57 protein-coding genes and 1 pseudogene (2 of these 58 only partly in view) are annotated in these 56,474 nt (G+C 57.6%); 40 read left to right on the top strand and 18 right to left on the bottom strand.

Going from position 1 to position 56,474, the window contains the following annotated elements; all coding sequences use genetic code 11:
* The 6 genes in view from ACR0EN_RS08080 to ACR0EN_RS08055 are tightly spaced (at most 4 nt apart) and all read left to right on the top strand, a layout consistent with a single transcriptional unit that may run on beyond the window.
* Positions 1-1,208, top strand: the 3' portion of a protein-coding gene (locus tag ACR0EN_RS08080) for an FAD-dependent oxidoreductase (protein ID WP_170818258.1). Its footprint begins 34 nt before the window's first position; only the last 1,208 of its 1,242 coding nucleotides appear in the window; its start codon lies off the left edge, out of view; the stop codon is at positions 1,206-1,208.
* 1 nt (position 1,209) lies between these two features.
* The gene (locus ACR0EN_RS08075; protein WP_170818259.1) at positions 1,210-1,473 is read left to right on the top strand and encodes a sarcosine oxidase subunit delta; all 264 of its coding nucleotides are present in this window, start codon (positions 1,210-1,212) and stop codon (positions 1,471-1,473) included.
* Entirely contained in the window at positions 1,473-4,310 is a 2,838-nt protein-coding gene (locus ACR0EN_RS08070; RefSeq protein ID WP_170818260.1) for a 2Fe-2S iron-sulfur cluster-binding protein, read from the top strand. Before ACR0EN_RS08075 ends, ACR0EN_RS08070 begins: the two co-directional genes overlap by 1 nt.
* Complete coding sequence (locus ACR0EN_RS08065; protein WP_480586102.1) at positions 4,310-4,861, top strand: hypothetical protein; 552 nt, start codon at positions 4,310-4,312, stop codon at positions 4,859-4,861. Before ACR0EN_RS08070 ends, ACR0EN_RS08065 begins: the two co-directional genes overlap by 1 nt.
* On the top strand, positions 4,858-5,823 hold the full coding sequence (locus tag ACR0EN_RS08060) for a D-2-hydroxyacid dehydrogenase (protein ID WP_170509328.1): 966 nt from the start codon (positions 4,858-4,860) through the stop codon (positions 5,821-5,823). Before ACR0EN_RS08065 ends, ACR0EN_RS08060 begins: the two co-directional genes overlap by 4 nt.
* A 4-nt stretch (positions 5,824-5,827) precedes the next feature.
* On the top strand, positions 5,828-7,366 hold the full coding sequence (locus tag ACR0EN_RS08055; RefSeq protein ID WP_170818262.1) for a trimethylamine methyltransferase family protein: 1,539 nt from the start codon (positions 5,828-5,830) through the stop codon (positions 7,364-7,366).
* A 42-nt stretch (positions 7,367-7,408) separates the two neighbouring features.
* On the opposite strand, the gene ACR0EN_RS08050 is transcribed toward ACR0EN_RS08055, so the two are convergent.
* From ACR0EN_RS08050 to ACR0EN_RS08025, 6 genes are all read right to left on the bottom strand, one after another.
* Positions 7,409-8,149: an aspartate racemase/maleate isomerase family protein gene (locus ACR0EN_RS08050; RefSeq protein ID WP_170818263.1), complete on the bottom strand. Its 741-nt coding sequence runs from the start codon at positions 8,147-8,149 to the stop codon at positions 7,409-7,411.
* On the bottom strand, positions 8,146-9,213 hold the full coding sequence (locus ACR0EN_RS08045) for an aminotransferase class I/II-fold pyridoxal phosphate-dependent enzyme (protein ID WP_170818264.1): 1,068 nt from the start codon (positions 9,211-9,213) through the stop codon (positions 8,146-8,148). Before ACR0EN_RS08045 ends, ACR0EN_RS08050 begins: the two co-directional genes overlap by 4 nt.
* A complete protein-coding gene (locus tag ACR0EN_RS08040; protein WP_480586098.1) occupies positions 9,210-10,862 on the bottom strand; it encodes a hydantoinase B/oxoprolinase family protein in 1,653 nt (550 codons plus the stop codon). The genes ACR0EN_RS08045 and ACR0EN_RS08040 overlap by 4 nt, the downstream gene beginning before the upstream one ends.
* Positions 10,862-12,958 (bottom strand): hydantoinase/oxoprolinase family protein, encoded by a 2,097-nt coding sequence (locus ACR0EN_RS08035; RefSeq protein WP_170818266.1) that lies wholly within the window; start codon positions 12,956-12,958, stop codon positions 10,862-10,864. Before ACR0EN_RS08035 ends, ACR0EN_RS08040 begins: the two co-directional genes overlap by 1 nt.
* A 266-nt stretch (positions 12,959-13,224) precedes the next feature.
* The gene (locus ACR0EN_RS08030; protein ID WP_480586094.1) at positions 13,225-13,425 is read right to left on the bottom strand and encodes a hypothetical protein; all 201 of its coding nucleotides are present in this window, start codon (positions 13,423-13,425) and stop codon (positions 13,225-13,227) included.
* A 94-nt stretch (positions 13,426-13,519) separates the two neighbouring features.
* Positions 13,520-14,086 (bottom strand): ABC transporter substrate-binding protein, encoded by a 567-nt coding sequence (locus ACR0EN_RS08025; protein WP_480586091.1) that lies wholly within the window; start codon positions 14,084-14,086, stop codon positions 13,520-13,522.
* A 17-nt stretch (positions 14,087-14,103) separates the two neighbouring features.
* Here ACR0EN_RS08025 and ACR0EN_RS08020 point away from each other — a divergent pair, with 17 nt between their 5' ends.
* The 3 genes from ACR0EN_RS08020 to ACR0EN_RS08010 are packed head-to-tail and all read left to right on the top strand — an operon-like array spanning position 14,104 to position 17,475.
* A complete protein-coding gene (locus tag ACR0EN_RS08020) occupies positions 14,104-14,928 on the top strand; it encodes an ABC transporter permease (RefSeq protein WP_480586088.1) in 825 nt (274 codons plus the stop codon).
* Positions 14,925-15,845 carry an ABC transporter permease gene (locus ACR0EN_RS08015; RefSeq protein ID WP_480586085.1) on the top strand — a complete coding sequence of 307 codons (921 nt, stop codon included), beginning with the start codon at positions 14,925-14,927 and terminating at the stop codon, positions 15,843-15,845. Before ACR0EN_RS08020 ends, ACR0EN_RS08015 begins: the two co-directional genes overlap by 4 nt.
* Positions 15,835-17,475 (top strand): ABC transporter ATP-binding protein, encoded by a 1,641-nt coding sequence (locus tag ACR0EN_RS08010; protein ID WP_480586082.1) that lies wholly within the window; start codon positions 15,835-15,837, stop codon positions 17,473-17,475. Before ACR0EN_RS08015 ends, ACR0EN_RS08010 begins: the two co-directional genes overlap by 11 nt.
* A 46-nt stretch (positions 17,476-17,521) precedes the next feature.
* On the opposite strand, the gene ACR0EN_RS08005 is transcribed toward ACR0EN_RS08010, so the two are convergent.
* Positions 17,522-17,764 carry a hypothetical protein gene (locus ACR0EN_RS08005; protein WP_480586078.1) on the bottom strand — a complete coding sequence of 81 codons (243 nt, stop codon included), beginning with the start codon at positions 17,762-17,764 and terminating at the stop codon, positions 17,522-17,524.
* 507 nt (positions 17,765-18,271) lie between these two features.
* Between ACR0EN_RS08005 and ACR0EN_RS08000 the strand changes: the two genes are divergently transcribed.
* Positions 18,272-18,583, top strand: coding sequence for a helix-turn-helix domain-containing protein (locus ACR0EN_RS08000; protein WP_480586467.1), 312 nt, complete (start codon positions 18,272-18,274; stop codon positions 18,581-18,583).
* An 83-nt stretch (positions 18,584-18,666) separates the two neighbouring features.
* On the opposite strand, the gene ACR0EN_RS07995 is transcribed toward ACR0EN_RS08000, so the two are convergent.
* From ACR0EN_RS07995 to dctP, 7 genes are all read right to left on the bottom strand, one after another.
* A complete protein-coding gene (locus ACR0EN_RS07995) occupies positions 18,667-19,317 on the bottom strand; it encodes an adenylate kinase (RefSeq protein ID WP_480586463.1) in 651 nt (216 codons plus the stop codon).
* A gap of 145 nt (positions 19,318-19,462) precedes the next feature.
* A complete protein-coding gene (locus ACR0EN_RS07990) occupies positions 19,463-19,870 on the bottom strand; it encodes a universal stress protein (RefSeq protein ID WP_170423167.1) in 408 nt (135 codons plus the stop codon).
* Between the two features lie 127 nt (positions 19,871-19,997).
* Positions 19,998-21,512 carry a malonate--CoA ligase gene (locus ACR0EN_RS07985; RefSeq protein WP_170818271.1) on the bottom strand — a complete coding sequence of 505 codons (1,515 nt, stop codon included), beginning with the start codon at positions 21,510-21,512 and terminating at the stop codon, positions 19,998-20,000.
* 5 nt (positions 21,513-21,517) lie between these two features.
* Positions 21,518-22,774: a malonyl-CoA decarboxylase gene (locus ACR0EN_RS07980; protein ID WP_170818272.1), complete on the bottom strand. Its 1,257-nt coding sequence runs from the start codon at positions 22,772-22,774 to the stop codon at positions 21,518-21,520.
* The gene (locus ACR0EN_RS07975; RefSeq protein WP_170423173.1) at positions 22,771-24,087 is read right to left on the bottom strand and encodes a TRAP transporter large permease; all 1,317 of its coding nucleotides are present in this window, start codon (positions 24,085-24,087) and stop codon (positions 22,771-22,773) included. The genes ACR0EN_RS07980 and ACR0EN_RS07975 overlap by 4 nt, the downstream gene beginning before the upstream one ends.
* A gap of 5 nt (positions 24,088-24,092) precedes the next feature.
* Entirely contained in the window at positions 24,093-24,635 is a 543-nt protein-coding gene (locus tag ACR0EN_RS07970; protein WP_170423175.1) for a TRAP transporter small permease, read from the bottom strand.
* A 101-nt stretch (positions 24,636-24,736) separates the two neighbouring features.
* A complete protein-coding gene (gene dctP, locus ACR0EN_RS07965) occupies positions 24,737-25,723 on the bottom strand; it encodes a TRAP transporter substrate-binding protein DctP (RefSeq protein ID WP_170423177.1) in 987 nt (328 codons plus the stop codon).
* 138 nt (positions 25,724-25,861) lie between these two features.
* Here dctP and ACR0EN_RS07960 point away from each other — a divergent pair, with 138 nt between their 5' ends.
* From ACR0EN_RS07960 to ACR0EN_RS07895, 14 genes are all read left to right on the top strand, one after another.
* Positions 25,862-26,518 (top strand): GntR family transcriptional regulator, encoded by a 657-nt coding sequence (locus ACR0EN_RS07960; RefSeq protein WP_170423179.1) that lies wholly within the window; start codon positions 25,862-25,864, stop codon positions 26,516-26,518.
* Between the two features lie 180 nt (positions 26,519-26,698).
* Complete coding sequence (locus ACR0EN_RS07955) at positions 26,699-26,956, top strand: metal-sensing transcriptional repressor (RefSeq protein WP_170663619.1); 258 nt, start codon at positions 26,699-26,701, stop codon at positions 26,954-26,956.
* A gap of 4 nt (positions 26,957-26,960) precedes the next feature.
* Complete coding sequence (locus ACR0EN_RS07950) at positions 26,961-28,298, top strand: MFS transporter (RefSeq protein WP_170663620.1); 1,338 nt, start codon at positions 26,961-26,963, stop codon at positions 28,296-28,298.
* Positions 28,299-29,197: 899 nt separating this feature from the next.
* Complete coding sequence (locus ACR0EN_RS07945) at positions 29,198-30,628, top strand: ABC transporter substrate-binding protein (RefSeq protein WP_480586072.1); 1,431 nt, start codon at positions 29,198-29,200, stop codon at positions 30,626-30,628.
* 23 nt (positions 30,629-30,651) lie between these two features.
* Complete coding sequence (locus tag ACR0EN_RS07940) at positions 30,652-31,680, top strand: ABC transporter permease (RefSeq protein ID WP_170818277.1); 1,029 nt, start codon at positions 30,652-30,654, stop codon at positions 31,678-31,680.
* A gap of 82 nt (positions 31,681-31,762) precedes the next feature.
* Positions 31,763-32,248, top strand: coding sequence for an ABC transporter permease (locus ACR0EN_RS07935; RefSeq protein ID WP_480586069.1), 486 nt, complete (start codon positions 31,763-31,765; stop codon positions 32,246-32,248).
* Positions 32,249-32,254: 6 nt separating this feature from the next.
* Complete coding sequence (locus tag ACR0EN_RS07930; RefSeq protein WP_480586066.1) at positions 32,255-32,473, top strand: hypothetical protein; 219 nt, start codon at positions 32,255-32,257, stop codon at positions 32,471-32,473.
* On the top strand, positions 32,470-32,943 hold the full coding sequence (locus ACR0EN_RS07925) for an ABC transporter ATP-binding protein (RefSeq protein ID WP_480586063.1): 474 nt from the start codon (positions 32,470-32,472) through the stop codon (positions 32,941-32,943). The genes ACR0EN_RS07930 and ACR0EN_RS07925 overlap by 4 nt, the downstream gene beginning before the upstream one ends.
* Positions 32,944-33,303 (top strand): oligopeptide/dipeptide ABC transporter ATP-binding protein, encoded by a 360-nt coding sequence (locus tag ACR0EN_RS07920; protein WP_480586060.1) that lies wholly within the window; start codon positions 32,944-32,946, stop codon positions 33,301-33,303. It abuts the gene before it with no gap.
* Positions 33,291-33,494 (top strand): ATP-binding cassette domain-containing protein, encoded by a 204-nt coding sequence (locus tag ACR0EN_RS07915; protein WP_480586057.1) that lies wholly within the window; start codon positions 33,291-33,293, stop codon positions 33,492-33,494. The genes ACR0EN_RS07920 and ACR0EN_RS07915 overlap by 13 nt, the downstream gene beginning before the upstream one ends.
* A gap of 110 nt (positions 33,495-33,604) precedes the next feature.
* Positions 33,605-34,192, top strand: a complete 588-nt coding sequence (locus ACR0EN_RS07910) for an oligopeptide/dipeptide ABC transporter ATP-binding protein (RefSeq protein ID WP_480586054.1) — start codon at positions 33,605-33,607, stop codon at positions 34,190-34,192.
* A 164-nt stretch (positions 34,193-34,356) separates the two neighbouring features.
* Positions 34,357-34,725, top strand: a complete 369-nt coding sequence (locus ACR0EN_RS07905; RefSeq protein WP_170611916.1) for a hypothetical protein — start codon at positions 34,357-34,359, stop codon at positions 34,723-34,725.
* 59 nt (positions 34,726-34,784) lie between these two features.
* Complete coding sequence (locus ACR0EN_RS07900) at positions 34,785-35,513, top strand: HupE/UreJ family protein (protein WP_170818279.1); 729 nt, start codon at positions 34,785-34,787, stop codon at positions 35,511-35,513.
* Between the two features lie 16 nt (positions 35,514-35,529).
* Positions 35,530-36,150, top strand: a complete 621-nt coding sequence (locus ACR0EN_RS07895; protein WP_170818280.1) for a transmembrane anchor protein — start codon at positions 35,530-35,532, stop codon at positions 36,148-36,150.
* Positions 36,151-36,718: 568 nt separating this feature from the next.
* Here the strand turns inward: ACR0EN_RS07895 and ACR0EN_RS07890 are convergent.
* Together ACR0EN_RS07890 and ACR0EN_RS07885 are read right to left on the bottom strand one after the other, a co-directional pair.
* Positions 36,719-36,857: pseudogene (locus tag ACR0EN_RS07890) on the bottom strand (IS5/IS1182 family transposase); the annotation flags it as partial.
* Between the two features lie 884 nt (positions 36,858-37,741).
* Positions 37,742-38,503 carry an aldolase/citrate lyase family protein gene (locus ACR0EN_RS07885; RefSeq protein ID WP_170818281.1) on the bottom strand — a complete coding sequence of 254 codons (762 nt, stop codon included), beginning with the start codon at positions 38,501-38,503 and terminating at the stop codon, positions 37,742-37,744.
* 200 nt (positions 38,504-38,703) lie between these two features.
* Here ACR0EN_RS07885 and ACR0EN_RS07880 point away from each other — a divergent pair, with 200 nt between their 5' ends.
* Entirely contained in the window at positions 38,704-39,594 is an 891-nt protein-coding gene (locus ACR0EN_RS07880; RefSeq protein ID WP_170394101.1) for an SMP-30/gluconolactonase/LRE family protein, read from the top strand.
* On the opposite strand, the gene ACR0EN_RS07875 is transcribed toward ACR0EN_RS07880, so the two are convergent.
* The gene (locus ACR0EN_RS07875) at positions 39,591-40,589 is read right to left on the bottom strand and encodes an ester cyclase (protein ID WP_170818462.1); all 999 of its coding nucleotides are present in this window, start codon (positions 40,587-40,589) and stop codon (positions 39,591-39,593) included. The two genes, ACR0EN_RS07880 and ACR0EN_RS07875, sit on opposite strands and share 4 nt — an antisense overlap.
* 157 nt (positions 40,590-40,746) lie before the next feature.
* On the opposite strand from ACR0EN_RS07875, the gene ACR0EN_RS07870 reads away from it, so the two are divergent.
* The 15 genes from ACR0EN_RS07870 to ACR0EN_RS07800 all read left to right on the top strand — a co-directional run bounded on the left by ACR0EN_RS07870 (position 40,747) and on the right by ACR0EN_RS07800 (position 56,307).
* Positions 40,747-41,796 (top strand): ABC transporter ATP-binding protein, encoded by a 1,050-nt coding sequence (locus ACR0EN_RS07870; protein WP_170394099.1) that lies wholly within the window; start codon positions 40,747-40,749, stop codon positions 41,794-41,796.
* 84 nt (positions 41,797-41,880) lie between these two features.
* A complete protein-coding gene (locus ACR0EN_RS07865) occupies positions 41,881-43,107 on the top strand; it encodes an extracellular solute-binding protein (RefSeq protein ID WP_170394097.1) in 1,227 nt (408 codons plus the stop codon).
* A gap of 63 nt (positions 43,108-43,170) precedes the next feature.
* Positions 43,171-44,199, top strand: coding sequence for a carbohydrate ABC transporter permease (locus tag ACR0EN_RS07860; RefSeq protein ID WP_170394095.1), 1,029 nt, complete (start codon positions 43,171-43,173; stop codon positions 44,197-44,199).
* Position 44,200: 1 nt separating this feature from the next.
* Complete coding sequence (locus ACR0EN_RS07855; protein ID WP_170394093.1) at positions 44,201-45,082, top strand: carbohydrate ABC transporter permease; 882 nt, start codon at positions 44,201-44,203, stop codon at positions 45,080-45,082.
* Between the two features lie 178 nt (positions 45,083-45,260).
* Positions 45,261-46,250, top strand: coding sequence for a nuclear transport factor 2 family protein (locus ACR0EN_RS07850; protein WP_170818282.1), 990 nt, complete (start codon positions 45,261-45,263; stop codon positions 46,248-46,250).
* 132 nt (positions 46,251-46,382) lie between these two features.
* On the top strand, positions 46,383-46,919 hold the full coding sequence (locus ACR0EN_RS07845; protein WP_170407056.1) for an ester cyclase: 537 nt from the start codon (positions 46,383-46,385) through the stop codon (positions 46,917-46,919).
* Positions 46,920-46,923: 4 nt separating this feature from the next.
* Positions 46,924-48,255 (top strand): histidinol dehydrogenase, encoded by a 1,332-nt coding sequence (hisD, locus tag ACR0EN_RS07840; RefSeq protein ID WP_170818283.1) that lies wholly within the window; start codon positions 46,924-46,926, stop codon positions 48,253-48,255.
* Positions 48,252-49,304 (top strand): ester cyclase, encoded by a 1,053-nt coding sequence (locus tag ACR0EN_RS07835; protein ID WP_480586047.1) that lies wholly within the window; start codon positions 48,252-48,254, stop codon positions 49,302-49,304. Before hisD ends, ACR0EN_RS07835 begins: the two co-directional genes overlap by 4 nt.
* A 1-nt stretch (position 49,305) precedes the next feature.
* A complete protein-coding gene (locus tag ACR0EN_RS07830; protein WP_170422633.1) occupies positions 49,306-50,073 on the top strand; it encodes an SDR family oxidoreductase in 768 nt (255 codons plus the stop codon).
* Positions 50,073-51,092 carry a LacI family DNA-binding transcriptional regulator gene (locus ACR0EN_RS07825; RefSeq protein WP_170465610.1) on the top strand — a complete coding sequence of 340 codons (1,020 nt, stop codon included), beginning with the start codon at positions 50,073-50,075 and terminating at the stop codon, positions 51,090-51,092. Before ACR0EN_RS07830 ends, ACR0EN_RS07825 begins: the two co-directional genes overlap by 1 nt.
* Positions 51,089-52,078 (top strand): nuclear transport factor 2 family protein, encoded by a 990-nt coding sequence (locus tag ACR0EN_RS07820; protein WP_170818285.1) that lies wholly within the window; start codon positions 51,089-51,091, stop codon positions 52,076-52,078. Before ACR0EN_RS07825 ends, ACR0EN_RS07820 begins: the two co-directional genes overlap by 4 nt.
* Before the next feature lie 152 nt (positions 52,079-52,230).
* Positions 52,231-53,193 (top strand): cupin domain-containing protein, encoded by a 963-nt coding sequence (locus ACR0EN_RS07815; RefSeq protein ID WP_170611476.1) that lies wholly within the window; start codon positions 52,231-52,233, stop codon positions 53,191-53,193.
* A gap of 102 nt (positions 53,194-53,295) precedes the next feature.
* A complete protein-coding gene (locus ACR0EN_RS07810; protein ID WP_170818286.1) occupies positions 53,296-54,420 on the top strand; it encodes a cobalamin-independent methionine synthase II family protein in 1,125 nt (374 codons plus the stop codon).
* Entirely contained in the window at positions 54,417-55,121 is a 705-nt protein-coding gene (locus tag ACR0EN_RS07805) for an alpha/beta fold hydrolase (RefSeq protein WP_170818287.1), read from the top strand. The genes ACR0EN_RS07810 and ACR0EN_RS07805 overlap by 4 nt, the downstream gene beginning before the upstream one ends.
* A gap of 463 nt (positions 55,122-55,584) precedes the next feature.
* Positions 55,585-56,307, top strand: a complete 723-nt coding sequence (locus ACR0EN_RS07800) for a response regulator (RefSeq protein WP_170511746.1) — start codon at positions 55,585-55,587, stop codon at positions 56,305-56,307.
* Here ACR0EN_RS07800 and ACR0EN_RS07795 read toward each other — a convergent pair.
* Positions 56,286-56,474 carry the end of a sensor histidine kinase gene (locus tag ACR0EN_RS07795; protein ID WP_480586040.1) on the bottom strand. 1,224 nt of this gene lie beyond the right edge of the window, so the window shows 189 of its 1,413 coding nt (coding positions 1,225-1,413); the start codon falls outside the window, past its right edge — the gene reads right to left on this strand; the stop codon is at positions 56,286-56,288. The two genes, ACR0EN_RS07800 and ACR0EN_RS07795, sit on opposite strands and share 22 nt — an antisense overlap.

Genomic DNA, 56,474 nt, shown 5'->3' with positions numbered 1-56,474 from the left:
CCGATTACCCTGTCACCGGAGACATTCCGGCCACGCCAGAGCTTAAATCCAGTTACGATGTGGTCATCGTAGGTGGTGGCGGCCACGGACTGGCCTGTGCCCACTACCTATCAAAGTATCACGGCATCACCAATGTGGCTGTGCTGGAAAAGGGTTATCTGGCGGGCGGCAACACCGCGCGGAACACCACTACCATCCGCTCGAACTACATCACCAAAGAGGGCATCGCGTTCTACAAGGAAGGTGTGCAGCTTTACGGGGAGATGAGCGAAGAGCTGGATTTCAACGTCATGTTCAGCCAGCGCGGTCAACTGACGCTGGCCCATACCGAGGCAACGCTACGCTCGTTCCATCTGCGGGCCGAGATGGGTAAACACGCGGGCACCCGGATCGAGGTCGTTGATGCACAGACGGTCAAGGACCTGTCCCCGCATCTGAATATGGATGAGGGCGGGCCGCTGGAAATCATCGGCGGTTTGTGGCACGCCGATGGAGGCACTGCGCGGCATGATGCGGTGGCCTGGGGCTATGCAGCGCAAGCCAGTAGGCGCGGGGTGGAAATTCATCAACGTACCGAGGTTGAAGGGTTCGACGCTGCCGGCGGCAAGATCACAAAAGTGCGCACCAATCGCGGTGATATCAGTGCCGGGCAGGTGATGATTGCTGTCGGGGGCATGAACTACGATATGGCGATGAAAGCCGGGGTAGAATTGCCGATCCGTTGCTATCCGTTGCAGGCGATGGTCACGCAGCCGCTGAAACCGTGGCTGCACACGCTGGTCAGTTCGGTCAGCCTGCACACCTATCTGGTGCAGTCATCGCGAGGCGAGATCGTGATCGGCGGTGGCTCGGACCCTTATCAGCTGTATTCCACCCGCTCGACACTGGACATGAAAGAACATCTGGCCGAAGGCGCGGTACATTTGTTCCCGTTCCTGCACGGGGTGCGTCTGCTGCGACAATGGGCCGGGATTACCGACATGACGCCCGATTACTCACCCATCATGGGTGCCAGCCCATTGTCCAACCTATGGCTAGATTGCGGTTGGGGCACCTGGGGGTTCAAAGCCACTCCGGTGGCGGGCAAGTACATGGCGCAGTCCATCGCCAACCAGAAGGTCGCGCCGATACTCGAACCCTTCACAATGGAGCGTTTCGCCACCTTTGATCTGCTCAATGAAATGGGCGCAACTGCCGCGAGCCACTGACATGAAGATCCTGATCTGCCCGATGAACGGGCCCCGCAATATTAGTGAATTCCAGAGCTTCGGCCCTCTGCGCGCCAACCCCGACCCGGATGCAACCAGCGATCAGGACTGGGCACGTCACCTGTTCCGTGCCAACAATTCACGCGGAACGCTGGTGGAATGGTGGCGGCACGTGCCCTCGAACTATTTCTTTCTGGCCGAGCGCAACGCCACCACGAACGAGGTGATCCGCACTTTTGACCCCTCAGAGCTGGAGCAAAGGTGATGGCCCGACTTCCCGCGCCCTGGGGCAACAGGATCAATCGAGATGCGCCGGTATCGTTCAGCTTTGAAGGGCAGGCGTTTCAGGGATACGAAGGTGATGTGATCGCCTCGGCTTTGGCCGGGAAGGGGAAGTGGATGCTGTCGCGCTCGTTCAAATACCACCGACCGCGCGGTGCAATGTCGATGGCGGGCACCGAGGCCGATACGCTGGTGCAACTGCCCTCGGACCCGAACGTGCAGGCCGACCGGCATCCGATTTCGGCAGGGCTGCAAGTTACGGCGCAGAACGTCAACGGATCACTGTCGCGAGACCGCGACGCATTCATGGACAAGCTGGGGCGATTCATGCCGGTGGGGTTCTATTATCGTACCTTCATGGGCCCGACGCGCAATAGCTGGCTGAAACTGTGGGAGCCGCTGATCCGCAAGAAGGCTGGGCTGGGCGTTCTGGATATCAACGCACCGAATGAAGACTACGAAAAGGCCAACCTGTTTTGTGACCTGCTGGTCGTCGGCGCGGGGCTGGCCGGGTTGACCGCCGCCATCGAAGCCGCCGAAGCCGGGGCTGACGTCATCCTGGCCGAGCAGGAGCCGGTATTGGGCGGCGCGCTGACCTATGGCCGCGATGTCGACAGGCTGTCCGACCTACTGGCGAAAGTGCAAAGTCTGCCGAACCTTCGCATCATGACCGATACAGTGGTGAACGGCTGGTTCGAGGACAACTGGCTGCCGCTGATCCGGGGCAACAAGCTGTTCAAGACGCGCGCGCGCGAGGTTCTGCTGGCCACCGGCTGCATCGAACAGCCCGCGATCTTCCGAAACAATGACCTGCCGGGCATCTTGCTGGGCACTGGCGCGCAACGGCTTATGCGGCACTATGGTGTGAAACCGGGCAAGCGCGCGGTGGTACTGGCCGCCAATCTCGACGGTTATCGGGTGGCGCTGGATCTGTTGGACGCAGGCGTAGAACTGGCGGCTGTGGTTGATCCGCGCCCCGGCGGCAGCGGCAGTGAGCTTGGCCAGCAACTGGCAACAAGGGGAACGCGTGTCATTCACGGCGCCGTGGGCGAGGCGCGTGGCAAGACCCATGTTACCGGCGTAGAGGTCGGAGGCGACTGGCTGGATTGCGATCTGTTGGTGATTTCGGTCGGCTATGCGCCAATGTGGCAACTGCCCTGTCATGCTGGCGCGAAACTTGGGTACAATGAAACGGCGGCGCGGTTTTCCCTGTCTCTGCCAGACGCTCCGCTGGGCATTGCCGGGGGTGTTGCCGGGGTCTTTGCGCCTGATGCGGTGGTGGCCGATGCGCAACGCGCGGCACAGACGGCGTTGACTCGTCTGGGGCTGCCAACCCGCGACATCGCGCAGGTTGAAGATGTCGAGGCTGCGTTGACGAATTTCGAACCGGCAATCGCCGGGCATCCCAAGGGCAAGGATTTTGTCGACCGGGACGAGGATATTCAGATCAAGGACCTGCAAAACGCGGTTAAGGAAGGCTATCGCGAGCTGGAGCTGATCAAGCGCTTTACCACAGTTGGTATGGGGCCGTCACAAGGGCGGCACTCGGCGCTGGCCACCGCCCGGGTGGTGGCCAAGGCGACCGACCGCACAATCGGGCAGATCGGCGTGACTACCGCCCGTCCGCCCTTTGGCCCCGAAACGCTGGGCGTGCTGTCTGGTCATCATCACCCGGCAGACAGGCGCACCGCGCTGCATCACGAACATATCCGGTTGGGGGCGGACATGCGCCCGGTCGGAGCGTGGTGGCGGCCTTATTTCTACGGCCCCAAACAAGACGCCAAGCGCCTTATCGAAGAAGAGGTGCATGCGGTGCGCAATGGGGTCGGCGTGCTGGATGTTTCAACTCTGGGCGGGCTCGAGGTGCGTGGCCCGGATGCGGGCGAATTCCTCAACCGCATTTACACCATGGCCTATAAAAAGCAGCCTGTGGGCCGTTGCCGGTACTGCCTGATGACAAACGAAATGGGCACGGTGATCGACGATGGCGTGGCGTATCGGCTGGCCGAGGATCTGTTCTATGTCACCGCCACCACCGGGGCCGTGGCGCGGGTTTATTCGGATATGTTGTTCTGGAATGCGCAGTGGCGGTTGGATGTGGATGTGCTGCACGTCACCTCGGCCTTCTCGGGCTTCAACATTACCGGTCCCAAGGCGCGCTCCGTGGTCGAGGCGCTGGACAGCGATATCGATTTCTCGCGCGATAGCTTTGCCTATCTCGACGGGCGCAGCGGCATGGTGGCCGGGGTGCCAGTGCGCGCCATGCGGATTGGGTTCACCGGCGAGTTGAGCTACGAGCTGCACTGCCCCACCAGCTATGCCCACACCCTGTGGGATGCGGTGATGGCGGCGGGTCACGCGCACGAGTTGCGCCCTTACGGGCTGGAAGCCAGCCGGATTCTGCGGTTGGAGAAAGGCCATATCCTGATTGGTCAGGACACCGACGCGCTGACCTCGCCGGATGAGCTGGGGTTCGAATGGGCGATCTCGAAGACCAAGCCGTTTTTCGTGGGCAAGCGCTCAACCGAGATGCGCCGAAACAAAGGCCTGCCGCGCAAGCTGGTCGGGCTGACATTCGACGGGCCAGATGTACCGGGGGAAAGCTGTCTGGTACTGAGGAATGATGTACCGGTGGGGCATGTGACCTCGGTCCTGTGGTCGCCGACGCTGAACACCCATATCGCGCTGGCATATGTGCATGGCGATGACGCTACGCAAGGATCGCAGGTCACGGTGAAGTGCCGCAATGGCAAGCGCGTCGTTGCAACTGTGCGCGGCCACACCTTTTTTGATCCTGAAAACAAACGGCAGGAGGTGTGATGATGCGAACCTATCCGCTTGACCCAAAGGGCGCTGCTGAAGGCACACTACTGGTTTCCGGGCAGATTATCGTGCAGGACCTGACCCATACGCCGCGTTTTGGCCTCAAGGGCCGAGGCACCGTGGCGTTTTTGCAATCGCAGGGCCTGAAGGTGCCATACGTCAACGAAACCGCCGATGGCCTTCTGCGTCTGGGTCAGGAAGAGGTGGTGGTACTTGATGCACCTGCCGACCTGTATGCCCGGTGGCAGGTCGCCGCCACGCCAAAGGGCTATTATTCCTGGCGCGAGGAAACCTGGGCCATGATGCACCTGACCGGCCCGCGCCTGTTCGATCTGCTGGCCAAGATTTGCCCGGTCGACCTGTCGCCCGGTGCCTTTCCAGTGGGAAAGATCGCCCAGACCCGCGTGGGCTATGTCGAGGCAATCACATGGCGCAACGACCGCAAAGGTATGGGGTTCGATGTCCTTTTCGACATCGCCGCCACTGCTTTTTTCGCCAACGCGGTAGCCATTGCAAGCGCCGAGTTCCAACCGGAGGTACCCGCATGAAATCCCCCACCGTGATCTTGCACACCGATAACCCCGACGCTGCCCGTGCGGTTCTTGCTGAAGGTCATCCCGATCTGCCGATCCACACCTGCGACAGCTACGAGGCGCTCACGGGTTTGATCGAGGATACAGGGGCTGAGGTTGTCTATTCCGTTCGCTTTGCGGGCACCCCCGGCTTTCCACGCGCAGCACTGGTCGAGAACCCGCAAATCAAATGGGCTTCGGTCGGCGGCTCGGGCACCGATCACCTGAACCCTTGGAACCCTGATGAGGTAACGGTGACAAATGCCGCCGGGGTCGCTGCCGATATGATGGCACAATATGCGCTGGGGGCGATGCTGCATTTCACGCTGGATTTCCCGGGCTTTCGTGCCGCGCAGGCGCGGCGGGACTGGATCGGCGGCAAAGTCGAGCCCATCGACAGCAAGACGGTGCTGATCATCGGCCTTGGCAAAACCGGAGAGGCTGTTGCGGCACGATCCAAAGCTATGGGGCTGAACACAATCGGTGTACGGGCCCGCCCGAAACCGACCCCCAACGTGGACGAGGTACACGGGATGGAGGCTTTGCCTGATCTCTGGCCACGCGCTGACTTTATCGTCGTTTGCGTACCACTGCTGGACAGCACGCGCGGTCTGGTCGGGGCGGAGGCTTTTGCCGCCATGAAACCGACGACGGTGATAATCGACGTCTCGCGAGGTGGGGTAATTGACGAAGCACCTCTACTGGCCGCGCTGGAACAGAACCGGATCAGAGGCGCGGCGCTGGACGTGTTCGTTACCGAACCGCTGCCTCAGGGGCACAGGTTCTGGGAACTGGACAACGTGATCGTCACACCGCACTGCAGCTCGGTCTATGACGGCTGGGATCTGAAATCGGTCCGCATGTTTTCCGAGAACCTGATGCGCTATCGCAAGGGCGAGGTGCTGAACAACATCGTAAATCCACAACGGGGATACTAGGTCAATGGCACGAGACAGACGCAGCGGCGGGCGACGCGGCAAATCCGGGCGCGCGGCGGCGGGAATCGAACAGCTGCCCTGGCAACAGGTGCGCAACAGCTATCCGCCGTTCGAGCTGTTGAACCCTGAACAGATGGATCAGCTGCATACAACCTCGATGCGCATTCTGTCCGAGGCCGGTATCCGGGTGATGGGCGACAATGTTATGGACATTTTCGAACGCGCGGGGGCCATCGTAGACCGCGACACCAAGACCATCCGTATGGACGAAACCATTGTCGCCGAAGCGTTGAAAACGGTGCCCTCGGAATTCACGCTGACCTCTCGCAACCGCGCGAAACAGATTACGCTGGGCGGCGATCATGTGAATTTTGGTTTGGTTGCTGGGCCGCCGAACGTACATGACTGTATCAATGGCCGCCGTCAGGGTAATTATGATGACTATTGCAACTTCATCCGGTTGGCGCATTACTTCAACGCTATCCATCTGATCGGCAATCAGGTGATGGCCCCGATCGAAATGCCCGCCAACAACCGCCATCTGGACACCTACAACGCCAACCTGAGCTATAGCGACCTGAGCTTTCACTGCACCGCTATCGGGCGCGGGCGGGCGATGGATGGCATCAACATGATGGCGATTTCGCGCGGTCAGAAACCCGAGGACATGCGCGGCGATCCGGGGGTGATCACAATCATTTCGGTGAACTCTCCGCGCCTGTTCGACGATGCCATGGGTGACGGCCTGATCGCGATGGCCGAGTATGGTCAACCGGTGACGGTCACGCCGTTCACTCTGATGGGGGCCATGACACCGGTCACGCTGCCTGCCGCGCTGGCGCAACAGAACGCCGAGGCGCTGTTCGGTGTGGTGCTGACGCAGTTGGTCAGCCCGGGAGCGCCTGTCATGTATGGCTCGTTCACCTCGAATGTGGACATGAAATCTGGGGCTCCGGCCTTTGGTACACCGGAGAATGCCAAGGCGAATATTGTCGGCGGGCAGTTGGCGCGGCGCTATGGCATTCCGTACCGGACATCGAATGCAAATGCGTCCAACGTGGTGGATTTGCAGGCGGCATACGAAACGATGATGGCCACCTGGGGCGCGGTTCTGGGAGGGGCTAATATCGTCTATCATGCCGCCGGCTGGCTTGAAGGCGGGCTGACCGCATCTTACGAGAAATTCGTTATGGATATCGAGATCATCCAGAACATGATGGAATTCCTCAAACCGATGAAATTTAACACGGATGAACTGGGCCTGGACACCATCAAATCGGTGCCCACTGGCGGCCATTTCTTTGGCGTCGATCACACGATGGAACGCTATGAAACCGCGTTCTACAAACCGATGCTGTCCGATTGGCAGAACTATGAAAACTGGGAGGCGGCCGGAGCCAAGGACGCCCTGCAACGCGCCACCGAGGTTTGGCAGCAGGCGCTACGCGAGTATCAGATGCCCGAGATGGACCCCTCTGTGCGTGAGGAGCTGGATGCCTATATCGCCAAACGCAAGGAAGAGATCGGCAGCGGCGAACCCTGATGGAATATCGGGGCAGGGGGGTCGACCGCTGCCCCGGTTCGGTTACAGCAGATCGAACAACCGGCCCGGCAGCGCCTCGTGGCGTGGCAGACCCAGCGCCCGCATCATGCAGAACATCATCGCCTGATTTGAGGTCACTACCGGCTTGTCCAGCGTGTCCTCGATCTGCGCGATGGCCTCGACTGCGCGCATGTCGGTGCAGCTGAGCACGACGGCTTGCGCGTCCGGGTGGTCTGCCTCACAGGCGAGGTCGTAAACCTCGTCCGGGGTCAGCTCTCCTTGTCCGTAATTGCCCAGCTCGCGGCCAACATCGGCGCAACGCACGGTTTCGATGTCGTTTGCGGCCATGAAATCCATCGCCTGCGTGTTGATCTCGCCCAGATAGGGCGAGGAAAAGCCCACTTTCGTCACCCCAAGCGCCTGAATGGCAGCGATCAGCGATCCGGCGGCTGTCAGCGATTGCGCTCCCGATCCGGCCTTGATCTGCTGCGCCAGATCGGCGTCGAAAGACGGTCCATGGGTCAGCGTGGCCGAGGTGCAGCCGTACAGCACCACATCTGGCCGCACGCCCGAAATCATCCGCAGATCGTGGCTGATGTCCGAGGCCCCAAGCCCCGCCATCTGGTCAGAACCGGGGATTTCATCGACATCATAACCACCCATGCGCTGGAAATGCACGGTGGTGTTCGGGCAGCGCATCAAGGCCATATCGGCCTCGAGGTTGGTGTTGGTGAAGGGCACCAGAACGCCGATCTTGGCCCGGGTACGCGTTTCGTGGCTCATGACGTTACCTTTCTCAGAACGGCCAGACAGCGATCCATCACCGGTGTGTTGCAGATCGTGGCGCGCAGGCAGTCGGACAGACCATAGCCGCCCATACCGCGCATCAGCAGTTTCTCGGCCCGTAGCGCGGCGTCGGCCTGTTGCGCCTGCTCGGTCGAGGCAAAGCGGATCAGCACGAAATTGGTGTGGCTGTCCGGCACGATCAGCCCCAGATCGCGGCAGTCCTCCGCGAACCGATCGCGAATGGTTGCCGTTTTCGCGACCACGTCCCGCATATGCGCCTGATCGCGCATCGCCGCCGCTGCCGCAGCCTGCGAGGCAATCGAGATATTATTGGGGTTCAGCAGCTTGCGCAGCTCTCCGGCGATACCCATGGGGAAATGGCCCCACCCGGCGCGCGCCCCGGCAAGCCCGTAAGCCTTGGAGAAGGTGCGGGTGATCACGGTATCCCCCCGATCAGCCAGCGCGAAAATCTCTGCTGGATCGTTGGCTTGGTCGGCGAACTCGGCATAGGCCTGATCGACCACCAGCAGCACGTCGCCGGGTAGCGCGTTGCGCAGGCGCAGGATCTCGGAATTCGGGATCAGGGTGCCGGTGGGATTGCCCGGATTACAGACGAACACGATACGGGTCGCCGGGGTGACGGCGGCCAGAACCGCGTCGACGGATACGGTCAGATCGACCTCCGGCGCGGCCACGTATTTGGCCTGCGCCTGCGCCGTGGCCGAGGCCACGAAGGCATAGCCATACTGCGTGCCCAGCACGTGATCGCCGGGCCCGGCAAAGGCGCGGATCAGGCAGCCGATCAACTCCATCGAGCCCGCGCCACACAGCACCCGCGCCGGGTCGACCCCGTGTACCCCGGCAATGGCCGCGCGCATGTCGGGCCATTCGGGATCGGGGTAGAGCGTCAGATCAGCCAGCGCTGCCTGCCCGGCCGCCACGGCGGACGGACTGGCCGAAAAGGCGCTTTCGTTCTGCGCCAGCGAGATGGTGCCTTCACCACCCAGATCGGCCAGCGCATAGGCGCCCATGGCGCCGACATGAGAAACCGGACGGATCATGCGTCACCTCCGTAGGCTTTGGCGCCCTCGGCGCTGACCAGACCGCGTTTGAGGTCCAGTGCCAGCGCGTCGGGGTCGCGGTCTGCCGGGTCGCCGAAACCGCCGCCGCCCGGGGTGTCGAAGATCAGGTAATCGCCACCTTCGACCCGCAGCTCTCCCTTGCCGGGAATGTCGCTGTCGCCATCACGGAACCGGATGCGCCCCGGCGCGCCGGGCTGGCCGCCCATGCGGCCCAGGGCGGGGAATTTCAGCCGCTCGACCGACAGGAACACGATGAAGGGCGCGCCGTTGGCCGATGTCATCTCGATCCGCTGCCCAAGCCCGCCGCGATACTTGCCCGCGCCACCGGAATCCGCGCGCAGCTCGCGTCGCCAGATGGTCACCGGCGCGACGCTTTCGGTGATCTCCACCTGCGAACCGAACACGCCCGAGGGGTAGGCGGTGGCTGACAGACCATCCGCATGCGGCCGTGCACCGGTGCCGCCATTATGTACCGGTTCCACTGCGAATTCGCGCCCACCGTCGCGGGCCACCTCGGGGGCGTGGCGCATGGGCAGGTCGAACATGCAGCTTGCGCCCTCGGCGGGCACTGCATCAGGCAGTGCCTGATGCAGACAGCCCAGCACCAGATCGGGTGTCACCTGACCCAGCGTGTGCCGCATCGCGACCGGCACTGGGCGCTGTGCGTTAAGGATGCAGCCCTTGGGGCCGTCGACGGTGAACGGCTCCAGCGATCCGGCATTGTTGGGGATGTCCGAGCCGACGATGCAGCGCAGCGCGAACACCGTATAGGCGGTGGCATAGTTCAGCGGCACGTTGATGCCCTTGCGCGAACAGCCCGAGGTGCCGGTGAAATCCACATGCATCCCCGATTTACTGACGGTCAGCGCGGCGTGCAGTTCCAGCTCATTCTCATAGCCGTCCATTTTCAGGACGTTTTTGTAGATACCTTCGGGCACCTCGGCGATGGCCTCAAGCGTGCCACGGCGCGAAGTGTCGATGATATAGGACCCCAGCGCATCCAGATCGGTCAGGCCGAACTCTTCCATCATCGAAACCAGCCGGTTCACCCCGGCCTCGCAACAGGCGATCAGGGCATAGATGTCACCCTCGTTGGCGATGGGCTCGCGGCTGTTGGCGCGGATGATGTCCAGCAGCAGCGCGTTTGGGGTGCCTTCCTCGACCAGTTTGCAGGGCGGAATCAGCAGCCCCTCGTCATAGATGTCGGAGCCTTCGGGGCCCATGCCCAGACCACCCAGATCAACTAGATGCGAGGTGCACGAGGTAAAGCCCACCACCTTGCCATCCTTGAACGCGGGCATCATCAACAGGAAGTCGTTCAGATGCCCCGAGGCCAGCCACGGATCGTTGGTCATGTAGATATCGCCCGGTTTCATGGTCTGAACCGGGAAGGCGGCGCGCAGATGCTGCACCGCTTCGGCCATGGTGTTAATATGGCCCGGCGTGCCGGTTACCGCCTGTGCCAGCATCCGACCATTGACGTCGAAAATCCCGGCTGAGATATCGCCGCACTCACGCACGATGGGGGAGAAGGCGGCGCGTATCAGGGTCTGGCCTTGTTCTTCGACCACCGCCAGCAGACGGTTCCACATCACTTGCAGGCGGGCGGGGGAAAGATCGGTCGTCATCATGCGCCTCCTTTCTGGTCCTGAACCAGGACGAGGTTTCCTATGGCATCCACATGGGCCGAGAAATCGGCCGAGACCAACGTTGTGGTCTGCGGTTCGTGGATCAGAGCGGGGCCGTGTACGTGATCGCCGGGGTTCAGGTCAGCCCGCGCCACGAATGCGGCCTGTTTCAGCGCCCCGTCCACATCGCAGGTGATCGGGCGAGTGTCGGGTGCGGTGATGGTCGTCAATGCAGGTGTTGCGGGCACTGGTGGCACGGCGCTGTCAAGGGTCGCGGCGCGCACCGCCCAGTTGAGAATCTCAATCTGCATCCCCGGCACCGGGCGTGAGAACTGCTTGCGATATTCTTCCTCAAAGGCGGTGGTCAGCGGTGCAATATCGTCTGCCGTCAGATGCCGGTCGGGCAGGGTGATCTCGATCTCGTGACCCTGACCGTTGTAGCGCATGAAGGCGGTGCGCTGGGTTTCGGTCGGGGCATCGCCCGCGCCCTGGGCAACCACGCCTTTGGCTTCGAAAATCATTGCGTCGAACAGCGCGTTGATCTCATCCATGTCCATGCTGTCCAACAACGAATAGCGCGAGCGGACGATTTCGAACGACACGGGTGCGAACAGGAAGCCCACGGCAGACCCCACGCCCGGATTGGGCGGGATTACAATGCGGCTGACCCCGGCGGATCGTGCCACCCGGCTGGCATGCAACGGTCCGTTGCCGCCAAAGGCAATCATCGTGCGTGGTCCAAGATCCTTGCCCGATTCCACCGCGTGCATCCGGCCCGCGCTGGCCATGCTTTCGTCGACGATGCGGCTGACGCCGTCGGCTGAGCCAACGGCATCGAGATCTAGTTTCGACCCGATCACCCGGCTCAGCGACTGTTTGGAGCCTTCGGGGTCCAGCTTGATATGCCCCTCGGCAAATGTGTCGGGCACGATGTAGCCCAGCGTAATGTCGCTGTCTGTCACCGTGGGCTCGGTGCCGCCGCGCATGAAGGCCACGGGTCCGGGTTCAGACCCCGCCGATTTCGGACCCACGGTCAGGCGTCCCAACCGATCCACCCCGGCGATGGAGCCACCGCCCGCGCCGATCTCGATCATCTCGATCACCGGGATGCGCACTGGCATGCCCGAGCCCTTTATGAACCGCGCGGCGCGGGCGATCTCGAACTGGCGCGAGGTCTGCGGGCGGGCCTTGTCGATCAGGCACAGCTTAGCGGTGGTGCCGCCAACGTCAAAGGACAGCACCTGATCCAGCCCGGTGCGGGCGGCGATGCGGGCGGCCAGAATGGCCCCTCCGGCGGGGCCGGATTCCACCAGCCGGATCGGAAAACGCGCGGCGGTGCGCACGGTGCACATGCCGCCGCCCGCCGTCATCATCAGGATCGGACAGGTCACGCCCTCGGCCTCGAACCGGTCGACGAAACGGGCCAGATAGGTCTGCATCAGCGGCTGGATATAAGCATTGGCAACGGTGGTGCACAGCCGGTCGAACTCGCGCGCCTCGGGGCTGACCTCGGACGAGATCGAGACGGTCAGATCGGGCCGCTTCTCAGCCAGCACATCGCGTAGGCGGCGTTCATGGGCGGGGTTGGCATAAGCGTGCATCAGGCAGATCGCTATGGCCTCTGCGCCGCTCGCGTCGATATCGGCCAGCAGTGCGTCGATGGCCGAGTCTTCGAGCTCGATCAATACCTGACCACCCGCCGACATGCGTTCGCGCACGGTCAGAGCACGCTCGCGCGGCACCAGCAGGTCAGGCTTCTCGAGGTTGATATCGTATTGCGAATAACGCCGCTCATACGCGATTTCCAGGATGTCGCGAAAGCCTTCGGTGGTCACCGTCGCCACCACCGTGCCGCGACGTTCGATCAGCGCATTGGTCGCCAGGGTGGTGCCGTGGATAAAGCCGGTCACCTGATCCAGCGTCCGGCCCGATTGCTGCATTACTCGCGCGGCCCCTTCCATGGCGCCGTCGGCAGGGTTCTGATGGGTGGTCAGGGTCTTGGTGGAGGCCAGGATTGTCTCTTCGCCAGAGACAAGGACCGTATCGGTGAAGGTGCCGCCAATATCGATGGCCAGGCGCAGCGTTTGAGTTGTCATGAGGTCTTCCGAAATTTCTGTAATCGCAGCGTGAAGCAAAAGGCCCGAGGCCCTGCTTTATGCAAGGATCACAAGATCACAGCCGGTTGCGCGGCGGTCCGTAGGATTCGGAATATCAGTCTGTGTCATGGGCGAAATGTGCAGTTTCAAGATAGCAGCAGCAAGCTGGATTGCGACAGAAAGGCCTGCAAGCGACATCTATCGTCTCTACAGGCCAGAAATCTGCCGACACGGTCCACCAGACGGAGAGCGCGCGATCAGGCAAGTCACCAGCGTTCAGGGGCTTTGGCACCATCCATTTCCCAATTCGCGGCGATCTCGCCCTGGGCGACGGTTTTGGCAACACCCATGATATGATTGGCGAACATCGGAACGATCGCACCACCATCATCATGAACCAAAGTCTGCGCCTCGGCATACAGAGTGCGGCGTTTGGCGTCGTCCAGCTCTGCGCGGGCCTCGACCACGATGGCGTTGAAGCGATCGGCGGCTTCGCCTGTGCGCCAGGCTCGTACACCTCAATGAATTAGCCACCGGTGCCAATTCCGGATTGTGGGTCGGTCAATTTGCCATCGGTCGAAGGCATAATGACCAAGTGATAGCCAGACAGGATGATGGGAAGTCGGCATTTGCCGGATCCAGCTCGAACACCACGTTGTTGCCATCGGCGCGCATCGATTTGATTTGGGCAACCAAACCGTTCACCGCAGATTTCGATCCTTCGCCACAGTGGTGGTCGATTGTGGCGATGACAACGGCAGGGGTAAGGGTTTGGTCGTTGTGGAACTCGACCCCTTCACGCAGGGTGAATACCCAAGTGATTGCGTCGTTCGAGGAATACTCGGTCGCGAGTTCGGGCACTAAATTTCCGTTTGCGTCTAATTCGACCAAGTTGTTGCCGAACAGATAGGCGACAGCGGTTTTGATCGTGCCTTCATAGGTTGCTGGGTCTAAAAAGTCGGTAGTCGAACCGCTGCCAAAGCCAAATTTGATCGCTCCGCCTTTATTAGGGACCTGCGCAAGTGCTTGTCCGGATAGGCTCAGTGCCGCCGGAATGGCAAGGCCCGCAGCCAGAGCGTTTGATATGAAGATACGACGCGAAATCCGGCCGCTCTGCAGTTTCTGCATCTGAGAGGACAGGAAAGGTGATCCGGGCCGAGCTTGGCCTCGATAAACCTGCCTATATCCGATATTTCGACTGGATCGGTGCGTTGGCGACCGGGGATCTGGGAACGTCGTTCTCAGGTCGGGCGAGTTCGGGTGTGGATCGATCACGTCCGGTAGTGGAACTGGTCGCACCGCGCTTATGGAACACATTGTTTCTTGCGGGTATGGCGGCGCTGATCTCGGTTCCGCTAGCGCTGTTTCTGGGTATCACCACCGCGCTGTGGCGCAATTCGCGCTATGATAAGCTGGCCAGCGCCAGCACCTTGACGGCGATCTCGTTCCCCGAGTTCTTCGTGGCCTATATCCTGATTTTGCTGTTCGGAACGCTATGGCCGGTGTTGCCGTCGTTGGCCAATGTGGAGCCAGGGATGCCGCTGGTCGAGCGGATCGTCAAATGCATATTACCTGCGCTTACACTGACACTTGTAATCGTCGCGCACATGATGCGTATGACGCGGGCTTCGCTGATCAGTCTTCTAGCTTCACCCTATGTCGAGATGGCGCGGTTGAAAGGAGAGAACGCCCGCCGCGTGGTTCTGCATCACGCGCTGCCCAATGCGTGGGCGCCAATTTCAACGGTGGTCGCGTTCAACCTGGCCTATCTGGTAGTTGGAGTGGTCGTGGTCGAGGTGGTGTTCGTCTATCCCGGCGTCGGCCAACTGATGGTCGATGCTGTCAGCTCGCGCGATATCCCGGTGGTTCAGGCGTGCGCCCTGATATTCGCCGCCACATATGTCCTTCTGAACCTGATTGCCGACATCATTGGAATCGTCACCAACCCGAGGCTTCTGCACCCAAAATGAGCCAGACAAGCAAGACATATTCAGCCGCCGCTGAGGTGGGTCGCGTGCGGACCCGTCGCAGCAAGCGCGAGCGTATTTGGATCGAGCTGAAGAAAGCGCCGCCGACAGCAATTTTCGGCATGTTTGTGATCCTGTTCTATCTAATCATGGCAATCGGAGCGCCGATCATCGCGCCTTATGGTGAGGCCGAGGTATTCCCGACGCCTTACGCACCCTGGTCGTCCGAGCATTGGCTGGGTACCGACCAGATCGGGCGCGATATCCTATCGCGGCTGATCTATGGCGCGCGCAACACCATCGGTATCGCTTTTGTCACCACGCTGCTGGCGTTCTTCATCGGTGGTGGTCTGGGGCTGATCGCTGCGATTAACCGCAGTTGGCTGGATCAATTGATCAGCCGGGGCGTAGATGTATTTATGGCGATTCCCAGCCTGATTTTCGCGCTGATGCTGCTGTCGATTTTCGGCTCGTCGGCGCTGTCGTTGATTTTGATTATTGCGATTCTGGATTCAACCCGCGTGTTCCGCCTGACTCGCGCTGTGGCGGTGAACGTGGCAGTGATGGATTATGTCGAGGCAGCCCGGCTGCGCGGTGAAAAACTGCCTTGGGTGATGCGTCGCGAGATTTTGCCCAACATCATGCCTCCGCTGGTGGCCGAGTTCGGGCTGCGATTCTGTTTCGTGTTCCTAACCATTGCTGCGCTCAGCTTTCTGGGCGTCGGTATTCAGCCCCCCACCGCCGATTGGGGAACCATGGTGCGCGAGACCGCCAACCTGATCCAGTTCGCTAAATATGATTTCAAGGCCGGGATCACGCCGCTGCTGCCCGCTGCCTCGATCGCGTTGATCACTGTGGCGGTCAACTTTGTCGTCGACTGGTTCTTGCACAAAACAAGCGGAATACGCGATGAACACTGAGACTGACCTTCTGCTGGATATGCGCGACATCCATATCGAGGGGTTCTCGGACGAAAAGTGGAATCCGATCATCAAAGGTGTCAATCTGACCCTGAAGCGCGGTGAGGTGCTGGGCCTGATAGGCGAAAGTGGCGCGGGCAAGTCGACGCTGGGCAAAGCGGCTATGGGATACACTCAGCGCGGCTGTCGTATCACGGGCGGTTCGATCCGGTTCAAGGGGCAGGAGTTGCGGGATCTGGACGACCACGCGCTGCAGCATCTGTGGGGATCGCGGATAGCCTATGTGGCCCAATCGGCGGCTGCGTCGTTCAACCCGGCGCATAAGTTGTTGGATCAGACCGTTGCTGCAACGGTGCGCGAGGGACTGCAACCCGAGAATGTCGCGCGTGAGGATGCCCGCGCGCTTTATGCCTCGTTGTCGTTACCGCATCCCGAAACGATTGGTGACCGCTATCCGCATCAGGTCTCCGGTGGCCAGTTACAGCGGATCATGACAGCCATGGCGATGTCACCCCGTCCCGATTTGATCATTTTCGACGAACCGACAACTGCGCTGGATGTGACGACCCAGGTCGAGGTTCTGACTGCTATGCGCCGGATCGTCGAAGAATTTCATACCGCCGCAATCTACATAACCCATGACCTGGCGGTGGTCGCGCAGATGGCGGACCGGATCAAGGTGCTGCGCTATGGAGAAGAGGTAGAAGAGGCGGAAACGCGCAAAATGCTGTCTGCGCCCGAGCAAGAGTATACCAAATCCCTCTGGTCCGTGCGGCTGTTGCAAAAGCAGGCCGAGACTTCGGATGATATCATCCTTAAAATTGACGGTGTGGATGCGGCCTATGGCAAGAGCGCCAAGGTGTTGCACAATGTGTCAATCAGCCTGCCGCGGGGGCGCACGGTGTCGATTGTCGGCGAATCCGGATCTGGTAAATCGACCACGGCGCGGGTGATCACCGGCTTGCTGCCAGCCACAAGCGGGCAGGTCACGTTCAATGGCGAGGTCCTGCCAAACGAACTGAAAAATCGCAGCCGTGATCAGCTGCGCAGAATTCAGATGATTTATCAGATGGCCGATACCGCGATGAACCCGCGTCAAACCGTAGGTGAAATCATTGGACGTCCGCTGGAATTCTATCATGCTCTGCGGGGCCGGGCGCAGGAGAACCGGGTCATCGAACTGCTTGAAGCCATCGAGTTGTCGGAAGACTTCTATGATCGTCTTCCCAGCGAATTGGCCGGCGGACAAAAACAGAGAATTTGCATTGCGCGCGCTCTAGCCGCCGACCCTGAGGTGATTATTTGTGACGAAGTGACGTCCGCGCTGGACCAGATTGTGCAGGAAGGCATCCTGCAATTGCTGATGCGCCTACAAAAGGAGCGCGGAATTTCCTATCTGCTCATCACGCATGACATTGCCACGGTCGAGGCTATTTCGGACGAGATTGTTGTGATGCTGAATGGTCAAGTCGTCGAGCAGGGATTGAAGAATACCGTTCTATCCGAACCCTTCCCGGACTATACAAAGCTGCTGCTAAGTTCGGTTCCCGAGATGGACCCGGATTGGTTGACGAACCTGCTGAAAGAGCGAAAAGAAAATCACTTAGATACAAAACATGACACAGCGTAGGCGCGGGCAATAACAACACTTGCGAAGCTCAGTCGCAGTGGACTTCTCATTCTGCTTGTATTCCGAAACTCTTTTTTACCGGCACAACTATAGATCGATACGCAGAGAACCAGAAACTCAGGAGCGACTCGCGAATTAAGGTGGCTTTTGACTGGATCGCATTGATGTTCTTGGTCACGATCAGTTCAATACTCTTTTGGGCTGCCATAGGGTTAATACTTGAGGTCACCGCAGGCCGTGTAATTGCCCCGTTCTTCGACACCCCGTTGGTGACATGGGTTGCAGTCATCGCAACCTTCCTCGCCGGGTTTCCTCAGTCAGCGCGCGCGAAGCCTTGTCGCAAAATACGAGTGCAAGGCTACGATCAATAATGTGCGAGCGGCGCTTGTCGTGATGACTGTCCCAATGGCATCATCCCCGACGGTCATGGGACTGCGCTCTGCAATGGGTGCTCGAGTAGTGGCTGGAATGCTGCAGAGCGCACCTTACATGCGTCGCAAAATGATCTTACCGACTAAACCTCCTAGAACGACATAGTCCAATTTGGTGATGCCTTATGAACAATAGATCTGGGACCGAGTGAACGTCGATCTCAATCTGGCATCCCCTGTCTTGTTCGTTGGAGGTGGCAGTAGCACTTTGCCCACCAAGCTGCTCGCACCGCGACCACTGATGCAGGTCGCCCGGTTTTTTTCTGATCGACCCTGGCGAGCGGGCGCAGAGCTTTTACATCTCGTTTTCGCCCAACCTGACTCATGGGGGCAACGCAATCCTTCGAACGCAGCATTGGGTGCAAATGCGTTATGCGGGCCCGATCCCGGTTTTCGAATTGGCCCGCACCGCTCGACTTGAGCTGCGCACTTTTGGATTCCGATTCCTGACGGCCACGGGTTTCACGCCATCGGAATACCTGCAACAGCGTCGCATCACCAATGCCTGTCAGAGGCTGGAACTATCGCAGTCCAGTATCGAAACCATCGCCCGGGATATGAGGTATATGGATGTTTCAGCATTCCGCCGAATGTTTCACGAAATAGTCGACCTCTCGCCAGGAGATTACCGCAAGTGCTTTTCTTTTCTTAAAGACGCTTCGCATTTAAGAAAATGACGTCTGAACAGCCTTTCTTGGGTCTGTTTTTGCTTTGGCTAAGCGTAATTGCACAGGTCTTATTCCTCTGCTTTCTTTTGTCATCACGACCTTGACGATATGGCGGCCTCGATGCTTCGATTGATTGCCTCGATCGGTCCCATTGCATCAACATTCGCCAAAACGCCCATATGGCTATAGTAGTCGATCAAGGGTGAAGTCTGTTCACGATATTCAATCAGACGTGCAGCGACTGTTTCGGCCTTGTCGTCAGCGCGGCGCATAAACTCAGAGCCTCCGCAATTGTCGCAGCGTTCCGCTGCCTCAAGCGGTTTGAATGTATCATGGTAACCTTCGCCACATCCTGCACAAGTAAAGCGACCGGAAATGCGGTCGACCATCTTCTTGTCATCCACCGCAAGACTGACGACAGCGCTGATCTGCTGCCCCGTTTCCGCCAATAGTTGATCCAATGCGCGCGCCTGGCTAAGCGTGCGTGGAAATCCGTCTAATATCACCCCTCCGGCACAGTCCGAATCCCTCATACGGTCACGCAAGATCGAAATGACGATGTCATCTCCGACGAGCCTGCCTTCAGCCATGATAGATTCCACCGCCTTGCCTGTTTCGCTGCCGCTTTCAATCGATCTGCGGAGCAAATCGCCTGTCGACAACTGAACCAAGCCAAATTTTTGCTCAAGCAGTCGGGATTGCGTTCCCTTACCGGCACCAGGAGGGCCGAGAAGGATTAACACTTTAGACGTATTCGGGCTGGTCACTCTTTTTCCTCTTAGAGAATATCGTAAACACGACTTGGAATAGACCGCTCAGTGCCATTTCAGATGTATTAGCGGTGTATGACGGTCGTGTGTGGGCGTTGCTTCTGATCCCTAGACCAGACTATCGCACCACGTGTACGGAACAGTTTGCATGCCTGACTACGCGTGCCGCTGTGGACCCCAGTAGATAATCCTGCAATCCAGGCTGGTGGCTTGCGATAACGATGCAGTCTGCATTGTTATTCGTTGCATAATCGAGAATTCCACGGCCCGACTGTCCTTCGACAATTTCAATTTTGGAGTCCGCTACCCCGTCCACTAGTGGGCCCAGTTTGTCAGTAACACTGGTCTTTGCGATATCCAGATGGTTTTCTGGAAGCAGGTCGCTTGTGTATTGCGGAAGGTGCTCAATGACATGCAATAGAGTGATATGACCACCATCCGAGCGGAGAGTTTGTGCGACATCCAGCGCTCTTTGCGCGTCGCGGTCGGTATCAAAGGAAACAGGGACTAGAATATTTCCATACATTTCTGGTTCTCCAGCAGGTAGAAAAATTCAACAACCAGAGCAGGGAACAGGTCCGCCTGCCCTGGTTGTTGAAGTTAGGCCCGTAGCATTATCGAGAAGAGGGGCTACTGGGCCGGGGAGGGTCATCTTACGCTGCCACGAACATGTCTTTGTATCGGTCGCGCAGGATGTTCTTTTGAACTTTGCCCATGGTGTTGCGGGGCAGTTCGTCCAGCAGGATCAGTTTGCGTGGATGCTTGAACCGCGCCAAGCTACCGCGCACGGCCTCCATCATTGTGTCCAGATCGGGGGTTTGGCCCGGCTCTGCAACGATCACGCCCAGAACAGTTTCGCCGAAATCGGGATGTGGAACGCCCACCACGGCGCTTTCCAGCACGCCGGACTGGTCATCCAGAACCAGCTCGATTTCTTTGGGATAGATGTTGTAACCGCCTGAAATAATAAGGTCTTTGTTGCGGCCAACAATATGAACATAGCCGTCTTCGTCGATCCGGCCCAAATCGCCAGTGATGAAGAACCCGTTCTCGCGCAGTTCGGCGGCAGTCTTCTCCGGCATCTGCCAGTAACCTTTGAACACGTTGGGCCCGCGTACCTCGATCTCGCCGATCTCGCCCTGAGCCAGCGCATTGCCGTCTGAATCACAGATCTGCAGCTCGACCCCAGGCAATGGAAAGCCCACCGTGCCTGCGCGGCGGTCACCGTCATAGGGGTTCGAGGTGTTCATGTTAGTTTCGGTCATGCCATAGCGTTCAAGGATGCGATGGCCGGTGCGTTCTTCGAACTGTACATGGGTTTCGGCCAGCAAGGGTGCCGAGCCTGAAACAAACAGGCGCATATGTGCGGCCAGATTCTTGGTGAAGCGGTCATCGTCCAGAAGGCGGGTGTAGAAGGTTGGCACGCCCATCATGGTCGTGGCATTGGGCATCCGCCCGATGATCTCATCCAGATCGAACTTGGGCATAAAAACGATGCTGCTGCCTGCAGCCAGCGTGACATTGGTGGCCACGAATAGTCCGTGAGTGTGAAAGATCGGCAGCGCATGCAGCAGCACGTCGTCGGATGTGAAGCGCCATTCTTTGACCAGCGTCTGTGCATTCGACAACAGGTTGTTCTGGGTCAGCATCGCACCCTTCGATCGGCCTGTGGTCCCCGATGTATAGAGGAATGCGGCCAGATCGTCGCCATCACGGTCAACGGTGTCAAAGCTGGCAGGCATTGCTGCAGCCTGCTCCATCAGGCTGCCGCTGCCATCAGCGTTCAGGGTTTCCACCTTCGCGCCTAGCTGCGCACCAACCGGGGCGAGTTTCTCTTCGCTGCGGCTGTCACAAACGATCAGCGAGGCGCCACTGTTTTCGATGAAATAGGTCAATTCATCCACAGTGTAAGCGGTATTGAGCGGCAGGAATACAAGACCTGCCTGCGCACAGGCAGCATATAGCGCCAGCGCTTCGGGCGATTTCTCGATCTGCGCCGCAACCCGGTCGCCGGGTTTCAGGCCCAGCTGCGTCGCCACATGGGCGATTTGTGCGGCGGTGCTCAGGAAGTCCTGATGGGTGATGGTCGTTCCGTCGAGCAACTGCAAAAAGGCTGTGTCTTTACCGGCATGTGCGCCGAACAAACCGTCATAGAGAGGATTGGCCATAAGGGTTACCTTTCCTGTGTCGTGGTGAGAGAGGCTGACGCGGCGAGCGATTTGGCCTCGGACGAGGCGATTACCTCGCGGGTGTTGGCGAACTGTTCGTGGTTCTGCGCTACGCGGCCAAGGTCATAAAGATAGTTGACCATGGTGCCACCGGACTGTGCCCGGCCCTTGTCCGAAACATCTGCGTCGGCATGAACCGCATGGACCAGCGCACCGTTGCCAAGATGGAACCGTGCCACTGGATCGAACGGCAGATCGCCCCGACCTTTGGCGTTCAACAGGTAATGTGCGGCCAGTGCTTTCATCTGATCGGGCTCTTCGATGTTCCAATCGATGCCTTCCTGCGACAACCATTTGGTCAGCCCCGGAATTGGCGAGAGCGTGACGAAGGTTTTCAGCCCCGCCAACTCAGCCGACAGGTCCGAGGCCACCTGTTTGATCAGCGAATTGCCGAAAGAGATGCTGGCCAACCCGGCCTGACAGTTGGAGATCGAGTAGAACACAGCCGTATCGGCCTGATCTTCGGGCAACGGATCGCGGTCTTCGGCGAGCAAGGCCTGTACGGAACCCGGAATACCGCTGTTCAGCGCCACTTCGACAAAGATCAGCGGCTCATCAGGCATCGAGGGATGAAAAAAGGCAAAGCAGCGCCGGTCAGTGGGTTCCAGCCTGCGGCGCAGGTCGTCCCAGCTGTCGATGGCATGGACCGCCTCATACGCAATGATCTTTTCCAGAATATGCGCCGGGCTTTCCCAGTTGATCGGGCGCAGCACCAGAAAGCCACGGTTGAACCAGCTGGCAAACAGGTGCCGGAAGTCCAGGTCAAGCGCCTGCAGTTCCGGTTCCTTGCCGCCCAACCGCAGCAGATCAGCGCGCATCTGTACCAGTGCGCCGGTGGCACCGGGCACGCGGTTCAACCGGCGGATCATTTCCTGCCGGGCCGGTTCCACCGCAGCCGCAAAGGTGCGATAGGTCGCTTTCGAAGGGTTGCGCTCGTATTCGTCCAGTGACGAACGTACCGCCTCGGGATCGATATTCATGGCGGTGGCGAGATAGCGGAAGAACTCCAGCTTGTCGTCATCATTCAGCGTGTCGAACCGGGTCAGGATTTCCTCGGCCAGCGCCAGCCCCGAAGTTTCTCCCGCTGACCCAACCAGCGCGTCGGCCAGTTCGGTCAGCGGTCGGCCATCCGGAGCCACCGCGCTGTCGCGGCGGTAACGCCGCTCGAACACGGTGGATAGAAGATCCGCCAGCAGGGTCATACCGCTGCTCCCATCACCAGGTCAGGCAGCCATGTGGCCAGACCGGGGAACAGGCACAGCAGGACAATCGCGATCACCATGCAGGCCACGAAGGGGAGAGAGCCTGTCAGGATGGTCTTCAGTGAGATATCCGGTGCGATGCCGTTGATCACATAAAGGTTCAGGCCGACGGGGGGCGAGATCAAGCCAATCTCCATGTTGATGGTCAGTACAACCGCAAACCAGATCGGATCGAAGCCAGCGGTGGTGATAATCGGCAGCAGAATCGGTGCCGCCATCAGGATCACAGCAACGGGCGGCAGGAAGAACCCGGCGATCAGAAGGAACACGTTGACCGCACCCATCAGAACCCAGCGGTTCACGTCCAGCGTACCAATCCATTCGGCAATCGCCTGTGTGATGAACAGCGAGCTGAGCATGTACGAGAACACACCGGCAGCGGCGATGATGAACAGGATCATCACGCTTTCCTTGGTGCTGTCGCGCAGCACGACCCAGATGTCCTTGGGGTTCCACAGCTTGTAGATGATCATCGCGATCAACAGGCAGAGCAGGGCACCGACAGCAGCCGTTTCCGACGGGGTGGCGATACCGCCATACATGGCGTAAAGCACACCCAGAATGATGCCGAGGAAGGGCAGCACGCGCGGCAGGATCTCGAACCGTTCGGCCCAGGTGTAGCTGCCCGAACCCAGACGGGTCGCGTCACCGGATTTCCAGGTCGAATACAGCGACCAGGCCATGAACAGACCCACCAGCATAAGGCCCGGGATCACACCGGCCAGAAACAGACGGCCAATCGAGGTTTCGGTGGCAATACCGTAAACGATCATAGTGACCGATGGCGGGATCAGGATTCCCAGTGTACCGCCCGCAGCGATCGAACCGGCGGCGACGCCGTCAGGATAGCCACGTTTGCGCATCTCCGGGATACCCATCTTGCCGATGGCGGCACAGGTCGCGGGTGACGAACCGGACATAGCCGCAAATAGGGCACAGGCACCGAGGTTTGATACGACCAGACCGCCGGGAACACGGGTCAGCCAGCGTTCCAGCGCTTCGTACAAATCCGCTCCAGCTCTGGTAGAGGCGATTGAGGCCCCCATGATGATGAACATCGGGATAGACAGAAGGGCGAAGTTATCGAGTTTGCCGAACAGGATTTCCGGCATCAGTTCCAGCGAGCGCGGTCCGTCAAAGACGATTAGGAACCCAGCCGAGACGATCAGCAGGCCGATGGCCACGGACACGCCCGAGAAAAGAACAAGGATGGTGGCGATGGCGACAATAGCGCCGAGCAGAAGGGGATCCATCGGCTTTACTCCAGACCAAATGGTTTATCGATGCCAAGCAGGACGGCGACGAGATCGGCGATCAGTTGCAACAACAGCAGACCAAAGCCAACTGGGATGGCGAGGTAGGGGATCCACAGGCGAACGCCCCAAACGGTGTCGGATTTCCATCCGCGCTCCCATGCGAAGTGCCAATACTCGTAGCCGTAGAACAGCATGACTGAGACGATGGCGATGGACAGAACCGAAGTCAGGATCGCCATGTAAAAGCGGGCTCGAGGTGCGAGCGAAATCGGGATCAGGTCAACATTCACGTGACCGCGCAGGCGCTGCACATAAGGCAGACCGACCAGGGTTGCGGCGATGACCAGATAAATGACCGCTTCGGTTTGCCAAATGGTCGATTGATTCAGCACGAAGCGCACGATGATCATCTGGCAGGTGATGGCGACAGCAGCGACGATCATGCCTGCGGAACACCATCCAGCCAGAGTTGAAAGCGCAGCGACAAAGCGAAGGAAGGGATTGTTCCCTGTGTGGGAAGCAACGGCAGAGCTATGACCGGCCATTTGCGCCTCCTGTGATTGAGATGCAATTAAGTCTGAAGATCAGAGAAGATCAGAACCAAGATCGGATGCCGAGCGGCGGCAGGCCGCCCGGCAAGATGGGGTCATTCGACTGCCAGAGCCTTGTCCAGCAGGTCCTGCCCATCAGGAACCTCTTCTACGAAGGCCTTGTAAGATGTTTCCATTGCCAGCGTACGCCATGCTTCGAAGTCTTCGGCGCTCATCTCCGCAATCTCAACACCGGCGTCGGCAAAAACTTTCGCCGAGTTGGCGTCCTGTTTCTTGGCCTCTTCCAAATAGAAGGCCTGTGCCTTTTCCGATGCAGCCAGCAATGCGGCTTGCTGATCTTGGTTCAGTCCGTCGAAGGTGGATTTGTTCATCAGCAGCGGCTGATACATGAACCACAGCGCCACATCGCCCGCAGGGGTATAGCAGGCAACCTGCTCGTAGATGCGGTAGCTGACAAAGGACGAGGACGACGTGTTGGCCGCCTGCAAAACGCCGGTTTGCATGGCGTTATAGATTTCCGACGACGCCATTGATGCGATCGAGGCATCAGCGCCGGCCAGCATCTGCTCAAAGGATTTACCTGCCGCGCGAGTCTGCAGGCCTGCGACATCCTCAGGGTTCGTGATGCACTTGTCTTTACCGGCGAAGCCACCGGCCAGATAGCCATGCACCAGCACCATCACGTCGTCCTGAGCCATTTTCTCTTCCAACGCCTCCATGAAGGGCGAGTCGGCCAGACGGGCAGCGTGATCGTGGTTTTTCACCAATCCCGGCATCAGCGTCAGATTATAGGCAGGCTGCTGACCGCCGGCGTAGGACAGCGGCAGTATGGTCATATCCAATTGACCGCGGCTGAGCGGCTTGTACTGCTCGCGCGGCTTGAACAGCGATTTCGAGCCGAAAATCTTGATTTCCAGATCAACGTCCGCCGCCGCAACCTCGTCTGCAACAATCTGTGCTACTTGATGGCGAATGTCCTTGTTCGACCACTGATGTGACAGGCGCAGTTCCTCCGCTGACACCAATGTACCTGCGGATGCAAGCGCCAACGCAGCGACGGCCGTTTTGAACACTGATTTCATTTTTTCCTCCCGTTTTCAGTCCCGGATGAGCCGGGGATGAATAGAAGCATAGGGCAGTAATGTTTTTTTAGTCAAGGTTTTTGTATACAAGATATGATTTCTTGAGTTCTCGCCTAATCACAAGTAAAACAGAAACCCATGGACCAACGACTTGCAGATACCATCGCTCAGGATTTGGAAGAGCTGATTTTTGACGGGACATTTTCGGACGGTGACCGTCTAGATGAGGTCAAACTGGCTGAGCAGTTCGGGGTCTCACGAACGCCACTTAGGGAAGCATTCCAGAGACTTGCCTTGTCGGGGTTGGTCGATCTGATAGCGCGGCGGGGCGCTTTTGTCCGACAGCCCGGCCCGGTGGAACTGATGGAGATGTTCGAGGTCATGGCCGAGCTTGAAGCCGTTTGCGGTCGACTTGCGGCGTTGCGCATTTCCGATGAAGCTTTGCTTGAACTGACCGAAGCTAACAGCAAATGCCAACTGGCCGTGGATGCGGGCAATCCCGATGCGTACTATCTGGAAAACGAGCGGTTCCATCGAATCATCTATCAACAGTCCGGCAATGCATTCTTAGAGCAAGAAACTTCCAAGCTGCACAGAAGGCTCAAACCATTCCGTCGACAGCAGCTTCGGTTCCGTGGTCGTATGGCTCAGTCCATGGCCGAACACGAAGAAATTGTCAGAGCCCTGAAAAAAGGCGTACCGGAAGAAACAGCGAATGCGCTGCGTGACCATGTCGCAGTACAGGGTGAAAAGTTTCGCAACCTTATGGCTTCACTAAAGAGCGCAGCTGAGTAGCAGTTGCCGTTAATACACGCGGAATTTCATTGTGAGCGCGACTGAGCTGGTCAGCTAGCGTTGATGCCAGTGCGCCATTGAAACAGATCTCAAGTATAATCGAGTCAAATTTCGAACCCATATTGACGCGGCAGGATTTCCTATTGTCCTATCCCCCTGGTAGGGATATGTGGTTGCGATATGAATCACAAGCACACCTCACACCCAACGATTATCGCGCGGCTTAAGCGGGCCGAAGGCCATCTTGCGAAAGTCATCAAGATGTTAGAACAGCAGAGTGCCTGCACAGACGTCGCGCAGCAACTACACGCGGTTGAAAAAGCAGTTACGAACGCAAAACGAGCGCTTATTCACGACCATATCGATCACTGTCTGACGGGCAGTGATGATTCCAGGCAAGCCGCGGAAGAATTGAAGAGTATTAGCAAATATCTTTGATCCGATGCTTTCAGTTCTGAAAAATCGAACATATCGCCATCTGTTCTTCGCCCAAATCGTAGCGTTGTCGGGCACTGGTTTGGCAACAGTGGCTCTCGGCTTGCTCGCCTTTCAGCTTGCCGAAGATTCTGCTGCGTTGGTGCTGGGAACTGCGCTCACGATCAAGATGGTCGCATATGTCACAGTGGCGCCTTTAGCTGCCGCATTCTCGGAACGTCTGGACCGGCGCGCAATGTTGGTCGCGTTAGATCTGGTCAGAGCGGCAGTTGGCTTGGCGTTGCCCTTTGTTTCCGAGGTATGGCAGATTTATGTGCTGATCTTCATCCTCCAATCGGCATCCGCCGGGTTCACACCGACCTTTCAGGCAACCATTCCTGATGTCTTGCCGGATGAGAAAGAATACACCAAAGCACTTTCTCTTTCGCGATTGGCCGTGGATATGGAGAGCTTGTTGAGCCCGATTTTGGCCGCCGCACTGCTAACGGTCATGAGCTATGATAATCTGTTCTGGGGCACCGTCTTGGGCTTCCTTGCATCAGCCGTTCTGGTTGCATCCGTATTACTGCCATCGCCGAAACCTTCCAAACCGAGAGGTATCTACGATCGGACAACACGCGGAATGCGGTTATATCTCAGGTCGTCCCGATTGCGAGGATTGCTGGCGGTAAATTGGGTCATCTCGGCTACGGGCGCCATGGTCATTGTCAACACAGTTGTCATTGTCCGCAGTGATTTGGGATTGTCAGAAAGTGCCGCCGCTTTGGTTCTTGCCGCTTTCGGGGCAGGGTCAATGATGATGGCGATGACTATCCCGAGCTTGCTGGATCACCACAGCGAGCGCGCGGTCATGCTATCCGGTGCAATACTGAATATACTTGCATTGGCGCTATTGGCCCTCAGCGTCGTAGCCATTCCTATATCAATGTCGACCATCATGGTTGGCTGGTTTGCGATCGGCGCGGGATACTCAGCAATGCTCACTCCTGGGGGGCGTGTTCTGACGCGGTCCGCCCATCCTGAAGATCGGCCTTCCGTGTTTGCAGCGCAGTTTGCATTGTCACACGCCTGCTGGTTGGTCTTTTACCCGGTTTCCGGCTGGTTGATCACTGAATTCGGAACCCTGGTTACGATGCTCGTGCTGGCGGTTCTGGCGTGCCTCGGCTTGATTACGGCATGGCGTATCTGGCCAATAGACGCAGATCTACCTGTAAAGCATGAGCATCCAGATTTGCCGCCCGACCACCCTCACCTGAAAGGTGCGGGGCCGCACAAACATGTGATCATCGTCGACAGTTTGCATCGCCAGCTGACGCGCTCGGTGCGAGCCTCTGATCGCCTATGAGGTGCTGCTATTCGAAAAGCCCTTAAAAAATGTGTAGATATAAAGATATATTGCATGTTTATAAAAGATGGTATTGGACGTGTTTATCCGTCTTCACTAGGCATTCAGTGCCAAAGTTAAACGCCTTTTGTCTAAACCACCCATGGATGGGAGCGAAGTTGGTTGCAGAGCTACAACGTATAGAAGCACCACCCCGCTTCACTTTACGGGCTGTCTATACTGGGCCCGCACAGTGTATTTTGGACTGCTTCTTGATTGTCTGACAGCCTCACTTGTAGCTGGTTCTCATGTTCATAAAGATCGGGCAGTCACCCATCAGGCAGAAGCGTCAGCCAAATCGGCTCCTGTGGCTTCTGGGCTGGGTGCTCAATTCGCTTCACGACATGTGTCGCACAATCAAAGTAACAAATCCTCGGACGACGACAGTGCTCCGGTAAAACTCACTGCTAACCACAGCACGACGCATGTACATGAAGTATCTTTTGTCGCATTTTAGTTGGCGACGGCGGCTGAGCGGGGTTATCGATCGATCTGCCTTATGTCGTCACGGTGTTCGCAGGTGTTTGAGCTGTCAACGGACATTTTCCATCCTCCAAGACTTGGGTGATCGCACGCATGAAGTTCACGTATCGCACGGGCTGAAATCTTCTTCAGACTGATAGCGACGTGTCCGCCCACCCAGGCATTCTAATGCGCAATCAAAAGTCACATCAGAAGCTCTGAGTATCGACGTCGGACTTTCTGACCCAACAGTTTTGGAGAATCGAAATGCCAATTCTTACCCGCCGCGCCGCGCTGTTGAGCGCCGCAAGCGCTGCCTCGCTGACACTTTTGCCCAAGTGACATTTGCCGATGGCCATAAGGTACTGAAAATCGACATCGTCTAGGAGGCAGGCGATTTGGACCTGCTGACCAACGTCTCGGCGCTTAGCACCTATAGCCTCGTGTTCGATGCGCTGGTGCATTACGGCCCCAACGGCGAATTGCAACCCGGCTTAGCCACCGAATGGAGCGAGTCCGACGGCGGCAAGACCTTCACTTTCAAGTTGCGCGATGGGGTCAAGTTCAGCGATGGCACCGATTTCAACGCTGAAGTGGCGAAATGGAACCTGGAACGCTGGATGGGAAAGGACGATTTCAGCTGGTTCCGCGTGTCTAACGCGATGGAATCGATTGAAACCGACGGTTCGCACGAGCTGATAATCCGTCTGGAGCGCCCCGTACCGGTGGCACTGCTGGAACTGACCATCGTGCGTCCGGTACGTTTCCTGTCGCCCAATGCAGCGGATGCAGGTGGAAATCAGACTGCGCCCGTAGGCACCGGCCCCTGGATGGTGATCGAGAATGATAACGCAGGCACCAAGCTTGTGCCGAGCCCGCACTACTGGGGTGATGCGCCTGCGTTCGAAGCGGTCGAACTGAAAGTTGTGCCGGATGAGCTGTCGCGCTCGAACGGGTTGCGTTCGGGCGATCTGGACGTGATCGGTGGCGACTGGGTGTCTCCACTGTCGCCGCGCCGGGCGCGGGCGATGGAAAAAGCAGGGGGCGCCACCGTCCTGGCCGAGCAGGGCACGACCGGCGTGTCGCTGACCTTCTCGCCGAAATCGTCCAAACAGCAGGACGCGCGGATGCGCAAGGCGATCTCGCATTCCATCGACCGCAACGCCATCGTGGCGGTGCTGTATGAAGGGTTCGCCGATCCGATCAACAACGTCTTCCCCGGTGTGATCCCGGAAAGCGGCTCGCAAAATGAGGTGCCGACCCGCGACGTCGAAGGCGCCAAGGCGCTGCTGGCCGAGGCAGGGTGGGAGCAATCCGGCGGCGGCTGGACCAAAGATGGCGATACGCTGGAATTGGAACTGATGGTGTTCGAAGAGGCGCTGCCCGGTTCGCGCCGTCTGGCCGAAATGGTGCAGGGTATGATTTCGGAAAGCGGGATCAAGGTGACCGTGTCGTCAGTGGACAACGCCACCATCCACGAACGCCGCCCGACCTTTGAATATGACCTGGCTTTCATGGCCACCTTCGGTGGGCCCTATGATCCGCATGGCACGCTGGGCAACCTGTTCCTGTCCAACGTCGACAGTGGCCCGGACGGCAAGTTCTATGCCCGCCCGGATCTGGACCCGCTGGTTCTGGCTGGGCTGGAAACCAGCGGTGGCGAACTTGCGGCGGCGATGCAGGCGATCCACGACTGGTTGTACAACAACACTGCCGTGGCACCTCTTGTCGTGCCGCAACGGTTGTGGGCGCATTCGGCGCGTGTGCAGGATTTCGCACTGCCTGCCACCGATTACGACATCCCCGGCAAGGGCCTGTCGTTGAACTGATCGGTCGATAGGAGACGCACGAGATGCTGAAGCTGTTCACACGGCGTACGGCGTTGGCAATTGGGATGATCCTGGCCGCGTCGGCGCTGACATTCGCCACCATTGCCGCCGCCCCCGGCAATGTAGCCGCCCTGATGGCCGAGCGTGTCGCCGGCCCTTCGGCTTCGGCGGAACTGGTTGCACAGATCGAGGATGAGCTGGGTCTGAACGACCCTCTGCCCGTCCGCTATGTCCGGTGGCTGGGCGATGCACTGACCGGTTATCTGGGCATCTCACTGCGGTTCGGCAAACCCATCGGGCAGGAGTTCGCCGAACGCCTGCCCATAACCGCCACCCTGCTGATCTGGGGTGGTGTGATCGTCTTTTTCCTATCGCTGCTGGTCGGCTTTGCGGGCGCAATCAGCAATGGTGGCTGGATCGACAGGCTGCTACGGGCGTTTTCGCTGCTGGCGGCCTCGCCCCCCAATTTCTTTGTCGCGGCCCTGCTGGTGATTCTGTTTTCCGTCACGCTGGGCTGGCTGCCAGCATTTGGCGGCGCAGGCGTGGCCAGCCGGATCATGCCGTGCCTGACCATTGCGCTGTTTCCCGACGCGGTGCTCAGCCGTGTGGTGCGCGTCGGCTTGCAAGAGGTGATGGCTCGCCCTTTCGCCACCACTGGCTTTGCCAAGGGATATGGCCGGTCAGGCGTGCTGCTGCGCGAGGCGCTGCCCAATATAGCTGTGCCTTACCTGACCACATTCGGCGCGCAGTTCATACTGATGATCATCGGGTCGATCGTGGTCGAGACGGTCTTTGCGCTCGAAGGCGTCGGCGCGTTTTTCATCGAGGCGATCCGGTTCCGCGATTTCGTCTCGATGCAGGCGATCCTGCTGACCTTCATCGTGTTCATTGTGTTCGTTAACCTGTTTGTCGACCTGCTGTGCATGCTGATCGACCCCCGCATCCGGAGGCAGAAGAATGCATATCCTGAAAAAATTGCCGTGGCTGGTGATCACCCCTGTGGCCCTGTTCACCTTGATCGCCATTCTCGCTCCGTGGATCAGCCCTTGTGATCCAACTGCGCAGAACTAAGGCGCCATCCTGCAGGGTCCTAGTGCCGCCCATTGGCTTGGCACCGACTATCTGGGCCGCGATATGCTCAGCCGTCTGATCAATGGCGCGCGTGTGTCTCTGTTTGCCATTTCGATGGTGCTGGCCTCGGCGTTGTTGATTGGCGTGGTGATCGGGTCTTTAGCAGGCTATGTCGGCGGCAAGGTCGAGCTTGTGCTGATCAGCGCCATCGACATCGTACTGTCGCTGCCCAGCCTGATCGTGGCGCTGGCTTTCATCGGCATCTTCGGCCCCGGCTACTGGTCTATGATCGCGGCGCTGACCATGGCATGGTGGGCCAACTATACCCGCATGAGCCGCTCCGTCGTCGCATCAGAACTGCATCAGCCGTATATCGGGGCCGCGCGGATCATGGGTGCGGGCCATGTACGCATATTCTCGCGCCATATCCTGCCGTATGTGCTGGCGCTGGTGGTGGTCTATGCCTCAGCGGATTCAGGCGCGCTGGTGCTGGCGATTACCACGCCGTCCTTTCTGGGTTTGGGGGTCGAACCCCCCACACCGGAATGAGGCCAGATGTTGGTCGACGGCATGAGCTATCTTGAGGAATATCCCCGCCTCGTCATCGCGCCCGGTCTTGCCCTGACCATGGTGGTGGTCAGCTTCAACCTGCTGGGTGAACATTTCGCGTTGCAAAAAGTGCCGCGCGCGCTGAACCCGCGCCGTTTGCGTAAGCTAAAACGGGAACGCCTCGGCGACGAGGCCGAGATTCAGGCCAAGGAGGTCAAAGCATGACCCAACCCGTTTTTCAAATCGAGGATCTTGTGATCGATCTTTATACTGAGCAAGTCTCGGTCCGGGCGGTCGATACCGCCTCGCTGTCGGTGATGCCGGGTGAGATTCTGGCAATTGTCGGCGAAAGCGGATCGGGCAAAACGGTGATGACGTTGGGCCCGTTGGGCCTTCTGCCCGAAGGCGTATCAGTCGATATTCGCGGCAGTGCTGTGTGCGGCGGGCGATCGCTGCTGAACCGCTCCGACCGGGCGCTGGCGGGCAATCCGCGCGTGCTGATCGCGGATGAGCCGAAAACGGCACTGGACGCCACCGTGCAGGCGCAGATTCTGGAACTGATCAAGGATATCCAGCAACAGGAAGATATCGCGGTGGTGCTGATCACCCATAATATCGGCGTGGTCGCTTCGGTCGCCGACCGCGTGGCGGTGCTCTATGCGGGTCGGGTGGTGGAAAGCAGCACGGTTGCGTAGGTGCTAACCGCACCGGTGCACCCCTATACGCAGGGGTTGCTGGCCTCGGTCCCCGATCTGCGGGCCAACAGCAACGAAGTACCCGAGGGCATCCCCGGATCGCCCCGTGATCAGTCGCGGCTGCGCACTGGTTGCCCGTTCGATACGCGCTGTTCGCGCATGCTCCCGGTCTGCGCCACCCAACGCCCGGCGCTCATCCCGGTGCCTTGGACGGCACTCATGTCACAGCCTGCCACGCGGCGCAGGCGGAACTGGAAAGGGCCTGAGATGGAGACGCAAAACGCAATCGAGGTTCACGACTTGAAGGTTCATTCCCCGGCAGCGGCCCCGACCGGATGGTGCGTGCGGTGGATGGCGTAGATCTGACCGTCGCGCGCGGTGCTTTTCGCGCCATCGTTGGCGAATCCGGCTGCGGCAAGACCACATTGGCGCGAGCCATGGTCGGGCTGCAACCGGCCAAATCGGGTTCGGTGCGCTTTCTGGGGCAGGATCTGGCCGACGGGATGCGCGACCGCAAGGCGCTGGCAAAACAGATGCAGTTCGTGTTCTAGAACCCGCTGGGTGCGCTCAGCCGTCGCCAGACGGTTTATCATCGCTTGAGGAACCCCTCTCGATCCACAGGTTCGGTCGCAAGGATCGTCAACGGCGCATCGCCCGACTGATGCATCTGGTGGGGCTGCCCGAAACGGCGGGTGAGCGTCTGCCACGGTCTCTGTCCGGCGGGCAACGGCAGCGTGTCGCGATTGCTCGCGCCCTGATGCTAGAGCCCGAAATTCTGATCTGTGACGAACCGCTTTCGGCGCTGGATGTCTCGACTCAGGCGCAGATCGTGAAGCTGTTCGTAACCCTGCAGCAGGAACTTGGCCTGACGGTACTGATGATCTCGCACGACCTGGCGGTGGTGCGGGAAATGTGTAGCGACGTGATAGTGATGTATCTGGGTCGCGTGATGGAGAAAGGTTCAACCGAGAACCTGTTTAACGATGCACAACATCCTTATACCCAAGCGCTTTTGTCTGCTGTCCCGTCTCCCGACCCGCGTATTGAGGCAACCAGGCAGCGCATCGTACTGCACGGTGACCCGCCCAGCCCAATGGACCCGCCACCCGGATGCCGTTTCCAGACGCGCTGTCAGCGGGCGCAAGACATATGCCGGCAAAAAGGGCCAATTCTCACAGGTCAACACAATGAACACGCAGTTGCGTGCTATTTTCCTGGTTCGGCTGCGCCGCGAGAACACGCAAATTGAAGTCCTGATCTGTCGAGAAGGAGATCTTTAGGCCTTTTCGGCAGATCGGAGACTTCCCGCTGACAATGATATCCAGGGTTGCGAGATAACGATTATTGACGCTAAGTGAGTACGATAGCGCATGAAGAAAAACGGACGGAAAACCGTCGCGGGCAGGAACAGTGATGCAGATTGTGTCGGGCAGACAACTGGCTGATTGGATCAGACACGCGTTTATAGCGTTCATGGTTCTGTGCGTATTCGCCTGGTCAGTGGCCCCGTCTTTCACACACTCTGCCAACTATTTGCTTAGCGTGTCAGAACGCAGCCAGATAATGGGTGATCACGGCCATTCCCATGGCGAAGCACTGGACAATTACTGGGCGCTGCATGGCCATAGTCACGATGCAGTCGATCATGATCACAGCTCGGCGATCCTGTTCTTGGTTGCCGAGGCGGAATCGGTCGACAGATTTAGGTTGCCTGATGCGCTGGAACCGTTTCTGGACAAACCTGACCCCATATATAGGCTTGACCGACCTCCGCGCGTGTGACCGAACCCGCTTTTGCGGGGTTTGACGATCAATCACACAACATAGCGGAGAAATATCTCATGCAAACCGTCCAAAGGGGCCGGTTAGGGGAGGCTATGCGCCAATCCCTGACGCTGGCAGCCCTTGTCTTTGCGGCGCTCGCCTACAGCGCGTCTTATGCCGCAGCCCATAACGTCACGGCTGGTGATGCCGGCTATATTCAACAGATCTGGGGTGTAAAACTGATCCCCTTCGCCTATCTGGGTGCCAAGCACATGGTGACGGGATATGACCATATCCTGTTTCTGTTCGGGGTCGTGTTTTTCCTGTACCGGGCCAAACATGTCGCCACCTATGTCAGCATCTTTGCCCTAGGCCATTCCACGACCATGCTGCTTGGCGTCTACTACGGCTGGAACGTTAATGCTTACATTATTGATGCCATCATCGGCTTGTCTGTCGTCTACAAGGCGCTGGACAATCTGGGAGCGTATCAGCGTTGGTTCGGCTATCAGCCCAATACCAAATGGGCGACGCTGATCTTCGGCTTTTTCCACGGCCTTGGTCTCGCAGCCAAGATTTTGGACTATGATATGCCCGAAGACGGGCTGTTGCCCAACTTGCTGGCCTTCAATGTCGGCGTCGAAATCGGCCAGTTCATAGCCCTTGCCCTGATCCTGATCTTCATGGGGTTTTGGCGCAAATCCAAATTCTTCTGGAAACACGCCTATGGCGTCAACGTCGCGATGATGGCGGCTGGTTTCGTGCTGATGGGATATCAGCTGACCGGCCTGTTCGTCTCAGCCTGAATAAACGGAGATACACATGTACAATTCTGAAAAACCAAGCCCCGAAGAACTGCCTAGCTCGGCCCAGTTGATCAAGTCCACTATCATTGCGGCCGTGGCCGCTGTGGTTTTGCTGGTGACCGTGGTTCTGCCCGCAGAATATGGCATTGATCCCACTCGGATCGGCAGTGTTCTTGGTCTGACCGAGATGGGAGAGATCAAGACCGATCTGGCCGAAGAGGCCGCTCGGGACGCGCCGCAGGCACCAGAAGATCAATCCAGCTTGTTTAAGGATATCTTTGGCGCCTTTGTGGGCGCCGCCTATGCGCAGCAAAGTGCCGAGCCCTGGGCGGATGAATTCTCGTTCACTCTGACCCCTGGAGAAGGAATCGAGTGGAAGCTGGTCATGGATGAAGGTGCTGTGACCGAATTTGACTGGGTTGCCGAAGGCGGTCGAGCAAATTTTGAACTCCATGGTGACAACGCTGACGAATCCATCAGCTATGAGAAAGGCCGTGGCAAAACCGGTGCAAAGGGAACATTGGTTGCCGCATTCACCGGCAATCACGGCTGGTTCTGGCGCAACCGTGATAAGCAGGACATCACGATCACCGTGAAGCTGCGCGGTGCCTACAGCGACATCAAGCGCACCTATTGATATCTTAACGCCCCGTTTCGTCTGAAACGGGGCGTTCCACAGATCATTTGGCTCACGACCCGTTGCGTGAAATTACTCTATCTCAGTTGCTTAATTTCATTCCTGAAAGCTTCGGTTGGGTTTGAACATCCGTGGCGCTTTCTTGTTCTCCTTCAAGGAATCCCAAACCGCTGACACATAGGACACAGGAGCGGCGATGCCTGCGTCTAGCCGACTGTGAGGAACCGATATTCGCTTAGAATGTGTAGGTTTAGGCTGGCCGAGAATTCCGGCGGCGAGGATTTGTTTTCCAAGCCTAAGTATCCCCACACAAATGCTACCAGTTACTGTCCCCGATCTTGAAATGAGCGGTCGAAAGCGAATTCCAATCGAAGGGGAGAATCCCAATCCGTTCGAAACAGGCTGGCGCAATCACTTTCCTTCAATTCTATGATACGCGCAGCTGTCTTGGTGTGTGATGTACTTCGAATTCCCATCAAATTTCGAAGTCTTCTTCTACGCGAATTTTTACAGATTAACCCTACATAAGCAGTCGATACCCAAGCCTTATTAGCTTCATGATACCATACTAATAGATGACGGTTTCCGCGAGCGCCGGCTGCGAGCAAGACCTTTGGACATCGGTCAAAGCGCGTCGCCACGCGTCTCCAACTCTTGAGTCTGTCGGACATGATCTCGTTGCGGTTTTGCCGTTTGTAACGGCGCTTCCGTCGGCTGTTGAGGGTCCTGCACGGGCCATAAGCGACAGGAGCGCCACACCAGCGCAAGCCATTGTGATTGAAGAAAACTATTCCGTTAAATACACACCTATCGTCGACCCGGGGCTTTCCAAGCGAGTTCGGCAAGAAGGACTTAGACGTGCGATCTGCCCGCCAGCCAGCCTGAAAAGATCACGCATTTCAAAGTTCCGTTATCGATGCCGTGAGGCATGCAGTGCGATCTTAATCAATGAAGCCGGGCGTTGGTCTCTTCTTTAGTGAATTCGTCGACCGCCTTTTCTTAATGGCGTTGCGCTGGTGGCAAATCTGCGGAGGATCTCGAAAAACTGGTCAACAGTTTCCGGGTTGAGGCGGACGAGCGTTTCCTATCCGGCCGCCGCGAACCTCTGCGTCAAACAGACGATCATAAACCCTAAGAACCAGTTCGGCGCAAGGTGGTCGAGTTTTTCCTGCTACTGGCGGAATCGCCGATCAAATAGTGCTGGAACGGCTACATTACGGATGCGGCAGATGGTCTGCCGCGTTTGCAAACTCTTACCTCTGGTCTCTGGACATCTATGGGGATTACCGTGTGCGGTTTAGGATAAGCGACGGTGACTGGTGAACTGCTAGACGAACTGATCTCGGGCCAACGCCGTGCAGTTTCCGATCTCGACTGTTACTGTTAAACCTAACCCGTTTAGCGATTTTTGCCTGATCAAGGCGGGTACGGCAGACTGGAGAAAAACCGACAGGACACGGCTAATCAGCGAAGCGAATAACCCGTGATCGCGCATCGCATTTCTAGCAAAGAAAGTACTGTCGTCGCAGCATTTTCCAGCCCGCGGATATTTCGACCCCAAGGCCCTTTCCACTAAAAGGCCCAGTGCGTTTCACGTCCCTGTGGTGCCATGGAAGTTCTCTGCTTCCGCGTTTGCAGCGCGAAGCATGAAGGCGTGTTCCGAAGCGACGAAGATCATGGTCACCCCATAGTCGCGCAGCTTGAGTCCGGCTTCTGCGCTGGCTGCAAAGGTCATCAGCGTCTTGTCATGTGCTTTGGCTGCATCGCCCGAGCGTCGCATTGCATCAAGAACCTGTGGGTCGGACTGATCGGTCACGCCGTAACATACCGCAAGATCCGCAGGTCCTACAAAAATCCCGTCGATGCCCTCGGTCCCGGCGATATCATCGACTTCTGCGACGCCTTCTGGTTCTTCGATTTGGGCAATGATAATCGTCTCATCTTCGCTTTGCTTGAGGACGTCAGCCATGGATCGGGTCGCAAACCCTGCCCACCGGGTTGATCCGGCATAGCCGCGACCACCATGGCCAAAACGGCCCTCGCGCGCAATGCGACGGGCCTTTTCGGCGCTGTCGACATGCGGCACAACAATACCTGTCGCGCCACTGTCGAGCGCCTTGAGAATTTCGTCCGCAGACCCAGTCGGCACCCGCACCAACGTCGGCAACCCCAGAGCCCGGGCGACGGCGAGGCAAACATCCAACCGACCCCGGTCAAAGGGTGCGTGTTCCGCATCCAGGCACAAGAAGTCCAGTTTTGACTTGGCAATTATCTCGACCAGTTCATGGGCTGGTGTCTTGAGAAACGTTCCGACGAGAGGCTCGCCAGAAAGCATGCGTTGTTTGAAATTCATGGGAAAGTCCTGACGGTTTTGTTTGGGCGGCACATGGCAATTGGCAGCCAAGCGGTTTGGAAACATCGGCTATAGCGTAGAGCATTGAAGTTGGCAGGGCCAGACTATCGAATAGTCGTTATTGCGTTTTCACCCGAAACGCTGTTCTTGTCGGGACTTGCCGTTAGTGTTGGCAGGCGCAACTCTGAAAAGGTGTTCTCATGGTATTCGATATCCGTTCCAAAGGCTTCACAGATCTGGTGCACTCTGACGCTCAACTGGAAGAAATCGCTAGCGGTCTGGGGTTTACCGAAGGGCCAATATGGCACCCCGAAGAGCATTGGCTAGTATTCTCGGACATTCAGGAGAGCCATCAATACAAGTGGAGCGAGGGTGAAGGAGTTCGCGTTTTTCGCACCCCATCCAACCAAGCGAACGGAAATTGCTTCGACAAAAGCGGGGCAGTGATCTCTTGCGAGCACGCCAGTTCGCATTTGGTACGCCATGATCACGGCGGCAAGCGGGTTACTTCGATCGCCACGCATTTTGATGGTAAAGAACTCAACAGCCCCAACGATGTTATCTGCGACTCGCACGGTCGGATTTGGTTCACTGATCCCAGTTTTGGTCGTATCCGAGAGGATCTTGGCATTCTGAGAGAGCAGGAACTGCCGGTGCAAGGCGTGTTCCGGCTGGATCCCGACGGCACGTTACACCTTGTCGCGGATGATTTTCAGCAACCCAACGGGTTGTGTTTGTCAGCTGACGAAACAAGGCTGTTTGTCAATGACAGTTGGGGTGGCCATATCCGCATCTTTGATGTCGCCGCTGATGGCTCACTGACCGGTGGGGTGGTCTGGGCCGATGTTGTTGGCGATGGGGAAGGGGTACCGGACGGTATGAAGTGCACCCGCGACGGCCAGATTTTGTGCAATGGTCCCGGCGGTGTACATCTGTTTGATGCCCAAGCGCACTGCCTTGGTGTCATTCTGACGCCGCAGAAATCTACCAACTTCTGCTTTGGTGGGGCCGGGTTCAGCATGCTGTACATCACTGCCTGCACGTCCGTTTACCGTATTCCGACCAACATGACGGGTCTGGCCATGATCTAAAGGCCCACTCGCGCCATGCGGTCCAGAATATCGACACCCTGTTGCTTCCAGAAATGAAGCAGATCGATGAAAATCCAGTTCTCGGCCAGTTTATCACCTTTGCGACGATAAATGTCTATCACCCGGAACTCACCGGCTTTGTCAGTGGCAGGCATCCCCATGAACCCGCCGGTTGGTCGGGCGGTAAAGTTCGGCCAGCCAAAAAAGCCGCCATAGTGGCCCTCGGCCATGCGGCAGATATGGTTGGTTTTTGACCGGTCGGCAAACCCAGCACGGAACGGGCCAGCGTGTTGTTTGGCGTAACGTTCGATTGTGTAGGTCGCACCGATACCGGATGGCCCCCACCAGATCATGTCTTCGCACCATGTGCGGCGCAACTCATCTTCAAGGCTGAGCCCGCTGTCCCACCGCCCAAGATCGGAGATCATCGCGTTGATAGCGGCCAATGTCTTTTGGCCGTCTTCGGCGGGTTGAGGCGTGAACATCAGGCCGTCATGGGTCATGGGCCCGGGCTGGACAAGTTGTGCGGCGGTCTGCGGCGGGAAGGGCTGCAACCCGGCCTGAATCATGAAATGCGGGATGTCGAAATACATCGCGGTTTCGACAATCTTACCGTGCTCAATCCTGTTGAACTCGCAATAGCGCAGCAAGGCCATTTTTCCGGTTGGCGCAATGCCCAGCCAGTCCTTGTCGAACAGCCCCATGAGATGGCCCATCGAAACAACCCAGACTGAATTGAACCCGTCGATTTCATTTTGACCAGCCATGAACACGTCCATCCGACGCTGCAAGTTAGTTAGGCTGTGATTCAGCGGCTGCCAGAATTTTTGCGCCACGTTGCTAGCGCCACGCAGCTCGTTGAACGGGTGAAAGCCGCGCCACAGGAGGTCCTCGGCGCAATACTCAGCGATCACATCAGAGTGGGCTGATTCCGCTGCATCGCTCAGAGCTTTGTAGAAGTTCAGGACAATTTCTTTCTCAGCTTCGTAAGACATATCTTTTACTTTCAATGCTTTGCCCGGAGGGAAGCGTCAGTCTTTAGCAAGATTGCGGGCGCTTTTGCATTCGCTTGCAAAAAATACTTGCCAGATGTTCCTTTGGATGTCTATGCTTTTGCAAACGTATGCACTCAGGTGCAACTGGGAGGACAGTATGGCCGAGATTCAACTGCGCAATGTTGGAAAACGTTGGGGTTCGTTTGTTGGAGTGGACAATTTCGACCTGACAATATCCGACAAGGAATTTCTGGTGCTTCTCGGCCCGTCGGGTTGTGGCAAGACCACGACGATGCGCATGATCGCAGGTTTGGAAGACGCAAGCGAGGGTGATATTCTGATCGACGGTACCCGCGTCAACGATATGGAGCCAAAAGACCGCGACGTCGCGATGGTGTTCCAGTCTTACGCATTGTATCCGAACATGAACGTCTACGAGAACATTCGTTTCCCGCTGAGGGTACGTGGCATCGACGCTTCCACCCATGACGAAAAAGTGCGCCGTGCGTCGGCGATGGTAGAGTTGGACGACTTTCTGCATCGTAAGCCGGCAGAGCTGTCAGGTGGGCAACGTCAACGGGTGGCTCTGGCGCGTGCGATTGTACGCGAGCCCAACGTGTTCCTGATGGATGAGCCGTTGTCCAACCTTGACGCAAAACTGCGTGTTTCGACACGCGCGCAGATCAAGAACCTCAGCCATGAACTAGCCGTGACTACGATTTATGTGACACATGACCAGATCGAGGCGATGACACTGGCCGATCGCGTGGTGATCATGAAGCAGGGTGTTGTCCAACAGGTTGGCTCTCCGACGGCGATCTACGACGAGCCTGCGAACACGTTTGTCGCCAGCTTTATCGGCAACCCGGCGATGAACCTGGTTGATGGCGATGTTCAGGGCGGTGTGTTCCGCGCGCAGAATACCGAAGTGCATGGTCTGAATGCTCCGGATGGCCCAATAACTTTGGGTTTCCGCGCCGAGGACGCCAATGTCGTAGAAAGCGGGGGCGAGATTAACGCGCCCATCTATACGCAGGAATTGCTGGGCGACAGCACCATGGTCTCGGTTCGGATCGGCGGAGCGCTGGTCTCGGTCAAGGCCGACAAAACCTATCGTGCTGAAATCGACGATCAGGTGTCGATTCATATCCATACCGATCACTGTCACCTGTTCGATGCGCAAACCGGCGCGCGCCTTGAGATCTGAGAGACGAAAACCAATCCCGCAATGACGGGACAATCTCGGGTGCAGGCTTCGAAGATGCACCCAATCACCTAGGGAGGAATCAAAATGTTTCTAAAGAAAATCGCATTGGCCGGGTCACTGACCGCCTTTGCTGCGAGCGCGGGTTATGCCTGCGAGATCACGGATCGGGTCAACATCGTCGGCAACGAATTTGCCGCCATTCAGGCTGTGGCCGCTGCTGCAAAGGAATGCACGGGCGCATCTGTTGAATCCAACCTGACATCCGAACACCAAACCATCAACGTGGCCGGTCTGTCGGGCAATCCGTCGGAATACACCTCAGCCATCATCGCCAACAGCTCGATTGTGGCGTTGATGAATGAAGACGTTATCCGACCGCTCAATGACCTGGTCGAAAAACATGGTCAGAACCTGCAGCCGGGACAGTTGATCAAGATCGGCGATGACATCATGGCCATCGCCTTCATGGCCAACGCTCAGCACCTGATGTACCGCAAGGACGTTCTGGAACAGGCAGGCGTCGAAGTGCCGACCACGTATGAAGAACTGCTCGAAGCGGCCGAAGCTATTCGCGCGCAGGGCATAATGCAAAACCCGGTTGGCGGTGCTTATGCTGCGGGATGGAATCTGGCGCAGGAATTCAACAACATGTTCCTTGGCTATGGAGGTACTCATTTCAAGCCCGGCAGCGCAGAGCCCAACGTCAATACCGAGGCCGGTGTCAAAGCGCTGAACATGATGAAGGCTTTGTCCGAGTATATGAACCCCGACTTTCTGACCCATGATTCCAATGCCACCAACGCGGAATACCGCGCGGGCAATGTGGCGATCATGAATATGTGGGGGTCACGGGCGTCACAGCAGACCACAACCGAAGGTGTCTTGCAGGAAGTAATCGATGGCCATGCCATTGCAGCGCCGCTGACCGTGGGTGGCGGCACGACTCCGGCCTCGACCCTTTGGTGGGATGGATGGACCGTCGGCAAGAACATCTCAGATGAAGAGGCTGAGGCGACTTTTGTCGCGATGACGCATGGCGTCCGCCCCGAAATGTTGAACGATGAAACCACGCCGCTGGCAGTCTGGTTGATCGAAGGGTACGAACCTGCAGACGACGCGCAGGGTGTATTTGACGCTGCCAAAATGGGCACGACTCCTTATCCGATGCTGCCCTACATGGGTTTGATGCACAGTGCACTCGGCAATGAACTTGCCGATTTCATGCAGGGCAAGGAAAGCGCTGAACAGGCGCTGGCCGATGTCGAGGCCGCCTATCGCGCCGCGGCAATCGAACAGGGCTTCCTACAGTAAAACGCCCCTCGCGGGTGCCCAATTTGGGCACCCGCCCAATCAAGCCGACACGGGAATTGCGACATGCGCCATAAGACATTCCTTTGGTTTTTCCTGCCCACAGGACTTGCAATGCTGCTGTTCATTGCAATGCCCATCGTCTCGGTGGTGATCCAATCCATTTATGCCCCACACCCGGCGGTTCTGGTGGAAGTCGAAAACTGTACTCCGCTTGTCGGGTGCACAACCGAGACCACCATCGATCAGGAAGCCACCGCAGCGCTTCGTGCCGAACAACCATTGGGCAGATTTGTCGGGCTGGATATCTACTTTGATCGCGGCCACCTGGCGATACAGGAGGTTGGCGAAATCTGGGCGGCGAGTGACACGTGGGGTGACCTTTTCTCAGAGGTCGGAAACTTGCCCTTCTATCGGGCCATGGCCTTTACGCTGACCTTCACATTCATTGTGACACCCCTCACGATCATTCTGGGGCTGGTGATTGCGCTGGCGGTCAACTCACTGCACCGGCACCTCAAGGGTTTGATGATCTTCTTCTCGCTCTTGCCCATGATTGTGACACCGCTGATCGGCTCGCTCATTCTGTTTTGGATGATTGACAGTCGTGGCGTCATCGGCAACGCCCTTGTAAACTTGGCCGGAGATCCGGATTTCAGTCTAAAGGCTTCGACCGGGCTGATGTGGGTGGCGCTGATGGTTTATGGCGTCTGGAGTTCGGCCCCCTTTGCCTTCGTGGTATTCTATGCCGGTTTGCAAACTTTGCCCAAAGATCAGATCGAGGCGGCCCAGATCGATGGGGCAACCCGCTGGCAACAGGTCAAATTCGTGGTTGTTCCCCATCTCATGCCACTGGTTACGTTTGTTGCGCTGATCCAGTTGATGGATAATTTCAAGGTGTTCGAACCGATTATCGGCTTCAGCGCCGGTGCCCATGCGCAATCGCTCAGCACTTTCATCTTCAACGACCTCGGCGGTGAAACGCGACAGCTGTCCTCTGCGGCCGCTACGTCTGTGATCACGATTATCGGGGTCGCCATTCTGTTGTCGCCCGTGCTTGTCCGCACCTGGCGTGACTTCAAAGGAGCAAGATAACATGGCCAGCCGTGCGCAAAGAATGCCCAAAAGCCTTCGGATTGCTTCGTCGCTTTTTGTGATCCTTTGGTTCATCCTGGCCGCTTTCCCGTTCCTCTGGACGGTTTGGGGGTCGTTCAAGGTAGAGCTGGATTTCTTCTCGATCGCCGATTGGACCAACGCCTTAACCGGCGCGCGGACCGAGGCAGTTTATGGCTCACCCTTTACCACCACCGGTTACGAAGGGGCTTGGATTCAGGAAGAATTTTGGCGGAATGTTCTGAACACGGGGATCGTTTGCGTCTTTGTGGTCGCCATCTCGCTGACCATCGGAACGCTGGGGGGCTATGCGCTTTCGCGGTCGAGCTATAACTACACATTCTGGCTTTTGATCACGGCGCTGATCTTCCGCGCGATGCCGCCGATCACGTTGGTTTCGGGTTATCTGTTGCCCTTCTTTGAATGGAATATCTGGGGGATACTGCCGACGACAATTATCGTACTTGTCGCGATCAACCAGCCGTTCACCCTGTGGATGCTACACGCCTTCTTCAAGAACATCCCCAGCGAGCTTGACGAAAGCGCAAAGGTCGACGGCTGCAACCAGTTTCAGGCCTTCCGCCGCGTGATCATTCCGGTGATGTGGCCGGGTGTGATCACCACGGGGCTGTTCTCGTTTCTTCTGGCCTATAACGACTTTGCCGTTGGGGCGATGCTGTTGTCAGAAAGCAACCGCACGATGGTTCCAGCCATCGCTGCGTTCCTTGGTACAACGCAAACCGAGGGCAACGTAATGTTTGCCGTTGCGGCCGTGGTTTCTGCGACGGTTCCGCTGTTCATCTTGGTGATGTTCTTCCAGCGTCAGATTGTGGGCGGTTTGACCGCCGGGGCTGTGAAAGGCTGACGCTGATGGGACGCACGCATCCTCAGTCCGTATTTGCCCATGCGCACGCAGCCAGCCTGAATATGGCTGCGTGCCGGGCAAAGCGACCAGGGCGAATTCCTTTTGCTTTGATGCGCGCAGGGCCTTGCGGGGCGTTTCTCCGCAGACGCCTTGAACAGATCCTACAGAGACAAAGTTAATGGAACGCCTCGACCGTAAACCCTTTCTGAATTTCACCGCCGCGCAACGCCATCCAGGCAATTTCCGACCGGCCTATGAGGGATTCTTCGCCCCCGGTGCACATGTCAACGTGGTGCATCCTTTCAACGAGGTCGCGGGTGGCCTCGGGCTGCACGATCACGTCATCGCCCCGCTCGCAGCCTCCTTCGATGGGCTTTTTCGGCGCGATGATATCGTCATGGCCGGTGTATTTGAAGGACAGGGCTGGATCAGCGCCACCGGCCATTTCGTCGGTCGGTTCTCGCGCGACTGGCTTGGTATCCGCGCCACAGGTGAGCTTGCCTATCTGCGCTTCGGCGAGTTCCACCGCATGCAGGATGGCAAGGCGGTGGAGAGCTATATCTTCTTCGATATCCCAGAACTGATGCTGGCTGCAGGGCAATGGCCGATCACCGATAGCCCGGGCAAGACCCGTGGCTTCACCGGGATGATTCAGGGTCCAGCAGGCCATGATGGCATCTTGACCACGCCGCAAGACCCAGTCGAGGGGGCCAAGAGCTATTGTATGGTCACAGAAATGCTGGCCAAGCTTGCCACCAAGAACGAGGCCTGGCGCCCGTTCTGGCATGACAACATGGTCTGGTACGGCCCCGGCGCCTTCGGTTCTTTCGTCGGGCTCGAGAGTTTTGCAAGCTTCCAGGTGCCTTTCGAGGCCACCTTCGAAGGTTGGTCCGGAGGTAGTGCGGGAAATGGCATGACTGCGCATTTCACCCGCTTCGGCGAAGGCAATTACGTATGCTCGGGTGGCTGGCCTTCCTTGACTGGTGTCCAGGTGAAACCCTTCCTCGACCAGCCCGCAAGCGAAAAACGCGTCTTCATGCGGGTCTGCGACTGGTGGCGTCGAGAGGACGATCTGTTGGTCGAAAACTGGGTTTTCGTCGACATCCCGCATGTGTTGTTGCAGCTGGGATATGACCTTTTTGCCGACATCGCCGAGCAAGCCGCATGAGCAGCTCTGCAAGACATAACGCCGTTGGCCGCCACCCGGCGCTCAACCGGATGCCGAGGGATTTTCTGTCAGCTGATTGAGCTACCCGATGAAGACAGAATTTCTATTGGCACCAATACAAGGATGAGAAAGATGAAGGGTTCCCGCCCGGAACAGGCCGTGCTGACACGTGATACGGACCTCGACAAAACAGAAGACACCCGCCGTGTGATTGAAACCATGGTGGATGGTCTGAACGATCACCGTATCGATGACATCGGCGAATTCTTCTCGGAAGGCTTCCGCTGGATGGGCAATCAGGGCTGTGGCACAAAAACTGGCCTGAAACAGTTTCAGGACAATTGGCAACGCCCGTTTCAGGCGGCTTTTTCGGACAAGACATGCATCGACGAAGCGCGCCTTTACATGGGCGAGTGGGCGGCTGCGTTTGGCCGACAGGAAGCAACCCATTCGGGTGAGTTCCTGGGGATCGCCCCCACCGGAAAGCGGGTCGAGATCCGATATATGGATTTCTGGAAAGTGGTCGACGGCAAGATCGTCGACAATTGGGTGAATGTGGATTTCGCCCATGTAGCGGCACAGCTGGGTGTCGATCTGTTTAACGGTGAAGGCTGGGAAGCATTTGACCGGGGTGAGAAGTCTCCGCCCCGGCCTGAAACTAAGGATTAGGACAATGACAATCGAGTATCTGAAACGTGGTAAGTCCGATGCTGACCGGGCCGAGGATGACGCCAAAACACGCGCTGTCGTCGAAGCGACACTGAAAGACATCGAAACACGTGGCGATGCTGCGGTACGCGAGCTAAGCGAGAAGTTCGATAACTATTCGCCAGCATCGTTTCGGTTGTCTCAAGACCAGATCGACGACCTGATCAATCAGCTGACGGATCGAGAGCTGGCGGACATCAAATTCGCGCAGGAGCAAGTGCGCAACTTTGCACAAGCTCAGCGCGATTCGATGCTGGATATCGAAGTTGAGACTCTGCCGGGCGTCATTTTGGGCCACAAGAACATCCCCGTACAATCGGTGGGGTGTTATGTGCCCGGCGGCAAATTCCCGATGGTGGCCTCGGCGCATATGTCGGTGGCGACGGCCTCGGTGGCGGGCGTGCCGCGCATCATCGCCTGCACCCCTCCGTTTCAGGGCAAACCCAATGCAGCGGTGATCGCCGCCATGTATTTGGGTGGGGCGCATGAGATTTACGTGATGGGCGGCATTCAGGCTATCGGCGCCATGGCGTTGGGAACCGAGACGATTGATCCAGTCCACATGCTTGTCGGTCCGGGTAACGCCTTTGTCGCAGAAGCTAAACGTCAGCTATTTGGCCGCGTCGGTATCGACCTATTCGCCGGCCCGACCGAGACCATGGTGATTGCTGATGAGACCGCCGCAGACGCAGAGCTGTGCGCGACCGATCTTCTGGGTCAGGCTGAACATGGGTATAACAGCCCCTGCGTATTGCTGACCAATTCTCGCAAACTGGCCGAGGACACGATGGCCGAAGTGGACCGGCTGCTGGGCATTCTACCGACAGCGGGCACCGCAAAAGTATCGTGGGAGGAATATGGCGAAGTGATCGTCTGCGACACGTATGATGAGATGCTGCGGGTTGCTGATGACATTGCATCAGAACATGTGCAGGTCATGACCGATCGCGACGACTGGTTCCTTGAGAACATGACTTGTTATGGCGCATTGTTCCTTGGACCGCGTACCAATGTCTCGAACGGTGATAAGGTAATTGGCACCAATCACACGCTACCTACCAAAAAAGCTGGCCGCTATACTGGTGGTCTATGGGTAGGTAAATATCTGAAAACACATAGCTATCAAAAGGTTCTGACTGATGAGGCGGCAACCTTGATCGGCGAATATGGTTCGCGCCTATGTATGCTCGAAGGTTTTGTGGGGCACGCCGAGCAATGTAACGTCCGCGTAAGGCGTTACGGCGGCATCAATGTCCCCTACGGCGCGCCTGCACCCTACAGGGACGCCGCAGAATGAGTGACAGGCATACTGAGCACAAGACCCTGATCGCACAGGTCAGGGCTGCGATGTATGACTTTACCGAAGCCGGTGTCCGGCAGGCGTTGGATAAGATTTGTTCTCCCGACGCTGTGTTCCATCTGAGCTATCCGTTTGGCGACACCAAAGGGATTAATGCTTATTACGATTGTTGCTATCGCGATCTTCTGACCGCATGGCCCGATCTTGAGCGCCGCGATTATATCGTCATGGCTGGACCTGATGAATTCGGGGCTGATTGGGTTGGATGCGGCGGGTACTATACCGGCACTTTCGCGGGGCCATGGCTGGAGATTCCGCCGACAGGCCATCAGGTCACCATGCGGTTTCACGAGTTTTACCGGATCGAAAATGGCAAAGTCGCCGAGGTGCAGGCGCTTTGGGATATCCCCGAAGTGATGATGCAAGCGCAGGCCTGGCCCATGGCACCCGGTTTGGGGCGGGAATGGCATGTTCCGGGACCAGCGACGCAGGACGGGCTGGTGCCCGGCCCGTATGACAAGGCCAAGGGCAAAGAGACCTGCCAGCACATTGTCGACATGCTGGATCATCTGACCAAACATCCCGCAGAAGGTGGTCCGGAGGTGATGGAGTTGGAGCGGTTCTGGCATCCTCGGATGAACTGGTACGGCCCCTCGGGGATCGGCACAGGGCGGGGTATTGCGGGGTTCCGTAATTGGCATCAGATTCCATTCCTCAACGCAATGCCGGATCGCGGGCAGGATGTAGATGACATCACCTGTCATTTCTTTGGCGACGGTGACTATGCGGCTGTTACGGGTTGGCCCAACATGATCCAGACTGTCACCAATGATGGCTGGATGGGGATCGCACCGTCGGGCAAGAAGATCACGCTGCGCAGCCTCGATTTCTGGCGGCTTGAAAATGGCAAGATTCGCGAGAACTGGGTTTTAGTTGATCTGCTGGATACCTATCGCCAGCTTGGTGTTGACGTCTTTGCCCGTTTGCGAGAGTTCAACAAGGCGCGCGCTCCGGGCCGCATTCCATTTCCGGTTGGCGAGGTCTGATATGTCCCAATTTCCCAGCACCCCAAGTTTCAATCTTAACGGCAAACGCGCATTGGTCGCGGGCGCGTCGTCCGGTATCGGCATGGCCTGTGCCGTAGCGCTGGCAGAGCATGGTGCCGAAGTGACACTGGCGGCGCGGCGCAAGGATGCGTTGCAGGATCTGGCAACAGAGATGAACGCTCGGGGATGGTTGGCGAATATACTTGAACTGGATGTTTCTGACGTTGCAGGCACTGCTGATGCTGTGGCGCAAAACGGGCCGTTTGATATCCTGCTGAACTCAGCCGGTCTGGCCCGACACAGCAGGGCCGTGGACACACGGCCCGAGGATTTTGATGCGGTAATGGATGTCAATGTCCGAGGGGCCTATTTTCTGACCCAAGCGGTGGCAAAAGGATTGTTAGAAGCTGGGCGCCCCGGATCGCTGATGAACATCTCCAGCCAGATGGGCCATGTGGGCGGGCGGGAAAGGGCGGTCTATTGCGCGTCAAAATTCGCAGTCGAAGGCTTTTCCAAGGCGATGGCGCTGGAGTTCGGTCCTGCAAAAATTCGGGTCAACACGATCTGCCCAACTTTTATTCTGACCGATTTGACCAAGTCGACTTTTGATGACCCGGACAAGCGCGCATGGATATTGGACAAGATCAAGTTGGGCCGCCCGGGCGAGATCGAAGACATCATGGGGGCAGTGGTTTATCTTGCCTCGGATGCATCGGCTTTGGTGACGGGCACCGCGTTGATGATAGACGGAGGTTGGACAGCAGACTGATGGCGGCGCAAAAAGTTACATCCATGGAGGTCGCCCGCCTCGCCGGGGTCAGCCAGTCTGCCGTTAGCCGTGTGTTCACTCCGGGGGCGTCAGCCTCGAAGAAGACGATTGAAAAGGTGCGTCAGGCCGCCAAGCAACTGGGCTATCGGCCGAACGTCCTTGCGCGTGCCGTAGTGTCCGGCAAAAGCCGGATCATTGGGCTTGTTGTGGCGTATCTGAATAATCAGTTTTATCCTGAAGCACTGGAAAGGTTGACGAACACGCTGCAGGAGCGCGGCTACCATGTGATGATATTCATGGCGTCGAACCAAGCCGAAAACGTCGATAGCGTGGTTGAGGAATTGCTCGACTTTCAAGTCGACGGCATAATCGCGGCATCGGTGGCCCTGTCGTCGACCTTGTATGAACGTTGTCGGACCGTTGGCGTACCGATGGTGTTGTTCAATCGGGCACAGGATGACCTCACTATGTCATCGGTTACATCCGACAATGTCGCCGGTGGCCGAAAGGCAGCCGAGTTTCTGCTGGCTGGCGGTCATGAGAAGATCGGATATATCGCCGGGTGGGAGGGCGCTTCGACCCAGCGCGATCGCGAAGCGGGGTTCGTAGCGGCCCTGCAAGAGGCGGGTGTCAAACTGCACGCCCGTGGAGCCGGAAACTTCATCGCAGAACAGGCGCGTGAGGCAACGCTACGCATGTTCGCGTCCGATCCACCGGACGCTGTGTTCGTGGCCAATGATCACATGGCGATCTCTGTGATGGACACGCTGCGGTTCGAGTTGGGCCTGCAAATTCCGGCCGACGTCTCGGTTCTGGGATATGACGATGTCGCCGTTGCCTCTTGGCCAGCCTACAATCTGACAACTATTCGTCAGCCTGCCAATCGGATGGTTGCCGAAACCGTCGATATTCTACTTAGCAAGATCGAAAATCCCGCTGCTGCGCCCCGCCGCACCGAGATTGACGGACCTTTGATCGTTCGCGGCTCCGCCCGCATACCTGAAGGATGGAAGACATGAAGGGATTTGATCCCAAATTCAAAGATTTCCCGGATTATATCATCGGCATCACCAAAGAGATTTGGGAAGACCGTGGCATTGCGACTCTGCATCAATATTATAGCCCAGACATCGTCGTCCGCTCGCCCGGTTCGGTTGTGTTGGGTAACCAGAATGTCATTGGTGCAACAATGGCCACGTTGGCCGAGTTCCCCGACCGTCAGCTGCTGGGCGAGGATGTGATCTGGTCGGGCACCCCGGAAGAAGGCATGCTGAGCTCGCATCGTATCCTGTCGACCGCCACGCACCGGGGCAATGGTGTCTATGGCAAAGCCACCGGAACACGCTTGCGATACCGAATTCTGGCCGACTGCCACGCCATCGACAACATGATCGATGACGAATGGCTGATCCGAGATCAGGGTGCGATTGTTCGGCAAATGGGCTGGGATCCCAAGGAATATGCCGCCGATCTGATAGCGCGTGAAGGTGGGGCCGAGGCCAGTGTGAAGCCTCTGTCACCCAACAACGACATCGAAGGCCCCTACAAGGGGTACGGCAATGACAATGAATGGGGACACCGCCACGCGGATCTGCTGACACGGATAATGAATGCAGATATGGGCGCGATTGAACGAGAGTATGACCGAGGCGTGCAGACCGAATATCCCGGCGGTGTCACGGGCCATGGCTGGGATTCGGTTGATCGGTTCTGGATGTCTTTGCGTGCCGCCATGCCAAGCGCTACCTTCACCATCCATCATCAGATCGGGCGCGATGATCCGAATATGCCGCCCCGCTCGGCCCTGCGCTGGAGCTTGCATGGCAAGCATGACGGTTGGGGCGTGTTCGGCAAACCCACAGGCGCTGAGTTGTATGTGTTGGGGATCAGCCATGCCGAATGGGGCGAGTTGATTGGAGACGACATCAGGCTGCGACGCGAATGGACCTTGTTCGATGAAACCGCGGTCTGGAAACAGCTTCTGTTGGAAACCGGGGATCTCTGATGTCTCGAACGCGCGTCGCATTGGATGCCAGTGAAGGAACCCGGCGGTACCACGGCCACCGGGCGTCCTTGCGGGCGCGGCGGCTGAATAATCGCCCTCCGGGTGCATGAGGATCGAGACCTCTTGTACCAATTCAATGAACGGAGACTATTATGAGCACGATCCAACAACGCATTGTCCGCTACGGCGAACTGCAGCCTTGTAAAACCGCATTTATTGACGCGCACACGCCTGGTTCGGACCAGAAGGAAAACTTTACCATCGTAGGCGGTGGCGTATCCGAAAGCCCCGATCAGCATGTCCACATCACCGACAAAATCGGTTTCAATATTGGCGCGGCGGGGCAACCTCCGAAATGCCGGAATTCGCTGCACAGCCACACCACGGCCGAGGTGTTCTTTGTCGCCAAAGGACGTTGGCGGTTCTTCTGGGGTCGCTATGGCACTGCGGGTGAGTTTATTGCCGAGGAAGGTGACATATTTAACATTCCAACTGGCATCTTTCGCGGTTTCGAAAATGTCGGGCAGGATTATGGGATGATCATGTCGATCCTGGGCGGCGATGATGCGGGTGGCGGTGTCACCTGGGCACCACAGGTGATCGAAGACGCGCAGGCGCATGGGCTGATGCTGGGCGACAATGGCGTGCTGTATGACAGCAAGAAGGGTCAGGAACTGCCCCACAACGTGCGCCCCATGCCGCTGCTGACCGAAGAAGAGCTTAAGAGCTATCCGGAAGTTCCGGTCGAAGATGTTATCGGCAAATATGTGGCACGCTATTGGGATCTGATGGCGCTTTCCGCTAACAAGCCAGCCAAAGTGATTGGCGAAGATGCCCTGATCAAGGATAAGCCTGGGTTTGAGGTCGATTTCCTCGGGCGCGGTTCTTGTTTGAACGAACCCGTCGCGGCGCATATGCCCGTCGTCCTCATGCCTGCGAGTGGTCATTGGCGGATTACAATCGATGGCTATGAAACAACTTTGTCCGCAGGCGACACAGCGCTGGTTCTGTCAGGTGAAAGCTACAGTATCGTGCCCTCAATGACCGGAGAGGCCGGTCTGTATCGTATCACGGCAACGGACGATCCCGCCGGTGCTACCTGGACCGGTGCATAAAGGCAAAGTTGCGCGCTCCGATCTCCTTCGGGGCGCGCAGTATGTGACCCGTTCTTCACTTTGGACTCGGCACAGGGAAGTAATTGAATTGGAGATGACATGATGACCCGAATTTCAACCACCCACGTGGGGAGTCTGCCGCGTAGTCAGGAAGTCGTCGATTTCATCTTCGCGCGCGAGCGGGGGGAACCGTTCGATCAGGCAGATTTTGATGCCTGCATGACGAACGCGGTGTCCGAAACCGTAGGCAAACAGGCTGCAGCGGGGATCGATATTGTATCAGATGGCGAGACTTCGAAAATCTCTTACGCGACCTACGTCAAGGACCGCTACACCGGGTTTGCAGGCGACAGCCCGCGCAACGCTCCGGCTGATCTGAAGATGTTTCCGGGCTTTCTTCAACGTTTGGCGAATGATGGCGGAACTCCGCAATACGCGCGGCCCATGTGTGTAGGCGACGTGCGCTCGAAAGGGCAGGGCGAGTTGCAGAAGGATATCGACAACCTCAAAAGAGCCATGGCTGAGCACGGGATTGAGCGCGGATTTATGAATGCTGCCAGCCCTGGTGTGATCTCTCTTTTTCTGCAGAACGACTATTACCCGACGCGCGAGGCGTATTTGGCCGCGCTGGCCGATGCGATGAAATCCGAATATGAAACCATCGTCGCGGCGGGCCTGGATCTTCAATTGGATTGTCCCGATCTTGCCCTGTCGCGCCATATGCTGTTCACCGACCTTTCTGACGAGGAATTTGTCAGTATTGCCGAAATGCATGTCGAAGCGCTGAACCATGCATTGCAGGATGTGCCCGCCGACAAGGTTCGGGTTCACATCTGCTGGGGCAATTACGAAGGTCCGCATTGCTGCGATATCGGAATGGACAAGGTGTTCTCGACTTTGATGTCAACCAAGTCGCGCTATGTGCTGTTTGAAACCTCGAACCCGCGCCATGCACATGAATGGACGGTGTTCCGCGACTGCAAGTCCGAGATACCCGATGACAAGGTACTTGTGCCGGGTGTGGTCGATACCACCACAAACTTTGTCGAACACCCCGAACTGGTCGCGCAACGTCTTGAGCGGTTCGTGAACATCGTGGGAGCGGAGCGGGTGATTGGCGGATCGGATTGCGGTTTTGGCACTTTTGCGGGGTTTGGCGCTGTCGATCCTGATATCGCCTATGCCAAACTGAGTGCGCTGGCCGAAGGGGCTGCTCTGGTCAAATGACACCACTTGTCCTTTTGCCGGGCATGATGTGCGATGCTCGGCTATTCTCGCCGCAAATTGGTGCATTGTCTGGCAGATATCCGATACTTGTCGCCCCCATTGGTGCGCATGATACGATGCAGGCTCTGGCCGCCGAGGTTTTAAAACACGCGCCCGACCGGTTCGCATTGGCCGGTCTTTCCATGGGAGGCATTGTTGCGATGGAAATGCTGCGGCAAGCACCGGGGCGTGTAGCGGGGATGGCGTTGATGGACACCAACCCGCTGGCAGAGGCGGATCAGGTCAAGGCGAGGCGTGAGCCCCAGATAGAGGCGGTTAAAAACGGTCGGCTACGCGATGTGATGGCCGAGGAAATGAAGCCCAACTATCTGACCGATGGCCCTGATCGACAGGCAATTCTGGACCTATGCATGGATATGGCTATGGCCTTGGGGCCGGAGATTTTTGTTAACCAATCCAAGGCCCTACGAGATCGCCCGGACCAAAGTCACACATTGCGCGCTTTCAAGGGAGCTGCGTTGGTCCTTTGCGGCCGTCATGACGCGTTATGCCCAGTCGAACGCCACGAATTGATGCATGACCTGTTGCCGCGAAGCCGGTTGGAAGTCATCGAACACGCGGGCCATTTGCCAACTCTGGAACAACCGCGGCAAACCACGGCGGCGCTGCTGCGCTGGCTGGAGACAATCGAAGCAATCTAAGCCGGATTTCCGCAAGGCCGTAGATAGCTCTGGTGGAAACTGACTACGATATTACTCTGTCGGACTTGGAGCCTCTTTCGTAGCGTGGATGCAGCAGTAACGTTTAAGGGTTTCAGAAGCACCCAAATCTTGTTCAGAGCCTACTGTCGTGATCAAAACTGCACTTAAGTCAGGTTGCACGCGATACACCAAATACAAGGCCTGCTACCAAGTCTCTGACGACGATTGCTTCGTTGCACTCAGCCACCTGCGGAATGTGGTGGAAGAGGGAGAAATTTGCTGTTCGGCGTAACAAACTTTTTAATCGTCCGGAATGCGCCAATCGATGATTGTCTGGTCTAGCCATGAGTGGCGATTGCGGTCGCTGCATACCGGACAGTTTGATCGTTCTCTGCAACATTGACAGCTTCGAATAGCAAATGTTGTTATCGTAACGACAGGCATCGTCCCGAGGAGAAGAGCTATGCAAGACGTCGCGGATCAATCCGCTGGCTATGATGAGCACATTCTGATTTGTGACGATGACATCGAGTTTGCTCAGGGTGTTTGTGCATTTCTGACTGACAAAGGGTACAAAATCGAACATGCGCAAGATGTACCCGCTGCGCGGTTGATGATGGCTGATGAAACCTACAGCTTGTTTCTGCTGGACCTCGTGATGCCAGGAACTAGTGGTAAGGTGTTATGTCACGAGATCGCTTCGCGCATAGATGCCGGGATCATCATGATCAGTTCGATTGATGACGACGCCGAGCGGATTTCCCTGCTGGAACTGGGCGCGGATGATTACATCATTAAACCATTCAACGAGTTGGAACTCCTCGCGCGCGTGCGTGCTGTGCTGCGCAGGCGTGCTGGTGGAACGCAGGGAAAATCCCGGGTTACCCGGTTCGGAGAATGGGAGCTTGTTGAAAACGAGCGGCATCTCAAAAGCGAGGATGGTCGGCTCATCACCCTCACCTCAAGTGAAGTGCGCGTCATGCGGTTTTTTGCTGAAAATCCGGACGTGTTGTGCACCCGAGAAGACCTTCTTGCCGTCGCTCGAACGCGGCAGCATGGCGGAGCAGGGGACAGGAGCGTTGATGCTCTGATCAAACGGTTGCGGTCGAAGATCGAGAACAATCCATCAAATCCGGAATATATTCGAACGGTCTGGGGGCAGGGTTACATCTTTCGTCCAGGTTGAACTCCGGAATCAAGCGGCAAAAGCACATTAGCCCTAAGGCCCCCGCTAGGGCGGTTTTCAAGCGTAACAGTGCCCCCCTGATCGACAACAATCGCCCGGACAATAGCAAGGCCGAGGCCTGTGCCGGGTTCGGTGGCTCCAAGTCTCTGGAAAGGCTCAAACGCTGT

The organism is Ruegeria sp. AB7 (genome assembly GCF_056542625.1).
The sequence above is the reverse complement of the archived record's forward strand: the minus strand, read 5'-3'. Positions and strand labels throughout refer to the sequence as shown.

Excerpts from the sequence above, each read along its gene's own strand:
- ACR0EN_RS08075 (WP_170818259.1), top strand. The coding sequence starts at position 1,210 with ATGAAGATCCTGATCTGCCCGATGAACGGGCCCCGCAATATTAGTGAA.
- ACR0EN_RS08070 (WP_170818260.1), top strand. The coding sequence starts at position 1,473 with ATGGCCCGACTTCCCGCGCCCTGGGGCAACAGGATCAATCGAGATGCG.
- ACR0EN_RS08065 (WP_480586102.1), top strand. The coding sequence starts at position 4,310 with ATGATGCGAACCTATCCGCTTGACCCAAAGGGCGCTGCTGAAGGCACA.
- ACR0EN_RS08060 (WP_170509328.1), top strand. The coding sequence starts at position 4,858 with ATGAAATCCCCCACCGTGATCTTGCACACCGATAACCCCGACGCTGCC.
- ACR0EN_RS08055 (WP_170818262.1), top strand. The coding sequence starts at position 5,828 with ATGGCACGAGACAGACGCAGCGGCGGGCGACGCGGCAAATCCGGGCGC.
- ACR0EN_RS08050 (WP_170818263.1), bottom strand. The coding sequence starts at position 8,149 with ATGAGCCACGAAACGCGTACCCGGGCCAAGATCGGCGTTCTGGTGCCC.
- ACR0EN_RS08045 (WP_170818264.1), bottom strand. The coding sequence starts at position 9,213 with ATGATCCGTCCGGTTTCTCATGTCGGCGCCATGGGCGCCTATGCGCTG.
- ACR0EN_RS08040 (WP_480586098.1), bottom strand. The coding sequence starts at position 10,862 with ATGACGACCGATCTTTCCCCCGCCCGCCTGCAAGTGATGTGGAACCGT.
- ACR0EN_RS08035 (WP_170818266.1), bottom strand. The coding sequence starts at position 12,958 with ATGACAACTCAAACGCTGCGCCTGGCCATCGATATTGGCGGCACCTTC.
- ACR0EN_RS08025 (WP_480586091.1), bottom strand. The coding sequence starts at position 14,086 with ATGCAGAAACTGCAGAGCGGCCGGATTTCGCGTCGTATCTTCATATCA.
- ACR0EN_RS08015 (WP_480586085.1), top strand. The coding sequence starts at position 14,925 with ATGAGCCAGACAAGCAAGACATATTCAGCCGCCGCTGAGGTGGGTCGC.
- ACR0EN_RS08010 (WP_480586082.1), top strand. The coding sequence starts at position 15,835 with ATGAACACTGAGACTGACCTTCTGCTGGATATGCGCGACATCCATATC.
- ACR0EN_RS08005 (WP_480586078.1), bottom strand. The coding sequence starts at position 17,764 with ATGACTGCAACCCATGTCACCAACGGGGTGTCGAAGAACGGGGCAATT.
- ACR0EN_RS08000 (WP_480586467.1), top strand. The coding sequence starts at position 18,272 with ATGCGTTATGCGGGCCCGATCCCGGTTTTCGAATTGGCCCGCACCGCT.
- ACR0EN_RS07990 (WP_170423167.1), bottom strand. The coding sequence starts at position 19,870 with ATGTATGGAAATATTCTAGTCCCTGTTTCCTTTGATACCGACCGCGAC.
- ACR0EN_RS07985 (WP_170818271.1), bottom strand. The coding sequence starts at position 21,512 with ATGGCCAATCCTCTCTATGACGGTTTGTTCGGCGCACATGCCGGTAAA.
- ACR0EN_RS07980 (WP_170818272.1), bottom strand. The coding sequence starts at position 22,774 with ATGACCCTGCTGGCGGATCTTCTATCCACCGTGTTCGAGCGGCGTTAC.
- ACR0EN_RS07975 (WP_170423173.1), bottom strand. The coding sequence starts at position 24,087 with ATGGATCCCCTTCTGCTCGGCGCTATTGTCGCCATCGCCACCATCCTT.
- ACR0EN_RS07970 (WP_170423175.1), bottom strand. The coding sequence starts at position 24,635 with ATGGCCGGTCATAGCTCTGCCGTTGCTTCCCACACAGGGAACAATCCC.
- dctP (WP_170423177.1), bottom strand. The coding sequence starts at position 25,723 with ATGAAATCAGTGTTCAAAACGGCCGTCGCTGCGTTGGCGCTTGCATCC.
- ACR0EN_RS07960 (WP_170423179.1), top strand. The coding sequence starts at position 25,862 with ATGGACCAACGACTTGCAGATACCATCGCTCAGGATTTGGAAGAGCTG.
- ACR0EN_RS07955 (WP_170663619.1), top strand. The coding sequence starts at position 26,699 with ATGAATCACAAGCACACCTCACACCCAACGATTATCGCGCGGCTTAAG.
- ACR0EN_RS07950 (WP_170663620.1), top strand. The coding sequence starts at position 26,961 with ATGCTTTCAGTTCTGAAAAATCGAACATATCGCCATCTGTTCTTCGCC.
- ACR0EN_RS07940 (WP_170818277.1), top strand. The coding sequence starts at position 30,652 with ATGCTGAAGCTGTTCACACGGCGTACGGCGTTGGCAATTGGGATGATC.
- ACR0EN_RS07935 (WP_480586069.1), top strand. The coding sequence starts at position 31,763 with ATGCTCAGCCGTCTGATCAATGGCGCGCGTGTGTCTCTGTTTGCCATT.
- ACR0EN_RS07930 (WP_480586066.1), top strand. The coding sequence starts at position 32,255 with ATGTTGGTCGACGGCATGAGCTATCTTGAGGAATATCCCCGCCTCGTC.
- ACR0EN_RS07925 (WP_480586063.1), top strand. The coding sequence starts at position 32,470 with ATGACCCAACCCGTTTTTCAAATCGAGGATCTTGTGATCGATCTTTAT.
- ACR0EN_RS07910 (WP_480586054.1), top strand. The coding sequence starts at position 33,605 with ATGCATCTGGTGGGGCTGCCCGAAACGGCGGGTGAGCGTCTGCCACGG.
- ACR0EN_RS07905 (WP_170611916.1), top strand. The coding sequence starts at position 34,357 with ATGCAGATTGTGTCGGGCAGACAACTGGCTGATTGGATCAGACACGCG.
- ACR0EN_RS07900 (WP_170818279.1), top strand. The coding sequence starts at position 34,785 with ATGCAAACCGTCCAAAGGGGCCGGTTAGGGGAGGCTATGCGCCAATCC.
- ACR0EN_RS07895 (WP_170818280.1), top strand. The coding sequence starts at position 35,530 with ATGTACAATTCTGAAAAACCAAGCCCCGAAGAACTGCCTAGCTCGGCC.
- ACR0EN_RS07885 (WP_170818281.1), bottom strand. The coding sequence starts at position 38,503 with ATGAATTTCAAACAACGCATGCTTTCTGGCGAGCCTCTCGTCGGAACG.
- ACR0EN_RS07880 (WP_170394101.1), top strand. The coding sequence starts at position 38,704 with ATGGTATTCGATATCCGTTCCAAAGGCTTCACAGATCTGGTGCACTCT.
- ACR0EN_RS07875 (WP_170818462.1), bottom strand. The coding sequence starts at position 40,589 with ATGTCTTACGAAGCTGAGAAAGAAATTGTCCTGAACTTCTACAAAGCT.
- ACR0EN_RS07870 (WP_170394099.1), top strand. The coding sequence starts at position 40,747 with ATGGCCGAGATTCAACTGCGCAATGTTGGAAAACGTTGGGGTTCGTTT.
- ACR0EN_RS07865 (WP_170394097.1), top strand. The coding sequence starts at position 41,881 with ATGTTTCTAAAGAAAATCGCATTGGCCGGGTCACTGACCGCCTTTGCT.
- ACR0EN_RS07860 (WP_170394095.1), top strand. The coding sequence starts at position 43,171 with ATGCGCCATAAGACATTCCTTTGGTTTTTCCTGCCCACAGGACTTGCA.
- ACR0EN_RS07855 (WP_170394093.1), top strand. The coding sequence starts at position 44,201 with ATGGCCAGCCGTGCGCAAAGAATGCCCAAAAGCCTTCGGATTGCTTCG.
- ACR0EN_RS07850 (WP_170818282.1), top strand. The coding sequence starts at position 45,261 with ATGGAACGCCTCGACCGTAAACCCTTTCTGAATTTCACCGCCGCGCAA.
- ACR0EN_RS07845 (WP_170407056.1), top strand. The coding sequence starts at position 46,383 with ATGAAGGGTTCCCGCCCGGAACAGGCCGTGCTGACACGTGATACGGAC.
- hisD (WP_170818283.1), top strand. The coding sequence starts at position 46,924 with ATGACAATCGAGTATCTGAAACGTGGTAAGTCCGATGCTGACCGGGCC.
- ACR0EN_RS07835 (WP_480586047.1), top strand. The coding sequence starts at position 48,252 with ATGAGTGACAGGCATACTGAGCACAAGACCCTGATCGCACAGGTCAGG.
- ACR0EN_RS07830 (WP_170422633.1), top strand. The coding sequence starts at position 49,306 with ATGTCCCAATTTCCCAGCACCCCAAGTTTCAATCTTAACGGCAAACGC.
- ACR0EN_RS07825 (WP_170465610.1), top strand. The coding sequence starts at position 50,073 with ATGGCGGCGCAAAAAGTTACATCCATGGAGGTCGCCCGCCTCGCCGGG.
- ACR0EN_RS07820 (WP_170818285.1), top strand. The coding sequence starts at position 51,089 with ATGAAGGGATTTGATCCCAAATTCAAAGATTTCCCGGATTATATCATC.
- ACR0EN_RS07815 (WP_170611476.1), top strand. The coding sequence starts at position 52,231 with ATGAGCACGATCCAACAACGCATTGTCCGCTACGGCGAACTGCAGCCT.
- ACR0EN_RS07810 (WP_170818286.1), top strand. The coding sequence starts at position 53,296 with ATGACCCGAATTTCAACCACCCACGTGGGGAGTCTGCCGCGTAGTCAG.
- ACR0EN_RS07805 (WP_170818287.1), top strand. The coding sequence starts at position 54,417 with ATGACACCACTTGTCCTTTTGCCGGGCATGATGTGCGATGCTCGGCTA.
- ACR0EN_RS07800 (WP_170511746.1), top strand. The coding sequence starts at position 55,585 with ATGCAAGACGTCGCGGATCAATCCGCTGGCTATGATGAGCACATTCTG.